51 protein-coding genes (1 of these 51 cut by a window edge) are annotated in these 56,146 nt (G+C 73.8%); 35 read left to right on the top strand and 16 right to left on the bottom strand.

The window, feature by feature from the left end; genetic code table 11:
* The 4 genes in view from ACILQ5_RS00850 to ACILQ5_RS00835 are tightly spaced (at most 4 nt apart) and all read left to right on the top strand, a layout consistent with a single transcriptional unit that may run on beyond the window.
* Positions 1–950: the 3' portion of an AAA family ATPase gene (locus ACILQ5_RS00850; RefSeq protein ID WP_395656066.1), read on the top strand. Its footprint begins 22 nt before the window's first position; the window shows 950 of its 972 coding nt (coding positions 23–972); its start codon lies off the left edge, out of view; its stop codon occupies positions 948–950.
* Between the two features lie 4 nt (positions 951–954).
* A complete protein-coding gene (locus tag ACILQ5_RS00845; protein WP_395656065.1) occupies positions 955–2,244 on the top strand; it encodes a DUF58 domain-containing protein in 1,290 nt (429 codons plus the stop codon).
* Complete coding sequence (locus ACILQ5_RS00840) at positions 2,244–2,756, top strand: hypothetical protein (protein WP_395656064.1); 513 nt, start codon at positions 2,244–2,246, stop codon at positions 2,754–2,756. The genes ACILQ5_RS00845 and ACILQ5_RS00840 overlap by 1 nt, the downstream gene beginning before the upstream one ends.
* On the top strand, positions 2,753–3,115 hold the full coding sequence (locus ACILQ5_RS00835) for an MGMT family protein (RefSeq protein ID WP_395656063.1): 363 nt from the start codon (positions 2,753–2,755) through the stop codon (positions 3,113–3,115). Before ACILQ5_RS00840 ends, ACILQ5_RS00835 begins: the two co-directional genes overlap by 4 nt.
* On the opposite strand, the gene ACILQ5_RS00830 is transcribed toward ACILQ5_RS00835, so the two are convergent.
* The 3 genes from ACILQ5_RS00830 to ACILQ5_RS00820 are packed head-to-tail and all read right to left on the bottom strand — an operon-like array spanning position 3,039 to position 6,522.
* Complete coding sequence (locus ACILQ5_RS00830) at positions 3,039–4,466, bottom strand: DUF1116 domain-containing protein (RefSeq protein WP_395656062.1); 1,428 nt, start codon at positions 4,464–4,466, stop codon at positions 3,039–3,041. The two genes, ACILQ5_RS00835 and ACILQ5_RS00830, sit on opposite strands and share 77 nt — an antisense overlap.
* A complete protein-coding gene (locus ACILQ5_RS00825; RefSeq protein ID WP_395656061.1) occupies positions 4,463–5,866 on the bottom strand; it encodes an FdrA family protein in 1,404 nt (467 codons plus the stop codon). Before ACILQ5_RS00825 ends, ACILQ5_RS00830 begins: the two co-directional genes overlap by 4 nt.
* A complete protein-coding gene (locus ACILQ5_RS00820; protein WP_395656060.1) occupies positions 5,863–6,522 on the bottom strand; it encodes a DUF2877 domain-containing protein in 660 nt (219 codons plus the stop codon). Before ACILQ5_RS00820 ends, ACILQ5_RS00825 begins: the two co-directional genes overlap by 4 nt.
* A gap of 78 nt (positions 6,523–6,600) precedes the next feature.
* On the opposite strand from ACILQ5_RS00820, the gene ACILQ5_RS00815 reads away from it, so the two are divergent.
* From ACILQ5_RS00815 to ACILQ5_RS00785, 7 genes are all read left to right on the top strand, one after another.
* Positions 6,601–7,875 carry a PucR family transcriptional regulator gene (locus tag ACILQ5_RS00815; RefSeq protein ID WP_395656059.1) on the top strand — a complete coding sequence of 425 codons (1,275 nt, stop codon included), beginning with the start codon at positions 6,601–6,603 and terminating at the stop codon, positions 7,873–7,875.
* Positions 7,876–8,012: 137 nt separating this feature from the next.
* Positions 8,013–9,401, top strand: a complete 1,389-nt coding sequence (locus ACILQ5_RS00810; protein ID WP_395656058.1) for a uracil-xanthine permease family protein — start codon at positions 8,013–8,015, stop codon at positions 9,399–9,401.
* 28 nt (positions 9,402–9,429) lie between these two features.
* Positions 9,430–10,266: an FAD binding domain-containing protein gene (locus ACILQ5_RS00805; protein WP_395656057.1), complete on the top strand. Its 837-nt coding sequence runs from the start codon at positions 9,430–9,432 to the stop codon at positions 10,264–10,266.
* Positions 10,263–10,742, top strand: coding sequence for a (2Fe-2S)-binding protein (locus tag ACILQ5_RS00800; protein ID WP_395656056.1), 480 nt, complete (start codon positions 10,263–10,265; stop codon positions 10,740–10,742). The genes ACILQ5_RS00805 and ACILQ5_RS00800 overlap by 4 nt, the downstream gene beginning before the upstream one ends.
* The gene (gene cutA / locus ACILQ5_RS00795) at positions 10,739–13,120 is read left to right on the top strand and encodes an aerobic carbon-monoxide dehydrogenase large subunit (RefSeq protein ID WP_395656055.1); all 2,382 of its coding nucleotides are present in this window, start codon (positions 10,739–10,741) and stop codon (positions 13,118–13,120) included. Before ACILQ5_RS00800 ends, cutA begins: the two co-directional genes overlap by 4 nt.
* A 51-nt stretch (positions 13,121–13,171) precedes the next feature.
* Complete coding sequence (locus ACILQ5_RS00790) at positions 13,172–13,798, top strand: carbon monoxide dehydrogenase subunit G (RefSeq protein ID WP_395656054.1); 627 nt, start codon at positions 13,172–13,174, stop codon at positions 13,796–13,798.
* A gap of 237 nt (positions 13,799–14,035) precedes the next feature.
* A complete protein-coding gene (locus ACILQ5_RS00785) occupies positions 14,036–15,433 on the top strand; it encodes an amidase (protein ID WP_395656053.1) in 1,398 nt (465 codons plus the stop codon).
* Between the two features lie 10 nt (positions 15,434–15,443).
* On the opposite strand, the gene ACILQ5_RS00780 is transcribed toward ACILQ5_RS00785, so the two are convergent.
* Both ACILQ5_RS00780 and ACILQ5_RS00775 read right to left on the bottom strand, forming a co-directional pair.
* Positions 15,444–16,190, bottom strand: coding sequence for a DUF1684 domain-containing protein (locus ACILQ5_RS00780; protein ID WP_395656052.1), 747 nt, complete (start codon positions 16,188–16,190; stop codon positions 15,444–15,446).
* 23 nt (positions 16,191–16,213) lie between these two features.
* Complete coding sequence (locus tag ACILQ5_RS00775) at positions 16,214–16,810, bottom strand: hypothetical protein (RefSeq protein ID WP_395656051.1); 597 nt, start codon at positions 16,808–16,810, stop codon at positions 16,214–16,216.
* A 1,188-nt stretch (positions 16,811–17,998) separates the two neighbouring features.
* Between ACILQ5_RS00775 and ACILQ5_RS00770 the strand changes: the two genes are divergently transcribed.
* From ACILQ5_RS00770 to ACILQ5_RS00755, 4 genes are all read left to right on the top strand, one after another.
* Positions 17,999–18,664, top strand: coding sequence for a lysophospholipid acyltransferase family protein (locus ACILQ5_RS00770; RefSeq protein ID WP_395656311.1), 666 nt, complete (start codon positions 17,999–18,001; stop codon positions 18,662–18,664).
* A 107-nt stretch (positions 18,665–18,771) separates the two neighbouring features.
* Positions 18,772–20,868 (top strand): hydantoinase/oxoprolinase family protein, encoded by a 2,097-nt coding sequence (locus ACILQ5_RS00765; protein ID WP_395656050.1) that lies wholly within the window; start codon positions 18,772–18,774, stop codon positions 20,866–20,868.
* The gene (locus ACILQ5_RS00760) at positions 20,865–22,775 is read left to right on the top strand and encodes a hydantoinase B/oxoprolinase family protein (protein ID WP_395656049.1); all 1,911 of its coding nucleotides are present in this window, start codon (positions 20,865–20,867) and stop codon (positions 22,773–22,775) included. Before ACILQ5_RS00765 ends, ACILQ5_RS00760 begins: the two co-directional genes overlap by 4 nt.
* A gap of 271 nt (positions 22,776–23,046) precedes the next feature.
* Complete coding sequence (locus tag ACILQ5_RS00755) at positions 23,047–24,249, top strand: DUF222 domain-containing protein (RefSeq protein ID WP_395656048.1); 1,203 nt, start codon at positions 23,047–23,049, stop codon at positions 24,247–24,249.
* 18 nt (positions 24,250–24,267) lie between these two features.
* On the opposite strand, the gene ACILQ5_RS00750 is transcribed toward ACILQ5_RS00755, so the two are convergent.
* On the bottom strand, positions 24,268–24,735 hold the full coding sequence (locus ACILQ5_RS00750) for a DUF6174 domain-containing protein (RefSeq protein WP_395656047.1): 468 nt from the start codon (positions 24,733–24,735) through the stop codon (positions 24,268–24,270).
* Between the two features lie 303 nt (positions 24,736–25,038).
* On the bottom strand, positions 25,039–25,587 hold the full coding sequence (locus ACILQ5_RS00745) for a hypothetical protein (RefSeq protein WP_395656046.1): 549 nt from the start codon (positions 25,585–25,587) through the stop codon (positions 25,039–25,041).
* A gap of 116 nt (positions 25,588–25,703) precedes the next feature.
* On the opposite strand from ACILQ5_RS00745, the gene ACILQ5_RS00740 reads away from it, so the two are divergent.
* From ACILQ5_RS00740 to ACILQ5_RS00725, 4 genes are all read left to right on the top strand, one after another.
* Positions 25,704–27,743 (top strand): hypothetical protein, encoded by a 2,040-nt coding sequence (locus ACILQ5_RS00740; protein ID WP_395656045.1) that lies wholly within the window; start codon positions 25,704–25,706, stop codon positions 27,741–27,743.
* 70 nt (positions 27,744–27,813) lie between these two features.
* Complete coding sequence (locus tag ACILQ5_RS00735; RefSeq protein ID WP_395656044.1) at positions 27,814–29,265, top strand: basic amino acid/polyamine antiporter; 1,452 nt, start codon at positions 27,814–27,816, stop codon at positions 29,263–29,265.
* A gap of 23 nt (positions 29,266–29,288) precedes the next feature.
* The gene (locus ACILQ5_RS00730; protein WP_395656310.1) at positions 29,289–30,536 is read left to right on the top strand and encodes an arginine deiminase; all 1,248 of its coding nucleotides are present in this window, start codon (positions 29,289–29,291) and stop codon (positions 30,534–30,536) included.
* Positions 30,536–30,967 carry an META domain-containing protein gene (locus ACILQ5_RS00725; protein WP_395656043.1) on the top strand — a complete coding sequence of 144 codons (432 nt, stop codon included), beginning with the start codon at positions 30,536–30,538 and terminating at the stop codon, positions 30,965–30,967. Before ACILQ5_RS00730 ends, ACILQ5_RS00725 begins: the two co-directional genes overlap by 1 nt.
* A 60-nt stretch (positions 30,968–31,027) precedes the next feature.
* Here the strand turns inward: ACILQ5_RS00725 and ACILQ5_RS00720 are convergent, their stop codons facing one another.
* Positions 31,028–31,705, bottom strand: a complete 678-nt coding sequence (locus ACILQ5_RS00720; protein WP_395656042.1) for a TIGR00266 family protein — start codon at positions 31,703–31,705, stop codon at positions 31,028–31,030.
* Positions 31,706–31,814: 109 nt separating this feature from the next.
* Here ACILQ5_RS00720 and ACILQ5_RS00715 point away from each other — a divergent pair, with 109 nt between their 5' ends.
* The 4 genes from ACILQ5_RS00715 (at position 31,815) to ACILQ5_RS00700 (ending at position 35,133) form a co-directional block, all read left to right on the top strand.
* Positions 31,815–32,237, top strand: coding sequence for a cupin domain-containing protein (locus ACILQ5_RS00715; RefSeq protein WP_395656041.1), 423 nt, complete (start codon positions 31,815–31,817; stop codon positions 32,235–32,237).
* Positions 32,230–32,970: an SDR family oxidoreductase gene (locus ACILQ5_RS00710; protein ID WP_395656040.1), complete on the top strand. Its 741-nt coding sequence runs from the start codon at positions 32,230–32,232 to the stop codon at positions 32,968–32,970. The genes ACILQ5_RS00715 and ACILQ5_RS00710 overlap by 8 nt, the downstream gene beginning before the upstream one ends.
* Before the next feature lie 88 nt (positions 32,971–33,058).
* On the top strand, positions 33,059–33,994 hold the full coding sequence (locus ACILQ5_RS00705) for a carbamate kinase (protein WP_395656039.1): 936 nt from the start codon (positions 33,059–33,061) through the stop codon (positions 33,992–33,994).
* 35 nt (positions 33,995–34,029) lie between these two features.
* A complete protein-coding gene (locus tag ACILQ5_RS00700; RefSeq protein WP_395656038.1) occupies positions 34,030–35,133 on the top strand; it encodes a ring-opening amidohydrolase in 1,104 nt (367 codons plus the stop codon).
* A 140-nt stretch (positions 35,134–35,273) separates the two neighbouring features.
* Here the strand turns inward: ACILQ5_RS00700 and ACILQ5_RS00695 are convergent, their stop codons facing one another.
* The 3 genes from ACILQ5_RS00695 to ACILQ5_RS00685 form a co-directional block, all read right to left on the bottom strand.
* Positions 35,274–36,641: a glutamate decarboxylase gene (locus ACILQ5_RS00695; RefSeq protein ID WP_395656037.1), complete on the bottom strand. Its 1,368-nt coding sequence runs from the start codon at positions 36,639–36,641 to the stop codon at positions 35,274–35,276.
* An 85-nt stretch (positions 36,642–36,726) separates the two neighbouring features.
* Positions 36,727–37,887: a CaiB/BaiF CoA transferase family protein gene (locus tag ACILQ5_RS00690; protein ID WP_395656036.1), complete on the bottom strand. Its 1,161-nt coding sequence runs from the start codon at positions 37,885–37,887 to the stop codon at positions 36,727–36,729.
* A gap of 21 nt (positions 37,888–37,908) precedes the next feature.
* The gene (locus ACILQ5_RS00685; protein ID WP_395656035.1) at positions 37,909–38,499 is read right to left on the bottom strand and encodes a DJ-1/PfpI family protein; all 591 of its coding nucleotides are present in this window, start codon (positions 38,497–38,499) and stop codon (positions 37,909–37,911) included.
* Between the two features lie 46 nt (positions 38,500–38,545).
* On the opposite strand from ACILQ5_RS00685, the gene ACILQ5_RS00680 reads away from it, so the two are divergent.
* The 3 genes from ACILQ5_RS00680 to nudC all read left to right on the top strand — a co-directional run bounded on the left by ACILQ5_RS00680 (position 38,546) and on the right by nudC (position 46,127).
* The gene (locus ACILQ5_RS00680) at positions 38,546–41,776 is read left to right on the top strand and encodes an ATP-dependent helicase (protein ID WP_395656034.1); all 3,231 of its coding nucleotides are present in this window, start codon (positions 38,546–38,548) and stop codon (positions 41,774–41,776) included.
* On the top strand, positions 41,773–44,964 hold the full coding sequence (locus ACILQ5_RS00675; RefSeq protein ID WP_395656033.1) for a UvrD-helicase domain-containing protein: 3,192 nt from the start codon (positions 41,773–41,775) through the stop codon (positions 44,962–44,964). Before ACILQ5_RS00680 ends, ACILQ5_RS00675 begins: the two co-directional genes overlap by 4 nt.
* A 251-nt stretch (positions 44,965–45,215) precedes the next feature.
* A complete protein-coding gene (nudC, locus tag ACILQ5_RS00670; RefSeq protein ID WP_395656032.1) occupies positions 45,216–46,127 on the top strand; it encodes an NAD(+) diphosphatase in 912 nt (303 codons plus the stop codon).
* 21 nt (positions 46,128–46,148) lie between these two features.
* On the opposite strand, the gene ACILQ5_RS00665 is transcribed toward nudC, so the two are convergent.
* Positions 46,149–46,397, bottom strand: coding sequence for a mycoredoxin (locus ACILQ5_RS00665; protein WP_395656031.1), 249 nt, complete (start codon positions 46,395–46,397; stop codon positions 46,149–46,151).
* Positions 46,398–46,479: 82 nt separating this feature from the next.
* Here ACILQ5_RS00665 and ACILQ5_RS00660 point away from each other — a divergent pair, with 82 nt between their 5' ends.
* The 6 genes from ACILQ5_RS00660 to ACILQ5_RS00635 all read left to right on the top strand — a co-directional run bounded on the left by ACILQ5_RS00660 (position 46,480) and on the right by ACILQ5_RS00635 (position 50,185).
* Positions 46,480–48,540, top strand: coding sequence for an ATP-dependent DNA helicase UvrD2 (locus ACILQ5_RS00660; RefSeq protein ID WP_395656030.1), 2,061 nt, complete (start codon positions 46,480–46,482; stop codon positions 48,538–48,540).
* Positions 48,541–48,736: 196 nt separating this feature from the next.
* Positions 48,737–48,961 carry a hypothetical protein gene (locus tag ACILQ5_RS00655; protein WP_395656029.1) on the top strand — a complete coding sequence of 75 codons (225 nt, stop codon included), beginning with the start codon at positions 48,737–48,739 and terminating at the stop codon, positions 48,959–48,961.
* Between the two features lie 147 nt (positions 48,962–49,108).
* Positions 49,109–49,450, top strand: coding sequence for a WhiB family transcriptional regulator (locus ACILQ5_RS00650; RefSeq protein ID WP_395656028.1), 342 nt, complete (start codon positions 49,109–49,111; stop codon positions 49,448–49,450).
* A 61-nt stretch (positions 49,451–49,511) separates the two neighbouring features.
* A complete protein-coding gene (locus tag ACILQ5_RS00645) occupies positions 49,512–49,676 on the top strand; it encodes a hypothetical protein (protein WP_395656027.1) in 165 nt (54 codons plus the stop codon).
* An 84-nt stretch (positions 49,677–49,760) separates the two neighbouring features.
* On the top strand, positions 49,761–49,916 hold the full coding sequence (locus tag ACILQ5_RS00640) for a hypothetical protein (protein WP_395656026.1): 156 nt from the start codon (positions 49,761–49,763) through the stop codon (positions 49,914–49,916).
* 107 nt (positions 49,917–50,023) lie between these two features.
* Positions 50,024–50,185 (top strand): hypothetical protein, encoded by a 162-nt coding sequence (locus ACILQ5_RS00635; protein ID WP_395656025.1) that lies wholly within the window; start codon positions 50,024–50,026, stop codon positions 50,183–50,185.
* A 21-nt stretch (positions 50,186–50,206) separates the two neighbouring features.
* Here the strand turns inward: ACILQ5_RS00635 and ACILQ5_RS00630 are convergent, their stop codons facing one another.
* Positions 50,207–50,944, bottom strand: coding sequence for a hypothetical protein (locus ACILQ5_RS00630; protein ID WP_395656024.1), 738 nt, complete (start codon positions 50,942–50,944; stop codon positions 50,207–50,209).
* 161 nt (positions 50,945–51,105) lie between these two features.
* The gene (locus ACILQ5_RS00625) at positions 51,106–51,264 is read right to left on the bottom strand and encodes a DUF5679 domain-containing protein (RefSeq protein WP_011754982.1); all 159 of its coding nucleotides are present in this window, start codon (positions 51,262–51,264) and stop codon (positions 51,106–51,108) included.
* 193 nt (positions 51,265–51,457) lie between these two features.
* Between ACILQ5_RS00625 and ACILQ5_RS00620 the strand changes: the two genes are divergently transcribed.
* The 3 genes from ACILQ5_RS00620 to ACILQ5_RS00610 all read left to right on the top strand — a co-directional run bounded on the left by ACILQ5_RS00620 (position 51,458) and on the right by ACILQ5_RS00610 (position 54,220).
* Entirely contained in the window at positions 51,458–52,285 is an 828-nt protein-coding gene (locus ACILQ5_RS00620; RefSeq protein WP_395656023.1) for an enoyl-CoA hydratase/isomerase family protein, read from the top strand.
* A gap of 330 nt (positions 52,286–52,615) precedes the next feature.
* Positions 52,616–53,662, top strand: a complete 1,047-nt coding sequence (locus ACILQ5_RS00615; RefSeq protein ID WP_395656022.1) for a PHP domain-containing protein — start codon at positions 52,616–52,618, stop codon at positions 53,660–53,662.
* 9 nt (positions 53,663–53,671) lie between these two features.
* Complete coding sequence (locus ACILQ5_RS00610) at positions 53,672–54,220, top strand: M48 family metallopeptidase (protein ID WP_395656021.1); 549 nt, start codon at positions 53,672–53,674, stop codon at positions 54,218–54,220.
* Between the two features lie 17 nt (positions 54,221–54,237).
* On the opposite strand, the gene ACILQ5_RS00605 is transcribed toward ACILQ5_RS00610, so the two are convergent.
* Complete coding sequence (locus tag ACILQ5_RS00605) at positions 54,238–54,783, bottom strand: NUDIX hydrolase (protein ID WP_395656020.1); 546 nt, start codon at positions 54,781–54,783, stop codon at positions 54,238–54,240.
* Positions 54,780–56,087 carry a zinc-dependent metalloprotease gene (locus ACILQ5_RS00600; RefSeq protein WP_395656019.1) on the bottom strand — a complete coding sequence of 436 codons (1,308 nt, stop codon included), beginning with the start codon at positions 56,085–56,087 and terminating at the stop codon, positions 54,780–54,782. Before ACILQ5_RS00600 ends, ACILQ5_RS00605 begins: the two co-directional genes overlap by 4 nt.
* Positions 56,088–56,146: the final 59 nt, after the last annotated feature.

Genomic DNA, 56,146 nt, shown 5'->3' with positions numbered 1-56,146 from the left:
CCGAGGCCTCGGCCCTCGCCGCCCGCGTGCTCGACGAGGTCGAGAAGGCGGTGGTCGGCAAGCGGGAGTCCCTCACGCAGGTGCTGGCCGCCGTCCTGGCGAAGGGGCACGTGCTGCTCGAGGACTTCCCGGGGCTCGGCAAGACGCTGGCCGCGCGGTCCTTCGCCCGGGCGCTCGGCATCGAGTTCACCCGCGCCCAGTTCACCCCCGACCTGCTGCCGGCCGACCTGACCGGCTCGTTCGTCTACGACCAGCGGCGCGCCGAGTTCGAGTTCCGCCGCGGGCCGCTGTTCACCGGGCTGCTGCTGGCCGACGAGATCAACCGCACCCCGCCCAAGACCCAGGCGGCGCTGCTGGAGGCGATGCAGGAGCGGCAGGTGACCGTGGAGGGCGAGACGTTCCCGCTCCCGGCGCCCTTCCACGTGCTGGCGACCGCCAACCCGATCGAGTACGAAGGCACCTTCCCGCTCCCGGAGGCCCAGCTCGACCGCTTCCTGATGCGCGTCGCCTTCGGCTACCCCGCCCCGCGGGAGGAGTACGACGTGCTCGCCCGCCGGCTCGAGCGCCGCCGCGAGGAGGTCGACCTCGAGCAGGTCACCGACGCCCCCGGGCTGCTCGGCCTCCAGGAGGTGGTCGAGACGGTGACCGTCGACGAGAGCATCGGCCGCTACTGCGTCGAGCTGGCCGGCGCGACCAGGTCGCACCCCGACGTGCTGACCGGTGCCTCGCCGCGGGGCTCGCTGGGCCTGGTGCTCGTGGCGCGCGCCTTCGCCCTGCTGCGAGGTCGCGACTACGTCGTCCCCGAGGACGTCAAGGCCGTCGCCCGCCCCGTCCTCGCGCACCGGATCACCGTCAAGCCCGAGCTCTGGATGACCGACGCCAGCGGCCGCACCGTCGTCGACGCGGTGCTGGCGCAGGTCCCGACCCCGACGACGCTCGAACGGCGATGATCCGGTGACCGCCTGGCACGCCACCGCCGCCCTGGCCCGCGCGCTCGTGCTCGGGGCCGTCGGCCTCGCGCTCGCCGTGGTCGCGGGGGACCCGGCCCTCGTCGTGCTCGCCGCGCCGTTCGTCGTGCTCGGGGCGGTCGCGCTGGCCCACCGGCCGGCCACCCGGCCCGGCGTCGACGTCCGTCTCGACCACGTCGCGCTGCGCGAGGGGCTCGGCACCACCTCCCGGCTCACCCTCACCGACGCCGCCGACGTCGAGTACGTCGCTCGCGCGGCCGGCCGCCCGCCGTACGTCGCGGTGCGCCCGCACGACGGCCAGGTCGGGGGGCTCCTCTCGGCCGGACCGCCGGACGTCGAGCTGGCCCCGCTGCGGTGGGGGCGGCGGCTGCTGGGGGAGGAGAAGGTCGCGCTCTACACCCGCTGGGCGGGCTTCCGGTGCGGCCCGCTCGCCCGTGGGGGCCGGCCGGTGCGGGTGCTCGCGACCACCGACGCCTACGACTCCCGGTCCGAGGCCCCCCAGCCCCTGGGCCTGGTCGGTGCGCACCGGTCCCGTCGGGCCGGCACCGGCACCGAGCTGGCGGACATCCGCCCGTTCCTCGCCGGCGACCGGCTGCGCCGCATCAACTGGCGGGTGTCGCTGCGCACCGGCGACCTCCACGTCGTGACCGCGCGCGCCGAGGAGGACACCGGCGTGCTGCTCGTCGTCGACGCGCTCGGCGACCACGGCGTGTCGACCGGCGTCGGCGGTTCGGCCAGCAGCATGGACCTGACCGTCCGGGCGGCCGCGGCGATCGCCGAGCACCACGTGCGCACCGGGGACCGGGTCGCGCTGCGGGTGGTCGGGCCCGGCCGCGAGCAGGTGGGGTACGGCGCGGGCGCCCGGCACCTGCGCCGGATCCAGGACCAGCTGGCGGCCGTGCGCACTGGGGACCTCGCCGAGCACGACTCCGGCGTGCTGCAGCTCGGGGTGACCGGCGGGGCGGTGGTGGTCGTGATGTCGCCGGTCCTGGCCGACGTCGTCGGCACCGTGGTCGCGACGCTGGTCCGTCGCGGGGTCGCGGTGCTGGTCGTCGACACCCTCCCGCCCGACGCCGAGCCCGCCGTCGCCGAGGGGGTCGACCCCCGGCTGGCCGCGCTGGCCTGGCGGATGCGCCGCGTCGAGCGCTCCCTCGTGCTGGACCGGCTCGGCGCGCTCGGCTGCCCGGTGGTCGCCTGGCGCGGCCCGGGCACCCTCGACGACGTCCTGCGCCGCCTGGCCCGGCGCGCCCAGCTGCCCCGGGTGGTGAGCCGCTGATGCCCCGCTCGCAGCTCCTGCTCCGGGGGGTCGTGCTCCTGGGTCCGGTCGTCGCCCTCCTGGCCACCGGCCCCGCCGGGCACTGGCCGCCCTGGTGGCTGCTGGTGCCGGTGGTCGCGGGCGCCGGCGTGGCCGCGGCCGCTCCGGACTCCGCGGCCCCCGCCGGTGTGGGCCTCGGCGTGCTGGCCTGGTGGACGGTCGCCCTCGGCGACGGCGTCCCGGCGGCCGTGCTCGTCGCCGCGCCCGCGCTGCTCGCGGCGCACCTGGCGGCGCTGCTGGCGTCGTACGGGCCCGCGGCGATGCCGCTCGACGCCGCGACCCTGCGCCTCTGGGGGCGCCGCGGGGCGTTGGTGCTGCTCACGGTGCCGGCCGCGTTCGTCGCGGTCCGGCTCCTCGACGGCGAGCCCGAGCAGCCCGGCATCTGGGTGCTCGGGGTCGCCGCCGCGTGCGTGGCCACGGTCGTCGCGACGGCCCTGATCGACGTGCGGACCGGGGAGGTGGACGCCCGGTGAGCCTCGACCACGAGGAGTACGTCGAGCGGGTGCTCGAGTGCGTGGAGACGATCCCGCGCGGGCGGGTCTCGACCTACGGCGCCATCGCCGAGGTCGTCGGGGAGCTGCTCGGCGGCGGCGGGCCCCGGCTGGTCGGGTCGACGATGGCCCAGCACGGGGGAGCGGTGACCTGGTGGCGGGTGGTGCGCTCCGACGGGTCGCTGCCACCGAGCCACCAGGACGAGGCCCGGCAGCGCTACCTCGAGGAGGGGACGCCGCTGCGCCCCAGCGGCAACGTCGACATCACGCAGGCGTTCTGGCGGCCGCCAGCGCTGCGAGCCGGGCGAGGGCCTGCGGGAAGATCTCCGCGGGGGGAGTGACCAGGCCGGCGCCGACCTGGCCGACGCCCGCGACCCGGCCGGCCATGCCGGTGTTGATCTGCGGCAGGATCCCGGTGCGGCACACCCGGCTCACGTCGATCCCCGTCGGGGTGCCCTGGAACTCCAGGACCGGCACCGACCAGCGCGGGTTCTCCCCGAGCGTGATCTCGTGCATCCGGCGGGTGGTGGCCAAGGCGTCCGGCACGGAGCCGCCGACGAACCGCACGATCGCGGGTGCCGTGGCCATGGCGAAGCCGCCGATCCCCGCCGTCTCGGTGATCGCGGAGTCGCCGATGTCGGGGTTCGCGTCCTCGGGCCCGTAGTCGCCGAGGAACAGGCCGTCGGCCAGCTGGGCCGGACCGGTGAACCACTCGTCGCCGGTCCCCGCGACCTGGATGCCGAAGTCGGTGCCGTTGCGGGCCATGGCCACGACCATCGTGGAGCCGTCGGTGCCGCGCGCGGCGTCGAGGGCGAGCTTGCAGGCCGGCATCGCGAGGTTGAGGAAGAAGTGGTCGTTGCCGCCGACGAAGCCGAGCGCCTCGGCGACGTCCTCGCTGGCGAAGCCGCTGCGCACCATGGCCGGCGCGAGGTCGCGCAGCAGCATCAACGTGCCGGCGCGGTTGCGGTTGTGGGCCTCGTCCCCCATCTGCAGCATCTGGGTGAGGATCCCGGTGACGTCGACCGCGCCCTGCCCCGAGTCCTGCAGCGCGCGCACGGCGCGCTGGAGGAGCGGCCCGAGCACCCGGTTCATCCAGGTCAGCCGGGTGAGGACCTCGGGGGAGTAGGCGCCGTAGCGGAGCACCTTGCCGAGGCCCTCGTTGAGCGAGCAGTAGGTGCGCCGGCCGGTCGCGGCGTCCTCGAGCACGAACATCCACATGCTCGGCGTGACCACCCCCGCCATCGGACCGACGGTGGAGCGGTGGTGGCACGGCTCGAGCGAGACGCCCGCGTCGGACTCGAAGAGCGCGACCGCGTCCTCGGGATCGTCGACCAGGCCCTCGAGCGCGGCGCCGCCCATCAGCGCGCCGCGCAGCGGGCCGGAGGCGCGGTCCCACCCGATCGGCGGGCCAGCGTGCAGGAACTCGCCGCGCTCCAGGCCGAGGACCTCGGCGGCCGGGGCCACGTCGACCAGCGTCGCGGTCACGTCGAGCACCGCGGCGAGGGCACGTTCGTTCGCCGTACGACGCAGCGGGTCGGCCGCGACCGTGGCCAGGTCGTCCTCGGTGCCGGGCATCGGCGGGCGCCAGTCGACGCGGGCCACCGGGACGGCCTGGTCGGCGACGGCGTCGGCGAGGAGGTCGGCACCGACGTTGACGACGGCGCCGGGCGTGGTCGTCCGGGAGGTGGTCACGATGCTCCTCCGCTCAGCTCGAGCGCTCGGCGGGTGGCGCCGGCGTTGGACAGGTGCACCTCGGCCCCGGCGTCGGCCAGCGCCCGGACCTGCCGGTCGAGCCCCTGCGGGTCGCCGGCGGTGCCGACCACGGACACGACCACGGGCCGGTCGACGGCCGCCAGGGCCGGGGCCAGCGAGCCGGCGGGATCGGGCTCGGCGCCGTGGCCCAGCACCACGTCGAGGAGCAGCACGCCGGTGGTGGGGTCCTCGGCCGCTCGGGCGAGGTGCTCGAGACGGATCGAGGGGTCGATCATCGGGTGCGCCCGGCCGGTCGTGTACTCGTCGTCGCCGAAGTCGACGAAGGTGTGCCCGGCGTCCGCGCCGTCGACCTCGGCCGCGATCAGACGGGCCTCGCCCGCCAGGGTGCCGCCGACGAAGAGTCCGCGCACGACGCCGGCGCGGGGTGCGGCCGTGCCGACCACCGGCCATGCCGGGACCGCGTGGCCGAGCCGACGCAGCACCGCCTCGGTCGCGGCGGTGAGGTCGGGCCGGCCGGGGCCGAGCAGGGCCTGCAGCACCGGGGTGGCCAGGCCGCCGGCGTACGCCTCGACGTCGGCCGCGACCGCTGCGGCGGGCGGCTTGGAGACGAGCACGACGAGCTCGACGGCCGGGTCCTCGTCGAGCCGGCGCAGCGCCTCGCGGGTGGCGAGCCCGCCGACCTCGGCGGACAGGTCGCGGCCGCCGACGCCGAGCGCGGAGGAGACCCCGACGCCGGCGTGGTCGAGGAGCGCGAGCACCTGCTGGCAGCCCGTGCCGGAGGCGGCGACGACGCCGACCGGGCCGGGGGCCACGACGTTGGCGAAGCCGAGCCCGAGGCCGCCGACGACCGCGGTGCCGCAGTCCGGGCCCATGACGAGCAGCCCCCGCTCGGCCGCGACCCGCTTGAGCGCGACCTCCTGCCACAGCGGGACGTTGTCGCTGAAGACCATCACGTCGTGGCCGGCCTCGAGCGCGTCCATCGCCTCGACGAAGGCGCTCGCGCCGGGGACCGACACCAGCGCCACCGCGTCGGGCGTGCGCCGGAAGGCGCCGGCGGTGGTGCGGGGCGGCGCGAGCTCGCTCGTCCCGGTGTCGCGCCGGTTCGCGTCCTGCAGGGCCCGGTCGACGCCGGCCAGGGCGTCGGCCAGGGCCGCGGCGTCGTCGAGCCGGAGTGCGACGACCAGGTCGTTGGGGGTCGCCTCGTCCGGGACCTCGAACCCCATCCCGACCAGGACGTCGACGTTGAGCGGGGTCGCCATCGCCACCTGGGCGGCGACCACGGCGTCGAGCTGCTGCACCGCCCGGCTGACCTGGAGCAGCGTGACGGAGTCGGCGTAGGCGCCGGGGCGGAGCTCGACGTGAGTCGTGGGGGCGCTCATGCCGCGGCTCCGCAGGTCAGGTGGGCGAGCGCGACCCGGGCGCCTGCGAGCATCCCGCGGCCCGACGTGTGGCCGACGGCGGCCAGCAGCGCGGTGCGGCCCGGGTCGTCCGGTGCGGACAGCCACGCGGCGAACTCGGGCACGACCTCGCCGTGCATCGCGCAGTCGAGCAGCGTCGCGGAGAGCAGCGTGGTGCGGTGCAGGTGCGCCCGCACCGCGGCCTCCACCTCGGGCGTGGCGAGACCGGCGGCTCGGTGCGTGGCGAGCCAGCCGCAGAGCACGTCGTCGTCGTACGGCGTCAGCCCGTCGCCGCGCCCGACCATCGCCCCGACGTCGCCCGGGGGTGGTGCGGGTCGCGTGACCCCCGTCGCCAGGCGCGGGACCGCCACGTCGACGACCCGGCCGACGCGCAGCGGCACCCCGTCGAGGTGGAGCACGCCACCGATGAGGTCGGCGCGGCCGACGTCCGGGAGCCGGTCGAGGTCGGCGCGCAGCGCGCACGGGACCGCGGTGGCCCGCCGGCCGACGACGCCGACGCAGCGTCCGGCCACGTCGACGTACACCGCGTCGGGTCCGCGGTGCACCAGCGGCACCGGCCCGTCGGGTGCGGCGGCCAGCTGCGCACGGACCCGGGACGGCGCGCTCACGGGGATCACCTGGCCGACGCTAGCCGGGCCGATTACGGTTTGCCGATGTCAGGTTGTGCCAGCGGGACGAGCAGGGGAGCGCAAGAGTTGATAGCCGGCGACCGCGAGGAGCGGGCGAGCGCCGCGCTCGCCCGCGTCGACGCCCTGCACACCGCACTCACCCAGATCGTGCTGGAGGGCGGGAACCTCGACGGGATCGCGGCCGAGGTCGCCCGCGTGCTCGACGTCGGCGTCGCCTTCACCTCGACCGACGGCCGCGAGCGGGCCGCGGCGCTGCCGGACGCCGCCCGGGCGTTGCTGACCGAGGCGGACCTCGTCGACCCGACCGGCCGGCTGCGGGTCGAGCGGGTGTCCGGCGGGGCGGTCGGCGTCGGCCCCGGCGAGGTGCTCGGGCTGCGGGTCGCCGCCGGGGGCACCGACCTGGCCCGGCTGGTGTGCCTGCGGACCGACGGCGGGCTCGGCCCGGACGACGTCCACGCGCTCGAGCGCGCCGCGGCCGTCGCGGCGCTGCTCATCACCCGCGAGGAGGCCGTGACCGCCGTCGAGAACAAGTACCAGGGCGACTTCCTGCGCGACCTGCTGCTGCGCCGCACCGCGGACCCGGCCTACGTGGCCGAGCACGCGGCGACCTTCGGCTGGGAGCTGGGCCGGCCGGTGGTCGTGGTGGCCGCCGAGATCGACCCCGGCGAGGAGGCCGGCTCGGCCGTGCAGCGCCGGCAGTGGCAGGAGCGGTTCTCCGCGGCCTGGCGGCAGGTGACCGAGACGGTCGCTCCCGGGATCCCCGCCGTGGACTTCTCCTCCGAGGTGGTCGCGCTGCTGCCGGTCCTCGACGGCGACGACGAGCCGGTCACCGGCCACGGCGTCGTGCGCCGGGTGGTGACCGCGGTCGCCGGCGACAAGGGCGGCGGCCGGCGGCCGTTCTCCGTCGGGGTCAGCCGGGTGGCGCCCACCCCGGACCGCCTGCCCGAGGCTTACGCGCAGGCGCGCCGGGCCGTCGAGGTCGGGCGGCGGGTGCGCGGCGGCGGGTCGACGACGTTCTTCGACCAGCTCGGCCTGCACCGGCTGATCGCGCTGGTGCCGGACGGGGCCGAGCCGGACGGCGAGCTGCGGTCCTTCGTGCGCGACGTTCTCGGGCCACTCGCCGAGGACACCACCGAGGCGGCCGACCTGCGCGAGACCCTCCAGGTGCTGCTGGACACCAACTTCAACGTCGCCGAGGCGGCCCGCGTGCAGTTCTTCCACTACAACACGATGCGCTACCGCGTCGCCAAGCTCGAGCGGCTGCTCGGCCCGCTCTCCACCGACCCGCACCTGCGGCTCGACGTCGCCGTCGCCCTGCGCGTGCGGGAGGTCACGGGCTGACGGCGCCGGCGCCGCACCGACAACACGTGCCAGCGGTCTCGGCGTTCCTTCGGCATCTGTCGCCGTCGTGGGTGTGTCATGAGCCTCATTAGTTTGTGGCCACTCGGGCCCGCGGCCCGCGAACGAGAGGGTGCGTCATGTCGATGTTCACGTGGCAGAAGGTCGATCCCGCCCCCGGCGAACCGGTGGCGCCGAGCCAGCGGTTGAGCTGGGGCAAGACGGTGGGCATCGGTGCCCAGCACGTCGTGGCGATGTTCGGCGCGACGTTCGTGTTCCCGCTGGTCATGGGGCTGGACCCGAACCTGGCGATCCTGTTCTCGGGGATCTGCACGATCCTGTTCCTGCTGATCACGCAGAACAAGGTGCCGAGCTACCTCGGGACGAGCGCGTCGTTCGTCGCCGGTGTGACGGCGATCCGGCTCCAGGGCGGTGACTCGGCCGACGTCACCGGCGCGATCCTGGTCTGCGGCCTGGTGCTGCTGGCGGTCGGCGTCCTGGTGCACTTCGCCGGCGCGCGCCTGATCCACAAGGTGCTGCCGCCGGCCGTCACGGGCGCGGTCGTCATGCTGATCGGGTTCAACCTGGCGCCGGTCGTCGCGACCATCTACTGGCCGCAGGACCAGTGGGTGGCACTGCTGACGGCGAGCTTCCTGGTCGTCGCCGCCTGCCTGTTCCCCGGCTTCTGGGCGCGGATCGCGGTGCTCCTCGCACTGGTCTTCGGGTTCCTGGTCTCCTGGCTCTTCGACGGCATCTTCGGGACCATCAACTCGGTCGTGCCGGCGCTGGGTGAGAAGGCGACCGAGCACGACCGGCTGTGGGCATGGGACAACGTCGGCGGCGCCGACTGGATCGGCCTGCCGAGCGGCCAGCTGCCGATGGACAAGGTGCCGGTCGACGTCGTCCACGCACCGAGCTTCTCGCTCACCTTCATCCTGCTCGTCCTGCCGGGCGTGATCGCCCTGATCGCGGAGAACACCGGCCACGTCAAGGCGGTCGCCGAGATGACCGGCGACGACCTCGACGGCTACATGGGCCGGGCCCTGGCCGCCGACGGCGGCGCGACCGCACTGGCCAGCCTCTTCGGGGGTTCGCCCACCACGACGTACGCCGAGAACATCGGCGTCATGGGCGCCACCAAGGTCTACTCGACGGCGGCGTACTACGTCGCCGCGACCGTGGCGATCCTGCTCGGCCTCTGCCCGAAGTTCGGCGCGATCGTCAACGCCACCCCGGGTGGCGTGCTCGGTGGGATCACCGTGGTGCTCTACGGGATGATCGGCCTGGTCGGCGCCAAGATCTGGGTCGAGAACGGCGTCGACTTCGGGAACCCGGTCAACCTGGTCGGCCTGTCGGCCGGCATCATCGCGGGCATCGGCGGCGTCTCGCTGAAGTTCACCGACGACTTCACGCTGAGCGGCATCGCCCTCGGCACGATCCTCGTGATCGTCTACTTCCACCTCGTCAACCGTCCGCACGACGAACCGGGCCACCACGTCGGTGCCGACGAGGTGACGAAAGCCCTGTGAGGCCGGCTGACCCTGTGAAGATGGTGCTGTGAAGCCGGCTCCGTTCGCCTACCGCCGGCCAGGGACCCTCGACGACGCCGTCGCGGCCCTGGCCGGCGAGCCGGACGCCAAGGTGCTGGCCGGCGGCCAGAGCCTGGTCCCGCTGCTGTCGATGCGGCTGGCGGCACCGTCGATGCTGGTCGACATCAACGGCGTGCCGGGGCTGGACTCCGTCGAGGTCGACGACGACGGAGTCCGGGTGGGCGCGCTCGCCCGGCACGCGGCCGTCCTCGCGTCCGACGACGTGCGCCGGGTCCAGCCGCTGGTGCCCCTGGCGCTGGCCCACGTCGCCCACGCCACCATCCGCAACCGCGGCACCACCGTCGGCTCGCTGGTGCACGCCGACGCGGCCGCGGAGATGCCGGTCGTGCTCCGGCTGCTCGGTGGGTCGCTCGACGTCGTGGGGCCCGCGGGCCGCCGTACGATCCCGGCCGACGAGCTGTACGTCGGCCCGCTGGAGTCCTCGGTCCGCCGCGACGAGATCGCGGTCTCGGCGTTCTTCCCGGCGCTGCGAGACGGTGCGGGCGTGGCGTTCGAGGAGATCGCCCGCCGCAACGGCGACTACGCGCTAGTGGGCGCCGCGGCGCTGGTCGACGGCGACTCGGTGACGGTGGGCTACCTGTCGGTGGCCGACGTGCCGACGGTCGTCGACCTGACCGGCGTGCCCGACGACGACCTCGGCGACGCGGCGCTCGCGCAGCTGGACCCCGCGGACGACATCCACGCGTCCGCGGCGTACCGCGCCCAGCTCGTGCGGGTGCTCACCGCCCGCGTGGTTCGATCGGCCAGGGTGTCTCGACAGGCTCGACAACCGGAGGGGTCATGAGGGAGGAGCTGCACGACGTCCGGCTGCGGGTCAACGGGACGACCCACGAGGTCCGGGTGCCCGCACGTCGGCTGCTGTCCGACGCGCTGCGCCACGACCTCGGCCTCACCGGCACCCACGTCGGCTGCGAGCACGGCGTCTGCGGGGCGTGCACGATCCTCGTCGACGGCGCCCCGGCCCGCGCCTGCCTGATGCTCGCCGTGGCGGCGGCCGACCTCGAGCTCACGACCGTCGAGGGGCTGACCGAGGAGGACGGCTCGCTGTCGCCGGTGCAGCAGGCGTTCGTGGAGTGCCACGGCCTCCAGTGCGGCTTCTGCACGGCGGGGTTCCTCACCACGATCACGGCCGGGCTGCGCGACAATCCGCACCCCACGCACGACGAGGCGCGGGAGATGGTCGCCGGCAACCTGTGCCGCTGCACCGGCTACCAGAACATCGTCAAGGCCGTCGAGCGCGCCGCGGAGCTGGGCGCATGACCACGAAGCTGATGGGCCAGAAGGTCCAGCGGGTCGAGGACCAGCGGTTCCTGCGCGGCCAGGGCCGCTACCTCGACGACCTCGCCCTGGACGCGGGCACCCTGCACGCCGCGGTCCTGCGCAGCCCGCACGCGCACGCCCGGATCCTCGACATCGACGTGTCCGGCGTGCTCGACGTCGAGGGCGTGCACGCGGTCTACACCTACGACGACCTCGTCGGCCCGATGGCCGAGCCGCTGCCGCTGCTCATCCCGCACCCCGCTCTCACCCACGGGCGCACCCAGCACGCGCTCGCCCGCGACGAGGTCAACTACGTCGGCGAGGCCGTCGCCTTCGTCGTCGCCGACGACCGGTACGTCGCCGAGGACGCCGTCGCGCGGATCCGGGTCGACTACGAGCCGCTGCCGCCGGTCGTCGGCGTCGAGGCGGCCCGGGCGGCGCAGCACCTGGTGCACGACGACGTGCCCGGCAACGTCGGGGCGCGGCTGGAGCAGCTGGTCGGTGACGCACCGGCGGCGATCGCGGCGGCGCCGCACCGCCTCGAGCTGGACCTGACGGTGGAGCGCAGCGCCTGCACGCCGCTCGAGGGTCGCGGCACCGTCGCCCGGTGGGACGCCGACCTCGGCCGGCTGGTCGTGTGGACCTCGACCCAGAGCTCGACCGGGGTCCGGGCCGCGGTCGCGGTGAAGATGGGCCTCGACCTCGGCCAGGTCGACGTGATCACCCCCGACGTCGGCGGCGGGTTCGGGGTGAAGATCAACCACCCCTGGCCCGAGGAGCTGCTGGTGCCGATGGCGGCCCGGCTGCTCGGCCGCACGGTCAAGTTCACCGAGGACCGGCGCGAGCACTTCATCTCCTCCGCGCACGAGCGCGGCCAGGTGCAGCACGTCGAGGTCGGCTTCGACGACGACGGCCGGCTCCTCGGCCTCGACGTCGAGTTCTGGCACGACCACGGCGCCTACACGCCGTACGGCCTCATCGTCCCGATCATCACCTCCACCCAGCTGCTCGGCCCCTACAAGCCGCAGAACTACCGGGTGGTGTTCGAGTCGCTCTACACCAACACCGTGATGGTGACGCCGTACCGCGGTGCCGGCCGACCGCAGGGCTGCTACGCGATGGAGCGCACGATGGACGCGATCGCGGCCTACCTCGGCAAGGACCGCGCCGACGTCCGCGCGGTGAACTTCATCCAGCCCGACGAGTTCCCCTACGACCAGGGCCTGGTCTTCCAGGACGGCCGCGAGCTCGAGTACGACTCCGGCGACTACCCGGCGTCGCTGGAGAAGATCAAGGCGCTCGTCGGTTGGGACGAGTTCCCGGCGTTCCGTGCCGAGATGGCCGCACAGGGCCGGCGGGTCGGCATCGGTCTGGCCTGCTACGTCGAGGGCACCGGCGTCGGCCCCTACGAGGGCGCGCACGTCCACATCGAGACCAGCGGCAAGGTCAAGGTCGCGACCGGCCTGACCACGCAGGGCCAGGGCCACGCCACGGTGTTCGCGCAGCTGGTCGCCGACGAGCTCGGGGTGCGGTTCGAGGACGTCGAGGTCGTCACCGGCGACACCCGGCGGATGCCGTACGCCGTGGGAACGTTCGCCTCGCGGGCGGCGGTGATGAGCGGCTCGGCGATCCACCTGGCGGCGAAGCGGGCCAAGGAGAAGGTGCTGCGGATCGCCGCGGACGCGCTCGAGGCGAACGAGGACGACCTCGAGATCGTCGACGGCGTCGTCTCGGTCAAGGGCTCGCCCGGCACGTCGATCGACCTCGGCACCGTGTCGGTGCTGTCGAACCCGCTGCGCTACGCCTTCGACGAGGCGTCGAAGGCCGCGACCCAGTTCTCGGTCGGCGACCCCGGCCGGCCGCCGGTCGCCGAGGACGACGAGCCGGGCCTCGAGGGCAAGGACTTCTACTCGCCCGAGCGGGCGACGTTCGCGTCCGGCATGCACGCCGTGGTCGTGGAGACCGACCCGGACACCGCGGAGATCCGGATCCTCAAGTACGCCGTCGTCCACGACTGCGGACACCTGATCAACCCGATGATCGTCGAGGGCCAGATCCACGGCGGGGTCGCGCAGGGCGTCGGGGGGGCGCTCTACGAGCGGATGGCCTACGACGAGTCCGGGCAGCTCCTCAACGCGTCGTTCATGGACTTCCTCATGCCCTACGTCACCGAGGTCCCCGACGGCATCGACATCGACCACCTCGAGACGCCCTCGCCGCTCAACCCGCTCGGGATCAAGGGCGCCGGCGAGGCGGGCGTCATCCCCTCGGCGGCGGTGTTCGCCGCCGCGATCGAGGACGCCGAGGGCATCCCGATCCGGGCGATGCCGATCTCGCCGTCCGAGCTCTTCCACCTCCGCGAGGCTCACGGTGGTTGAGGTGCGAGCGCAGCGAGCCTCGAGACCACCCGTCGCGGAAGGCCCCTGCCGATGAAGATCACCGGATCCGACGTCATCCCGTTCCCGGTCGGCCAGGTCTGGGACGCGCTCCTCGACCCGCGGGTGCTGGTCGCGACGATCCCCGGCTGCGAGCGACTGGTCACGACGGGGGAGCACAGCTACGACATGACCGTCACCGCGGGCGTCGCCGCGATCAAGGGCACCTACGAGGGCTCGTGCACGCTCTCCGACCTCGAGGAGCACCACTCGCTCGTCATGCGGCTGAGCGGGGCGGGCGCGCCGGGGACCATCGACGCCACGGTGCGGGTGTGGTTCGGGGAGGCCGACGCCGGCCTGACGAAGATCGACTACGACGCCGACGCGGTCGTGGGCGGGATGGTCGGTGGTGTCGGCCAGCGGATGCTCACCAGCGTCTCCCGGCGGATGGCCGGGGAGTTCTTCGGCAACGTCGCGACCGCGATCGCCACGCCGGTGGTCGAGCAGGCGGTGTCGGTGCCGGAGGCCGGGGCGCCCGCCGCCGCGCCGACCGTCTTCACCGCGCCGGCCAAGCGGGCCGCCGTCTCGTCGCAGGACGACTTCCTCCGCGGCATCGCCGTCGGTGCCGGGCTGGTGCTGCTCGGCGTGGTCGCCGGCCGGCTGCTCGGCCGGCGGCCGTGAGACACCGGGGCCCGCGTCGGGCGGTGGGTTCGGCTCGTTTCGGTGTCGCCGGACCGAGCACAACCCACCGCTGCCCGGCGCCGGCCCGTGTGGGCGGTGGATTCGGCTCGTTTCGGTGTCGCCGGACCGAGCACAACCCACCGCTGCCCGGCGCCGGCCCGTGTGGGCGGTGGGTCCGGCTCGCTTCGGTGTCGCCGGACCGAGCACAACCCACCGCTGCCCGGCGGGGATCCGCCGATGAGCGATCTCACGGTCGACTCGACCGCGCGCGACCAGGCGGCCGCCGTACGCCGGCGCGAGGTCTCGGCGCGCGAGCTGCTCGACCTGCACCTGGCCCGCATCGGCGAGCGCAACCCGGAGCTGAACGCGATCGTGTCCCTCGACGAGGAGCGGGCCCGCGAGGGCGCGGCGGCGGCCGACGAGCGGCTGGCGTCGGGGGCCGAGGTCGGCCCGCTGCACGGCCTCCCGTTCGCGTTCAAGGACACCCACGACGTCGCCGGCTGGCGCACCACCTACGGCTCCCCGCTGTACGCGGACCACGTGCCCGACCGCGACGACCTGGTCGTCGAGCGGGTGCGACGAGCCGGCGTGGTCGTGATCGGGAAGACCAACGTCCCCGAGTTCGCCGCCGGCTCGCACACCTTCAACCGGGTGTTCGGGCTGACCCGCAACCCGGTCGACCCCCGTCGCTCGGCCGGAGGGTCGAGCGGTGGCGCCGCCTGCGCCCTGGCGGCCGGCATGGTGCCGCTCGCGGACGGTTCGGACATGGGCGGCTCGCTGCGCAACCCGGCGTCGTTCTGCGGCGTCGTCGGGCTCCGGCCCTCGCTCGGGCGGGTGCCGCAGTGGCCCTCGGCCAACCAGTGGGAGACGACGTCGGTCGCCGGCCCGATGGCGCGCAACGCGGGCGACCTGGCGCTGCTCCTCTCCGTCCTGGCCGGACCCGACCCGCGTGCGCCCCAGGCCCTCGGCGACCCGGGGTCGGCGTTCGCGCCGCCCGTCGTCGGGTCCCTCGCCGGGCTGCGGGTGGCGCTCTCGGTCGACCTCGGCGGCGCGTTCGAGGTCGATGAGGAGGTGGCTGCGGTCGTGTCGTCGGCCGCCCCGGTGCTCGCGGCCGCCGGAGCGAGCGTCGACGCGGCGCACCCGGTGCTGACCGAGGCCGAGGACACCTTCCGGACCCTGCGCGCCTGGCACTTCCAGGCGACCTTCGGTGACGAGTTGCGCGCGCACCCCGACGCCTTCAAGCCGGCCCTGGCCGACAACATCCGGGCCGGGGAGGGTCTCACCGGTGCCGACGTCGCCCGCGGCTTCGCCCAGCGCACCGCCCTCTCCGAGCGGATGCGCGAGTTCTTCGGACCCGGCGGGTACGACGTCCTCGTGCTGCCGGTCTCGCAGGTGCCGCCGTTCCCGGCCGACCAGGAGTACCCGACGTCGATCAACGGGCGCCCGATGGAGACCTACCTGGACTGGATGCGCTCCGCCTACTTCATCACCGTCACCGGCTGCCCGGCGATCTCGGTCCCGTTCGGCCGCACGGCCGCCGGCCTGCCGGTCGGCCTCCAGCTCGTCGCCGCGCACGGCCGGGACCGGTTCCTCCTCGAGGTCGCCGCGGCCGTCGAGGCCGAGGTGGCGCGCTGACCCGCGCGCGTCAGGGCACGACCAGGGGCACCTGCTCGCCCGCCTCGACGGCGAACGGGAGCGTGTTCGCCGCGGGCGGCAGCGGGCAGGTCGCGAAGTCGGTGTAGGCGCACGGCATGTTGGTCGCCCGGTTGAAGTCGATCTCGACGGACCCGTCGGGTCCGGGCGGCTCGGTGAGCAGCTGACGGTTGGCCGGGTACGTCGTCACGCCGGACGTCGCGTCACGGAAGAGGATCCACAGGCAGTCGTCGTCCTCGCCCCACGCGACCAGGCGGTGCTCGACACCGTCCCGATCGAGGACGACCTCGCCCACGGCGTCGCCGACCGGCTCGGCGTACGCCTCGAAGCGGGCGGGGACGACCCAGCCCGGGTCGGGTGGGAAGCACGGGGTGCTGCGGTAGGCGCGGAGGGTGGGGGAGTCGGGGTGGCGCGGCCGCAGGATGGTGCGCCCCTCACGGTCGGCGACCTGGGCGACCGCGTCGCCGAAGGCGAGCGTCAGGCCGACCTCGTCGAGCGGGCCGAGCCGGTGCGTCCCCGGCGGCAGCGCACGGCCGCCGGCGGTCAGGGACTCGCCGGGCTCGAGGGTCACGGTGGCCCCGTGCTCGCCGCCGGACCACGACCCGGGCACGTCGTCGAACCGCTGGGCCCGGCCGGTCAGCCAGTGGATCGCGGTGATCGCCAGCCACCCGTGCGGTGCGCGCAGCCGCTCCTCACGCTCGTCGCGCCAGGCCTGCCAGGCGCCGAGGAAGTCGGTCACCGGGGCATCGTCGCACCGACCGGTCACGCCGAGGCCCCGCTGAGTCGTCGCCGGACCACCCGCCGCCGCGGGGTCGGCGACGCCACCACCTCGTAGCCGGCCTCCAGGAAGACCTGCAGCAGCCCGACCGACGCCTCGTCCCAGATCACGGACTTCCCGGGCGCCGGCTCGATCGGGTAGCCCTCGAGGACCCGCGCGCCGACCTGCTCGCCGTACGTGACCGTGGCGGCGGCGAGCTCGTACGTCAACCCGGCCTTGCGCCGGCCGGGGCGGACGACGAAGCAGGTGACCGACCAGACGCCCTCGAGCTCGGGGTCCATCCGCATCCACGCCTGCTTCCGGCTCCACAGCCGGGGGTAGTCCTCCCGCGGCTCGACCGCGACCCAGCCGGCCGGCTCGCCGTCGACGTACCCGATCAGGCCGGACGTCGGCCCGGCGGTGCCGCAGGCGGTCTGCTCCAGCAGCGCGGCGTCCCGCTGCTCCTGCGTGGTGTCGCGCCAGATCCAGCCCGGCACCTTCAGGGCCTGGCACCGGCACCGGCGGGCGCCCCCGGTGCCGAGCACCGCCTCGACGTCGTCGGTCGTCGCCCGGTTGGCCGGGAGCCAGGTGAAGTCCGCCATGCGGCGAGCCTAGGCAGCAGGGCCGACATCCGGGCGCCGGAGACGCCGCCGCGACCCCGTCCGTCATCCACAGGCACCGGTGGAAAACCTGTGGGGAATAGTCCGAACGGGTGTGGACGACCGGGGCCGGACCTGTGGGCAACCCACGAGTTCCGGTGGAACCGAAGGTTTGTTCCCGCGAGCTCTTGCGCCCTGCTCCGGGCAGGGCATAGAACTTCTCCCACGCCCTCCGGCAACGGGGAGCGGGACAGCTCGGAGACGAGGGTCCGAACGACGCACGCCGGCTCGCCGGGGTGTGGCGCAGCGGCTGGGTGACGAGGTCGCTGGGACCGGGTTCGAACGGCTGTCGACCGGGAGCGTCACCGGGTACCGGTCACCCTGAAGGGCCCTTGCGACTCATACTCGCGAGGGCCCTTCACCTATTTCCGGACCGGGCGGCCGCGCCGGTCCTCGCGCCGGTCCTCGCGCCGGTCCTCGCGCCGGTCCTCGCGCCGGTCCTCGCGCCGGTCCTCGCGCCGGTCCTCGCGCCGGTCCTCGCGCCGGTCCTCGCGCCGGTCCTCGCGCCGGTCCTCGCGCCGGCTCGCGCCGGTCCTCGCGCCGGTCCTCGCGCCGGTCCTCGCGCCGGTCCTCGCGCCGGTCCTCGCGCCGGTCCTCGCGCCGGGCCTCGCGCCGGGTCCTCGCGCTGCGCTCGCGCCGGGCGCGCGGCGCCGTGCCGGCGCCGGCCGACGCGGTGACCGGAATCCCGCTCAACTGTGGGAATCTCGGCCTCTTCTGTGGATGAACCACCGCCCGTCTGTGGAGGAACCGGCCAATATCGGTGGAACCGACGGAATGTTCGGCGAATCCCTTGCGCGGCGGCTCGCGGAGGGCATAGAACTTCTCCCACGCCCTCCGGAAACGGGAGGCGGGACAGCTCGGAGACGAGGGTCCGTACGGCGGGACCACCAGCTTGCTGGAGGGACTGCCGCGGTGGCTGGGTGACGAAGCCGCCGGGGCCGGAGTGGACGAGCAGTCGACCGGGAGCGTCACCAGTACCGGTCGCCGAAGGGCCCTTGGAACTCATACTTTCGAGGGCCCTTCACCTATTTCCGGGCCCTCTCCGCGAGCTTCCGGCTCCGCCCGCCCGTCCGCCGGCCGGCACGCCGACTCGGTTGACCGGGCGGTAACCGGGAGACTGGCCGGGTGGTCATGTACTCGGTCCTGCACGCGGTCGTCCCGCCCCTCGCGAAGGTGGTCTGGCGGCCCACGGTGACCGGCGTCGAGAACGTGCCCCGCACCGGTGCGGTGATCCTGGCCAGCAACCACCTCAGCTTCGCCGACTCCCTGGTCATCCCGATCGTGGCGCCGCGCAAGGTCGCGTTCCTCGCCAAGTCCGACTACTTCACCGGCCGCGGGGTGCGCGGCGCCCTCCAGCGCGCGTGGTTCGAGGGCATGGGGATGCTCCCGGTCGACCGGGACGACCCCAAGGCCGCGATCGCCAGCCTCGACACCGCCCTCGAGGTGCTCGGGCGGGGCGAGGCGTTCGGCCTCTACCCCGAGGGCACCCGGTCCCGCGACGGCCGGCTCTACCGCGGCCGCACCGGCGTCGCGCACCTGGCGCTGACCGCCGGGGTCCCGATCGTCCCGGTCGGCCTCACCGGCACCGAGCGGCTCCAGCCGGTCGGCGCCCGATACCCGAAGGTCGTGCCGATCACGGTGCGGTTCGGCGCGCCGATCGAGGTGGCCGGCCGGTACGACGGCGTCCCGCTCGGGCGCGCCCGTCGGGAGGTCACCGACCAGGTGATGGCCGCGATCCAGGCGCTGACCGGCCAGGAGGAGGCCGACGTCTACAACGAGCGTCCCGCCGACGCCTGAGTGCGGCGTCCCCGATCGCGCCGCTGGCAGAGGTTGCCGGTGGACGGGGCCCCGGTCGGCAACCTCTGCCGTGGCCCGGGCGCCGCACCCCCGGTTGAATCGACGCCATGGCCCAGCGGCGGATCCGGATCGGCATCGACACCGGCGGGACGTTCACCGACGTGGTCGCCCTCGACGGCGCGTCCGGCGAGCTCGTCACCACCAAGACCCCCTCGACCCCGGCGAACCCCGCAGACGGCTTCCTGGCCGGCATCGACAAGGTGCTCGGGCTGCTCGGCGCCACCGCAGCCGACATCGAGGCGGTCAGCCACGGCACGACCGTCGCCACCAACCAGCTCCTCGAGGGCAAGGTCGACCGGCTCGGCTTCATCACCAACACCGGCTACGAGGCGATGCTCGAGATCGCCCGGCAGTCGGTTCCCGACGGCTACGGCAACTCCTACTTCTGGGTGAAGCCGGACCGGATCGTCCCGCGGCACCTGGTCCGCGGCGTCGAGGGCCGGCTGGACTTCACCGGTGCCGAGGTCCGGCCCTTCGACGAGGACGGCGCCCGCGCCGTCGCCCGCTGGTTCCGCGACCAGGGCGTGACGACCCTCGGCGTCTGCTTCCTGCACGCCTACGCCGACCCGGTCCACGAGGAGCGGATGCGCGCGGTCCTCGCCGAGGAGCACCCCGACGCGGTGGTCTCGGTCTCGAGCCAGGTGCTGCGCGAGTACCGCGAGTACGAGCGGGCGATGACCACCCTCGTGGACGCAGCCGTCAAGCCGCGGCTCTCCGCGTACGTCTCCAACATCAAGGCCCGGCTCGGGGCCCTGGACGGGCGGGCGATCCCGTTCTACGTCATGAAGTCCAACGGCGGCGTGCTGTCGGCCGACGAGGTCGTGCACCAGCCGATCACCACGGTGCTCTCGGGCCCCGCGGCCGGCGCGCTCGGCGCCGCGCTCATCGCCCAGGTCGCCGGCCACGACCGGGTCCTGACCTCCGACGGCGGGGGTACGTCGACCGACGTGAGCGTCGTGATCGGCGGCGAGCCGACGCTGACGACCGAGGGCTCGGTCGGGGCGTTCCCCTCCAAGATCCCGATGATCGACGTGGTCACGGTCGGCGCCGGTGGCGGCTCGATCGCGTGGCTGTCGCCGGAGGGCACGCTCAAGGTCGGTCCGCAGTCGGCCGGTGCCGACCCGGGCCCGCTCTGCTATGGCAAGGGCGGCACCGAGGTCACCATCACCGACGCCCACGTCGTCTTGGGCCGGATCCCGCCGCACCTGCTCGGCGGCGAGATCCCGCTCGACGTGGACGCCGCGCGCGCGGGCGTCGAGGCGCTCGCGTCGGAGCTCGGTCTCAGCGCCGAGGCGTGCGCCACGGGCGTCCTGGAGATCTCGGCGTGGAACCAGGCCAACGCGCTGCGCCAGGTCACGGTCAAGCGTGGCCTCGACGTCCGCGACTTCACCCTCACCACCTTCGGCGGCTCCGGGTCGTTGCTGCTGTGCCGCCTGATGGACGTGCTGGGCGTCCGGACCGTCCTGGTGCCGCCCGACCCCGGCAACGTCTCGGCGTTCGGCCTGCTCACCGTCGACGTCAAGAACGACTACGTGCAGACCCATGTCTCGTTGGCCGACCGGCTCGACGTCGACGAGGTCGTGCGTCTCTACGAGCAGCTCGACGAGCTGGCCGAGGCGGCGCTGCACGACGAGGGGTTCCCGACCGAGGAGCAGCAGTTCGGCTACACCGCCGACCTGCGCTACTTCGGCCAGGCCTACGAGGTGCGGGTCCCGGTCCCGCCGCCCGGTGCGCTGGACGAGGCCGCGCTGGCCGGCGTCGCGGCCGCGTTCCACGCCGAGCACCGCGCGCTCTACGGCTACGACTTCGCGGGCGACCCCACCCAGCAGGTCGAGTGGGTCAACCTGCGCGTCTCGGGCATCGGCCCGATCCAGCGCCCCGAGATCCGCCGGCACCCCGTCGTGGAGCCGGTCGCGCCGCCGGTCGCGACCGGTCGGCGGCCCGTCTGCTTCGACCCCGTGCAGGGGTACGTCGACACACCGGTGCTGTGGCGTCCCGACCTCGCCCCCGGCGTACGCGTCGACGGCCCCGCCGTCATCGAGGAGTTCGGCTCGACCGTGCCCCTGCACCCCGGCTTCAGCGCCCGGGTGGACGAGCACCTGAACGTCGTCGTGACCCGCGACCCGGAAGGGAGCCGAGCATGAGCCGCCGGGCGCCGACCCAGTTCCCGTTCGGGCACCTCACCGACGACGCCGGCGCGAGCGCCGACCCGGTGCTCGTCGAGATCGTCCAGGGCTCCCTGGCCAGCGTCGAGATGGAGGTCGAGACGGCGATCGCGCGCACCAGCCGCAGCCCGATGATCCGCGACGCCCACGACTTCCGCGCCGGCATCCACGACCGGCTGCTGCGCAAGCTGACCGGCCGGTCCTACTCGGCCCTGGTGCACCCGGTGGCCCGCGACTTCCCGATCGAGGAGATGCGCGAGGGTGACGTCTTCTTCCACAACGACGTCTACCGCTCCGAGGGCGGGATCGGGCACCTGCCCGACCTGTGCGTCACCGTCCCGGTCTTCAGCGACGGCCGGGTGGTCGCCTTCGTCCAGGCGTTCGGCCACCACGACGACATCGGCGGCGCGGTCCCCGGCTCGATGCCGAGCCACGCGACCAGCGTCTTCGAGGAGGGGCTGATGGTCCCGCCGATCAAGCTCTGGGACGCCGGCGTGCCCAACCGGGCCGCGCTGGCGATCATGACCCGCAACTCCCGGATGCCCGAGTCGCTGGCCGCCGACCTCGACGCCGAGTGCTCGGCCTGCCTGATGGGTGCGCGCCGGCTCGGCGAGCTCTTCGACCGGTACGGCGTCGCGACCGTCGAGTCCTGCTTCGACGCGATCATCGCGCGCACCACCGAGACCTACCGCCGCGAGATCCTCGCCAAGATCCCGGTCGGCAGCTGGGTCTGGGAGGACTACGCCGAGCACGACGGCGTCGACGAGCCGCGCCTGCACACGCAGCGGATCACCCTCACCCGCACCGCTGCCGACGACCCCGAGGGCGAGCGCCTGGTCGTCGACTTCGACGGGACGGGTCCGCAGGCCAAGGGGCCGATCAACCACGTCGGCGACGCCAGTGACGGGGTGTTCCTCAAGAAGTGGCTGGCGCCGATCCTGCGCAACCTCGCCGACACCCCGGAGCGGATGGCGGAGCTCGACGTCAACGAGGGCGTCGTACCCCTGATCGAGATGCGGTTCCCGGAGCCGGGCACGCTGCTGACACCGGTGTTCCCGGCGCCGACCAACGCGCGCACGTTCGTCATCCTGCGGCTGCTCGGCGTCCTCGCCGGCGTGGTCGCCAAGGCCGTCGACGGCCGGATGCCGGCCGACCAGGAGACGATCCGCTACACCGGCGTGTACGGCGAGGACCGCGACGGCCGCCCGTACCTCATGCGCGAGGTGCTCGGCGGCGGCTCCGGCGGCCGCTACTACGCCGACGGGGAGGACACCATCCACGTCGTCCCGGACTCGCGCAACCTGCCGACGGAGTTCACCGAGGCGCGCTTCCCGTTCCTCGTCGAGTCGCTCTCGCTGGCCGTCGACAGCGGGGGAGCGGGGCAGTTCCGTGGCGGCCTCGGCTACGAGAAGCACCTCCGGATGCTCGAGGACGCGCACTTCATGTCGATCGCGGACCGCTCGATCCTCGCGTGCTGGGGGGTGCGCGGCGGTCGGGCCGGGAAGCCGTTCCAGGTGACGATCGACCCCGGGGGCCCGGCCGAGCGCGAGGTCGACGCCCTGGCCGACGCCGAGCCCGTGAAGGCCGGCGAGGTGATCCGGATCCGTACGACCGGTGGCGGCGGCTGGGGCGACCCGCTGGCGCGCGCACCCGAGCTGGTGGTCCGCGACGTGGTGTGGCGCAAGGTCTCGCCCGAGGCCGCGCTCGCCGACTACGGGGTCGTGCTCACCGGCTCCGTCGACGACGACTCCCTGTCGTACGACGCCGCTGCCACCGCCGCCGAGCGGACGTCCCGCCCGGCCGCCGGAGAGGCCTTCTTCGACCGCGGTCCCGGGTACGCCCGGCTCGCCGGCGGTGCCGCGCACGCGGACGTGGACCTGCGGTAGGCGGTCCGCGGCCGAGCTTCGGGTGTCGGCAACCTTGGGGTGGTCTCGTGGTTGCGACCGACAGGCAGCAAGAGCGGGTACGGCGGGCTTCTGGCCGGGGCTGTCTCCCGGGTGCGGGTAGCGACCCGAAGCAGCCCGTCCACAGGCGCGGTCCGGGCGGTGGAGAAGCCTCGTGGATCGTGACCCGATCGTGACCGGATCCCCTGTGCACACAGGGGATTCTCGGCCCTGAGTGTCGGTGGTCGGTGCTGGAATGGGTGCCATGACAGCGATGGCCACACCTCGGCACCGGGTCACCGCCGCGACCGCCCAGATGCGGTCGGTGGCGGACTCGGTGGCCGACGCGTCGGTGTGGTCCCTCGACGCCGACGAGGCCGGCCGGACGCTCGTCGAGCTGACCCGGCTCGAGGCCCAGGTCGCCGCACTCAAGCTCCGGGTCGCGGCGCATGCCGAGTCGGTCGACACCCGGGACGCCACCGCCGTCTGGGCCCACGCCACCCGGCAGACCCCGCGGACGGCGAAGGAACTGGTCAATCTCGCCCAGGCGCTGGAGGCGCACCCCCACACCGCCGATGCCCTCGCCGCCGGCCACCTGAACCTCGAGCAGGCGCGGGTGGTCGTGCACGCCGTCGACCAGCTCCCCGACACTGTCGGACCCGAGCTCACCGCACAGGCCGAGGAGCACCTGCTCGGCCTCGCCGCCGACCACCACGCGGGTGCGCTGCGGATCCTGGGCCGCCGGCTCCTCGAGGTGATCGCCCCCGACCTGGTCGACGCCCACGAAGCCGCCCTGCTCGAACGCGAGGAGGCCGACGCGTTGGCGGCGTGCCGGCTCAAGGCCCGGTTCGACGACCACGGCCGCCTGGTCGGGTCCTTCGTGCTGCCGCACCTGCACGGCGCGATGTTCCTCAAGGCCGTCACGGCCTTCGCCGCCCCGAACCACCGCGCCGCCACCGAAGGCGCGGGTCCACCTCAGCGGCCGACGCCGGAGCGGCTGGGGCGGGCGTTCTGCGAGCTCCTCGAACGCCTCCCCGCCACGAGCCTGCCGAAGACGGGCGGCACCAACGCGACCGTCGTGGTCACCCTGTCCTACGAGACGCTGGTCGGGCAGCTCGACCAGGCCGGGGTCATCCTCGACACCGGCCACCGGATCTCCGCCGGCGAGGCCCGCCGGCTGGCCTGTCAGGCCGCGATCATCCCCGCCGTCCTCGGCACCCGCTCCGAGGTCCTCGACCTCGGCCACCAGACCCGCCTCTTCACCGCCGCCCAGCACCTCGCCCTCGCGCTCCGCGACAAGGGCTGCACCCACCCCGGCTGCGACGCACCACCGTGGCGCTGCCACGCCCACCACGACCTCGAATGGTCCAACGGCGGCCCCACCGACCTCGCCAACGGACGACTCCTCTGCCCCCGCCACCACCACCTCCACCACCGCCACCAGCCCACCAAGCCCGGCTACCACCCCCGGACGTGAGGGTCGGACCGCGGACGGCTAGGCGGGCGTGACGTCGTCGATCCGGTAGCCGATCTCCTCGTCGGCCATGTGGCCGTCCTGGTCGATCCACACGTAGCTCGGGTAGTCCTGGCCCTCGGGCCATCTCACCTGCACCCGGTAGGCGTCCTCGTCGTTGGCGGCGTCGATGACGTCCTCGATGGTCACCCGCATCCACTCCTCGGCCGCGTCGCCGGGCGCGTGGTCGTGGCCGCGGCGGGTGTAGACGGCGTCGACGACCTCACCGTCGCGGACCGTCACGAGCACCGGGTCGCCGGCGTAGGCGCAGAAGCACGACGTCCGCAGCGTGTAGGTGTAGTCGTCCACCTCGTAGGCCGGCCAGGGCGGGCCGGTGGGGTGTGCGTCCCCGTCTCCGCCGTCCCCGTCCTGGTCGCCGCCAGAGGTGCTGCCGCAGCCGGCGACCAGGACGGCGGCGCCGACGAGGAGGGCGGCCAGGTGCTTGCTCATGCCCCTCTGACGGCCGCCGGTCGCGCGCGGTTCCGGTCCTCTGTCGGCGCGGCTCAGGACCGCGGTGCCGAGCTCCGGACGCTGCCGCGGCCGCCACAGGTGGGGCAGGGCCAGGCGTCGTGGCGTCCGTTCGCGGGACGGTCCGAGAGCCCGCGCCGTCCGGCTCGGAAGACGATGTCGCCCTGCCCGGCACAGGTCGGGCACGGCTCACCGTGGCTCATCGGGTCCTACGCATCGTCTGGTCAGGTGCCTCCACTCGCGAACGTACGCGCGGCGGCGCCCCGGCTCCGGAGGCTTTGGGCCCTAGGTCCAGGAGACGAAGGTCCACCAGCCGAGCGCGGCACCGAGGGCACCGAGCAGGACGTAGGCGAGGACCCATCGGGCGCTGCCGCCCGTCGTGCCGGAGGTGACCGGCTCGCTCCGCGCGGCCAGCCGCGCGGGCCCGGCCCAGCCCCACGGCAGGGAGATCAACAGCGCGGGCAGCGCCATCAGCTCGAACATCACCCCGCAGACCACCCAGCCCCACACGACGTCGCCCTGGAAGAGGCCGTAGTCGAGGAAGTTCCAGCCGAGCGAGCCGAACAGCAGCCACCACATCGGCAGCAGCAGGGTCGGCGCCCCGAGCCCCACCGCGACGGCCGAGCCGAGGAAGGCCGACAGGAGCATCACCGGGATCCCCAGCGTCATGAAGAGCGCCACGTGGTCGGGGCACGGGTTCGCGACCACGTAGGGGCCACCCGACCCGCAGCTCCCGCCGATGTCCATGACCGACCGCATGCTGAGGAACACCCAGGTCAGCATCATCAGCATGACGAGCACGCTCGCGTAGAGCGTCGCCACCCGGCGCACCATGGGAGGACTCTGGCAGCACCGGGCGCCGTCCGTCGGTGGAATCGGCGAGCCCGCCGGGTCGCCGTCTGTGCCACCCTGTGGCCGTGTCCCGTCCTCCCGCCGTGACCGTACGACGCGTGGCGCGTGCTGCAGTGCTGTGCCTCGGCGCCCTGCTCCTCGTGGTGGGCACCATCGCGGGCGTGGTCAACCGCGAGGTCCTCGACGCCGACCGGTTCGCGGCCCACGTCGACGCCGCCCGCACCGACCCCGACGTCGCGCGCCAGCTCGGCGTGGTGATCTCCGAGCGGTTGTTGGAGGAGCAGCCCGACCTGGTCGCCGTCCGGCCGCTGCTCGAGACCACGACGACCAGCGTGGTCGCCAGCCCCGCGATCAGCCCGTTGGTCCGGTCCGCCGTGGCGCCCCTGTACCGCGCGATCGTGCTCGGCCAGGGAGGTGACCCGCTGGTGCTGCGGCTCGCGGACGTCGCGGCCGTCGTGGTCGGCATCCTGACCCAGGTGTCGCCGCAGGCCGACGCCACGATCCCGGCCGACCTCGACGTCCAGCTCTCCGCGCTGGGCGGGGCGTCGTACGACGCGGGCATGGTCGGTGCCGTGCACCGGGTGGTCTGGCTCGCCCGGATCTGCCCCCTCCTGGGCCTGCTGCTCCTCGTCGGCGCCGGCGCCGGGTTCTCCCCGCGCGGTTCCCGGGTCCGCGGCGCCCTCCGTGACGTCGGCCGGGGCGCGCTCGGGGCCGGGCTGCTCATGGCCGTCGTCCTGCTCCTCGTCGGCTCGCTGGCGCGGCACGCCGACCGCTCGACGCTCGGCGGCGCGATCCGGCACGCGGCCTGGGCGGAGCTGTCCGGCGAGTTCTGGCTGGCGACCGGCGCACTGGTCACCGTGGGCGCGGTCGCCGTCCTGGGCTCGCGGGAGCGCCTGGACGTCCGCGAGCTCCTCCGGCCGGCCACCGACCCGCTGGAGGCGACCGGGCGCGCGGTGGTCGTCGGCGTCCTCGGCGTCGCGCTGGTCGGTGACCCGCTGCGCGTCGCCCAGGTCGTGCTCAGCGTCGTCGGCGTCGTCCTGGTCGTGTGGGGGATCGGCTCGCTGGCGCTGACGGTGGTCCGGGCGCCGCGGGCCCGGACCTGGGGGCTGATCGCCGTCACGATGCTGGTGACCGGCTGGGTCGTGCTGGTCCTGCCCACCGACCGCACCCTCCCGACCGGGACCGCGGCCCTCGCCTCGGGTCAGGGCTGCAACGGCCACGTCGAGCTGTGCGACCGGCACTACGACGAGGTGGCGTTCCCCGCCACCCACAACTCGATGTCGGCGGCCGACATCCCGGGCTGGTTCTTCCCCGAGCAGCCCGACGGCATCGTCGCCCAGCTCGACCACGGGGTCCGGGTGCTGCTCATCGACAGCTGGTACGGCCAGCGCACCGACCGGCCCGACATCGTCGCCACCGCCGAGCAGAGCCGCGCCAGCTCGCTGGCCGAGGCGGAGGCGACGTTCGGTGCGGCCACCGTCGCCAGCGCGCTCCGGCTCCGCAACGCCTTCGGGCTGACCCCCCGTGGCCGGGTGGAGCCCTACCTCTGCCACGCGATGTGCGAGCTCGGGTCGACGCTCTGGCTGGACAGCCTGCGGGCGACGAAGGAGTGGATGGACGCCCACCCGACCGAGGTGGTCACCCTGTTCGTGCAGGACGAGGTCTCGCCCCGCGACACCGCCGAGGTCATCGAGCGGGCCGGGCTGCTGCCCTACGTCTACACCCCGATCGGCACCCCCGCCGACAACCCGTGGCCGACGCTCGGCCAGATGGTCGAGTCCGGCAAACGGCTGGTGGTGCTGATGGAGAGCCACGGCGGCGGGGACGAGCTCCCGTGGCTGATGAGAGGGTTCCGCTGGGTGCAGGACACCCCATTCCTGTTCACCGACCCGAAGCAGTTCAGCTGCGAGCCCAACCGCGGGCCGGCCGACGCGCCGCTCTTCCTCGTCAACCACTGGATCAGCGACAAGTCGGCCACGGTCTCCAACGCCGAGAAGGTGAACGCGCGCAGCGTGCTGCTGCCCCGGGTGGAGGAGTGCCAGCGCGAGCGGGGGCAGCTCCCCAACTTCGTCGCGGTCGACTACTACGACCGCGGCGACCTGATGGGGGTAGTCGACACCCTCAACGGCCTGGACTGAGCCCCGGTCACCGCCGACTCGTCCGGATCGGGTGAGGTGGGCCGAGCGTGCCTCGGGGAGCATCCCGAGGGTGACCCAGACCGAGGCTCCGCCCGGCGGCGCCGTCGCGAAGATGAGCGTCCCGACGCTCACCGCGATGGTGGTCGGCGGGATGGTGGGCGCCGGGGTCTTCTCGCTCCCGGCCCGGTTCGGGGTCGCGACCGGGATCCTCGGCTCGCTCATCGCGTGGGCGCTGGCGGGCACGGGGATGCTGATGCTCGCGTTCGTCTTCCAGACCCTCGCCATCCGCAAGCCCGAGCTGGACTCCGGGGTGTTCATCTACGCCAAGGCGGGGTTCGGCGACTACGCGGGCTTCAACTCCGCGATCGGCTTCTGGGCGAGCTCGGTGGCCGGCAACGCGTTCTACTGGGTGTTCATCGGCTCGACGCTGGGGGCGTTCTTCGACGGCTTCGGCGACGGCGACACCGTGCTCGCCGTGGCGGTCGGCACGGCGGGCGTGTGGCTGTTCCACTACCTGATCGCGCGCGGCGTCCGGGACGCGGCGGTCATCAACCGGATCGTCACGGTCTTCAAGATCATCCCCATCCTGGTGTTCATCGTCGTGCTGTTCGTCAACTTCGACGCCGGGGTCTTCGCCGACAACTGGACGGCCTCCGGCTACGGCGACCTCGGCGACCTGAACGAGCAGGTCCGCAACACCATGCTGATCACGACGTTCGTGTTCATCGGCATCGAGGGCGCGAGCGTCTACTCCCGCTACGCCCGGCGCCGCGAGGACGTCGGCCGGGCCACCGTGCTCGGGTTCCTCAGCGTGCTGTCGATCTTCGCGCTGGTGACGCTCTCCAGCTACTCCGTCGTGCCGCAGCCCGAGCTGGCCGCCACCCGGCAGCCCTCGATGGTCGGCGTCTTCGAGTCGGTCGTCGGCGACTGGGGGGAGTGGTTCATCAGCGTCGCGGTGATCGTGTCGGTCCTCGGCGCCTACCTGGCCTGGACCCTGATGGCGGCAGAGGTGATGTACATCCCCGCGCGCCAGGACGACCTCCCCGAGTTCCTCGGGCAGGAGAACGCCGCCGGCACGCCGATCACGGCCCTCGTCGTCACCTCGCTGGGCGTCACGGCGCTCCTGGCCCTCACGCTGTTCGTCACCGACGCCCTCAACTTCATGCTCGACCTCGCGACCAGCCTGTCGCTGCTGCCGTACGTGCTGGCCGCCGCCTACGCCCTCAAGCTCGGGCTGACCGGGGAGGCGTACGAGGGCGTCGCGGCCGGTGTGCGACGGCGGGAGACGATCGTCGCGGGAGCGGCGACGGCGTACACGGTCTTCCTCTTCGACGCGGCCGGGCTCAAGTTCGTCCTGCTGATGACCGTGATCCTGGCGCCGGCCACGCTGCTCTACGTCAAGGCCCGCAGCGAGCACGGCCGTCGGCTCTTCAGCCCGGCGGAGATCGGGCTGTTCGTGCTGATCGTCGCCGGGGGTGTCACCGGCGCGATCGGGCTGTGGACCGGCAGGATCGTCCTGTGAGCACCGAACGGGAAGGAACCGGCATGGGCGTCTCCTCGACCTACGGCGTGCACTCGGAGGTCGGCCGGCTGCGGAAGGTGCTGGTCTGCGCGCCGGGCCTCGCGCACCGCCGGCTGACGCCGAGCAACAACCACGAGCTGCTCTTCGACGACGTGATGTGGGTCGAGAACGCGCAGCGCGACCACGCGGACTTCGTCAACAAGCTGACCCAGCGCGGCGTCGAGGTGGTCGAGCTGCACGACCTGCTCGCGCAGACCCTCGAGGTCCCCGGGGCGCGCGACTGGCTGCTGGACCGCAAGATCGTGCCCAACCGCGTCGGTCTCGGGCTCGTCGACCTCACCCGCGGCTACCTGGAGTCGCTGGGGTCGCGGCAGCTGGCCGAGGTCCTCATCGGCGGGCTGGCGACCCACGACCTCCCCGACGAGCACCGGACGCCGTACCTCGCGCTGGCGCGGGAGTCCACCGGCGCCCGCGAGTACCTGATGCCGCCGCTGCCGAACACGCTCTACACGCGCGACACGACCTGCTGGCTCTACGGCGGCCTGACGATGAACCCGCTCTACTGGCCGGCGCGCAAGGACGAGACCCTCGTCTACAAGGCGATCTACGAGTTCCACCCCGACTTCGTCGGCTCGACCGTGTGGTGGGGCGACCCCGAGCAGGAGTGGGGCCAGGCGACGTTCGAGGGCGGCGACATCATGCCGGTCGGGAACGGCGTGGTGCTCATGGGCATGAGCGAGCGCACCTCCCGCCAGGCGATCACGCAGGTGTCCGCCGCGCTGTTCGCGCAGGGCGCGGCCGAGCGGGTCGTGGTCGCCGGGATGCCCAAGCTGCGGGCCGCGATGCACCTCGACACGGTCTTCACCTTCGCCGACCGCGACATCGTGACGCTCTACCCGCAGATCATGGACGCGGTGCACACGTTCTCGCTGGTGCCGTCCGACCGGGCGCCCGGCCTCGAGGTCGTCGACGAGGGGTCGACGCCGTTCGTCGACGTCGTCGCGCGCTCGCTCGGGCTGGACTCGCTCCGGGTCATCGAGACCGGCGGTGACGTCTACCAGTCCGAGCGGCAGCAGTGGGACAGCGGCAACAACGCCGTCGCGCTGGAGCCCGGGGTCGTCTTCACCTACGACCGCAACACGCTCACCAACACCCTGCTCCGCAAGGCGGGGGTCGAGGTGATCACGATCGTCGGCGCCGAGCTCGGGCGCGGTCGCGGCGGCGGTCACTGCATGACCTGTCCCATCATCCGTGAACCCGTGGAGTTCTGATGCGCCTACGTACCCTGCTCGCCCTCGCCGCCTCGGCCGTCCTGCTCGTCGGGTGCGGCTCCGACGGGGAGTCCGGCCGCGAGGGCAGCCCGCCCACCACCGACGAGCTCGACAACACGACGTACACCTCGGTCGAGGTCACCGGGCACAAGCTGGTGGAGGAGTCGTCGATCACGCTGACCTTCCAGGACGGCAACCTCGCCGTCGAGGCCGGCTGCAACACCCAGACGGCCGGCTACGGCGTCACCGACGGCACCCTGAAGTGGACCGGCCCCGCGGCCTCGACGATGAAGGCGTGCTCCGACGAGCTCACCGCGCAGGACCAGTGGCTGGCCGGGCTGTTCACCGACGGGGTGAAGGCCGACCTCAACAACAAGACGCTGACGCTCAGCGGGCCCGACAACGAGGAGATCGTCCTCGAGACCGACTGAGCCCGCGCGTGCGTCCGGGCCGGCCACCCGCGCGACCGGCCCGGGCGACGTCGGGTGCGGTCAGCTGCCCGTCTGCTGCGGCAGCCGCGGGATCAGCCAGTCGAGGAACGCACTCTGGCTGCGGGTCTGGATGTAGATCCGGCCCGGCCCGGTGAGGTCGCACACGAGACCCTCGCCGGACAGGAAGGTGGACTTCCAGCTGCCGACCTTGCGGACGTTGTACTGGATGCCCTCGGTCCACGCGACCATGTGGCCGGTGTCGACGGTGTAGGTCTGGCCCGGCTGGAGGTCGACCGCGTGGATGGCGCCGTAGCTCGACAGCACCAGCTCGCCCTGGCCGACGACCTTGAGCATGAACAGGCCCTCGCGCGAGAAGAAGGTCTTGGCGCCGCCCCAGTTGGAGTCGATGTCGATGCCGGACGACGACGCGACGTAGGAGCCGGACTGCACGTAGAGGGTGCCCTGGTGCGGCCAGGCCACCACGTCGCCGGGCAGCGACGGCGCCACCCACAGCTCCGCGCCCGCGGTCTGCGCGGTGAAGGTGTTCATGAAGAACGACTCGCCGCCGAGCACGGACCGCTTGAGGCCCTTGAGGATGCCGCCCTGGGTGGACGTCTCGAGGGTGATCCCTGCCGACATCGCGAGCATCGAGCCCGCCTCGGCGCGGACGGTCTCGCCCTGGGCGAGGGTGAGCTTCGCGGCGGCGTACGCGGGGCCGTAGAGCACTTCGGTCTGCATCTCACTTCTTCCTGAGCGGGGCCCGAGCCGGGGATGGTGGCGAACACGTCGTCGGTTCGAGCGTAGCCATCCGGGCCGGGCTCCGCGGCCGGGCTGAGAGACTCGTCCCGTGGACCGACCGCCCCTCGCCGACGCCCTCGACCTCGAGCCGCACCCCGAGGGCGGGTGGTACCGCCAGACCTGGGTCGCCCCGGAGACCGTGACCCTCCCGGACGGCCGGGTGCGGCCGACCGCCACCCTCATCTACTTCCTGCTGCCGCCGGGGGAGTGCTCCGCGTGGCACCGGGTCCGCTCCGACGAGCTCTGGCTGGCGCACCGGGGTGCGGTCACCCTCGAGCTCGGCGGCACCGGCGCGGCACCCGGGGCCAGGACGGCCGTCGAGGTGGGGCTCGAGGTCGGTCCCGGCAGCCCCCAGGTGCTCGTCCCGGCCGGCACCTGGCAGCGGACGCTGCCGCGCGACACCGAGGCCCTGGTGAGCTGCCTGGTCTCGCCGGGCTTCGACTTCGACGACTTCGAGCTGGCCGATGGCTGAGCGGCCGGTCACGCTGGTCACGGGCGGCACCCGGGGCATCGGCGCCGCGACCGCGATGCGGCTGGCCCGCGACGGCCACGACCTGGTGCTCGGCTACGCCCGCGACGACCGGGCCGCCGAGGAGACCCGGCTGGCCGTCGAGGACGTCGGCGCGGGCTGCGCGGTCGTCCGCGTGGACCTCACCGACCCCACGGGCGTGGACCGGCTCTTCGAGGTGGCCGGCCGGCTCACGGGCGTCGTCAACAACGCGGGCGCGACCCTCCACCTCGGGCCGCTCGCGGAGACGCCGCCCGAGGTCGTCGCCGCGACCGTCGACCTCAACCTCACCAGCGCCCTGCTCGTCGCGCGGGCGGCGGTCCGCGCGCTCGGCAGGTCGTACGGCGGCGGGGGCGGCGTGCTGGTCAACGTGAGCTCGGGGGCGGCGACCCTCGGTGCGCCGGGCGAGTACGTCCAGTACGCGGCGGCCAAGGCCGGTGTCGACGCGCTGACCCACGGCCTGGCGCAGGAGGTGGCCGCTGACGGGATCCGGGTCGTCGGCGTCGCCCCCGGGATCGTGCGCACGACGATCCACGCCGACGCCGGGGAGCCCGGTCGGGTCGACCGGGTCGGCCCGCTCGTGCCGCTGGGCCGCGCCGGCGAGCCCCACGAGGTCGCGGACGCGATCGCGTGGCTGATGAGCGACGAGGCGTCGTACGTCACCGGGACGACGCTGCGGGTCGCCGGTGGCCGCTGACGGCGATGGCAACTGTTGCCAGCGCCGGTCGGGTCCGCTCGTCGGCGGCCACGGTGCCCGGTCACCGCGGGGTCACTAGGTTCGACGCATGAGGGTCCTGCTCGCGCTCGGCGGCAACGCCATGACGAACGCCGAGGGCCGGGCCCGACCCGAGGACCAGATCGCCGCGGCCCGGGTCGCGATGGCGGAGGTCGCCGACCTGCTCGGGCAGGACGTCGAGGTCGTCATCACCCACGGCAACGGTCCGCAGGTGGGCAACCTCCTGGTCAAGAACGAGATCGCCGCGTCCGTCGTCCCGCCGGTGCCGCTGGACTGGTGCGGCGCCCAGACCCAGGCGACGCTCGGCTTCGTGCTGATGAACGCGCTCGACGCCGCCCTGGCCGAGCGCGGGACCGACCGGCGGACCGCCACGGTGGTCACCCGGGCGCTCGTCGACGCCGCCGACCCGGGCTTCATCCACCCGACGAAGCCGATCGGCCGCTACCTGCCCGCCGAGGAGGCCGCCGTGCTGGTGGAGCACGGGGAGACGTGGGAGGACCGCGGGGAGAAGGGCTGGCGCCGGGTCGTCGCCTCCCCGGAGCCGCGGCGGATCGTGGACGCCGACGCCGTGCGCACCCTGGTCGACGCCGGCTTCGTGGTGGTGGCCAACGGTGGCGGCGGGATCCCGGTCGTCGAGGAGGCCGACGGCTCGCTGAGCGGCGTCGAGGCCGTCATCGACAAGGACCTCGGTGCGGCCCTGCTGGCGCGCACCCTGGCCGCGGACGTGCTCGTCATCGGCACCGACGTCCCGCACGCGGTGCTGCGCTTCGGCACGCCCGAGGCCGAACCGCTCGGCACCGTCACCGTCGCCCAGTTGCGCGCCTACGCCGCCGAGGGGCACTTCGCCAGTGGCTCGATGGGCCCGAAGGTCGACGCGGCGTGCCGCTTCGTCGAGCAGGGCGGGACCCGCGCGGTCATCACCGACCTCGCCCACATCACCGGTGCCGTCCGCGGGGACGCGGGCACCGTCGTCGTACCGGACTGAGCGCACCCCCGCGCCGAACCAGGAAGGAACCAGCCATGCCCGACGCCATCGAGGTCCGCAAGGTCCCGATCCACTCCGTCGCCGACGCCAGCGAGCTCGCCCAGCTGATCGACGACGGCGTCATGCAGGCCGACCGGGTCGTCGCGATCATCGGCAAGACCGAGGGCAACGGCGGGGTGAACGACTACACCCGGATCATCGCCGACCGGGCCTTCCGCGAGGTGCTGGTCGAGAAGGGGGCGCCGGCGGACCAGGTCAAGCAGGTCCCGATCGTGTGGTCCGGCGGCACCGACGGCGTGATCAGCCCGCACGCGACGATCTTCGCGACGGTCCCGCCCGAGCAGGTGACGCCGAGCGACGAGCCGCGGCTGACCGTCGGCTTCGCGATGAGCGAGCGGCTGGCGCCCGAGGACATCGGCCGCACCCCGATGATCACGAAGGTCGCCGACGCGGTGCGGGCCGCCATGGCGCGCGCCGGCATCGACGACCCCGCCGACGTCCACTACGTGCAGACCAAGACCCCGCTGCTGACGATCCACACCATCCGCGACGCCAAGTCCCGCGGCGAGACCGTGTGGACCGAGCACACCCACGAGTCGATGGACCTCTCCAACGGCTGCACCGCGCTCGGCATCGCGGTCGCCCTCGGTGAGATCGACATGCCGACCGACGCCGACGTCATGCACGACCGGTCGCTCTACTCCTCGGTCGCCTCCTGCTCCTCCGGCGTCGAGCTCGACCAGGCGCAGGTCGTCGTCGTCGGCAACGCGCCGGGCGTGGGCGGCCACTACCGGATCGGCCACTCCGTGATGCGCGACGCGCTCGACCAGGACGGCATCTGGGAGGCAATCCGCGACGCCGGGCTCGACCTTCCCGAGCGCCCGCGCACCTCCGACCTCGACGGCCGGCTCGTCAACGTCTTCCTCAAGTGCGAGGCCTCCCAGGACGGCCAGGTCCGCGGCCGCCGCAACGCGATGCTCGACGACTCCGACGTGCACTGGCACCGCCAGATCAAGGCGTGCGTCGGCGGCGTCACCGCCGCCGTCACCGGCGACCCCGCGGTCTTCGTCTCCGTCTCCGCTGCCCACCAGGGCCCCGACGGCGGCGGCCCGGTCGCCGCGATCGTCGACCTGGGCTAGCCGCCGCGCCCCCGGGACGTCATCCGACCTGGTCGCTGACGCAGCCACCTCGGATGACGTCGCGCCGGGGTCGCCGGGACGTCATCCGAACTGGTCGCTGGCGCGACCTCCTCGCATGACGTCCGCGGCGACAGCCAGGCTCAGTGGCCCGGGCCGGTCACCATCTTGGCGCGCTCGGACTCGTGCGCCCCGCCCTTCTGGGTCAGGGTGTCGCAGGCGTCGTGGATGTCCCGGGCGAGGGTGTCGACGTGCTCGCGGCTCATGGTCTGCTTGACCAGCGCGCGCATGATCGTCACCTCCTGGGCGTCCGGCGGCATCGTGTACGCCGGCACCATCCAGCCGCGCTCGGCGGACAGCTGCCAGGCCACGTCGAACTCGTCGAAGTTCTCCGCCTGCGCCAGCTTGAACGCCACCAGCGGCAGCTGCTCCTGCCCGCGACCGATGACCTCGAAGCGGCCGACGGCCTCGATCTGGTCGGCCAGGTTCTCGGCGTTCGTCTGCATGTTGCGCATGATGTACTCGTAGCCGCTGCGGCCGTAGCGCACGAAGTTGTAGTACTGCGCCAGCACCATCGACGAGCCGGTCGAGAAGTTCAGCGTGAACGTCTCGTCGGTCTTGCCCAGGTAGTTCTCCTTGAACACCAGCGGCTCGGCGAGCGCCGAGCGGTCGCGGAACACCAGCCAGCCGATGCCGGGGTAGACCAGGCCGAACTTGTGGCCCGACACGTTGATCGAGCGCACCTGCTCGAGCCGGAAGTCCCACTTCGAGTCCGGGTAGAGGAACGGCCACACGAAGCCGCCGCTGGCGCCGTCGATGTGGAGCGGGATGTCGAGGTCCCGCTCGGTGCGGATGCGCAGCAGCAGGTCGTTGATCCCCACGATGTCGTCGCGGTGCCCGGTGAACGTCGTGCCCAGGACGGCGGCCACGCCGATCGTGTTCTCGTCCAGGTGCGGCTCCACGTCCTCGGGGCCGATCGTGAACTTGTCCGGCTGCAGCGGCACGATCCGCGGCTCGACGTCGAAGTAGCGGCAGAACTTCTCCCACACGACGTGCACGTCGCCACCGAAGATCAGGTTCGGCCGGTCGGTCGGCCGGCCGGCGGCCTCCTGGCGCTCGCGCCACTTCCACTTCAGCGAGAGCGCGCCGAGCATGATCGCCTCGGACGAGCCCTGCGTGCGAGCACCGGTCGTCTCACCCGGCGCGTGGAAGAGGTCGGCGAGCATCCGGATGCAGCGCTGCTCGATCTCCGCGGTGCGCGGGTACTCGGCGTGGTCGATGAAGTTCCGGTGCAGGTTCGCCGCGATCAGCCGCTGCGCCTCGGGCTCCATCCAGGTGGTCACGAAGGTCGCCAGGTTGCGTGCCGGGTCGCCCTCGATGGCGAGGTCCTCGGCCACCAGGCGCATGGCGTCGACCCCGGTCATGCCGTCCACGGGGAACTCGGTGCTCGGCACCTCCTGGGTGATGAACCGGTTGCCGTAGAGAGCGGCGGGGTCGATCGAGCTGGTCATGCTGTCCTCCTTGCACGTCGGTCGCACCCAACGTCCCAGAGCGCGCGGAGGCGTGGCACCACCCGGATCGGGTGACACGGAGGTCTCAGTCGGTCGCCAGCCACTCCCGGATCGCGGGGCCGTGCTGGTCGAGGGTCGGGGGCGCCAGGTGCTCGGACCGGCCGCCGGACCAGGGGTCGTCGTCGAACCGGATCGGCGAGCCGGGGAGCCGCAGCTCGCCCTGGGTGGCGTGCTGCACGGTCAGCAGCAGGCCCTGGGAGAGGACCTGCTCCCAGCCGTAGACGTCGTCCATCGTGCGGACCTTCCCCGACGGGACGCCGGCCTCCGCGAGCACCGCGAGCCAGTGCTCGGCCGGCCGGTCCGCGAAGAGCCCCTCGATCCGGGCCACGAGGGCGTCGCGGTTCGCGACCCGCTCGGGGTTCGTCGCGAACCCCGGCTCGGTCGGGTCCCACCCGAGCGCCGCGCACAGCGCCCGCCACAGGTTCTCCGACCCGCAGGCGATCTGCACCGGCGCGGTCTGCGTCGTGAACATGCCGTACGGCGCGATCGAGGGGTGGTGGTCGCCCGCGAGCCCGGGCACCTCGCCGGCCACCGTCCACCGGGTCCCCTGGAACGCGTGGACGCCGATCATCCCGGCCAGCAGCGACGTGCGGACGACCCGCCCGCGGCCGGTGCGGGACCGCTCGTGCAGGGCGGCCAGCACGCCGAAGGCGCCGTTCATCCCGGCGATCAGGTCCGCGATCGGGACGCCGACCTTGGTCGGCTGCTCGGTCCCGGTGATCGACATCAGGCCGCCCTCGCCCTGGGCGATCTGGTCGTACCCGGCCCGCAGCGCCTCCGGTCCGTCGTGCCCGAACCCGGTGATCGACATGATCACCAGTCCCGGGTTGAGCTCGTGCAGCCGCTCGACGGAGAAGCCGAGCCGGTCCATCACACCGACCCGGAAGTTCTCCATCAGCACGTCGGCGCGCTCGACCAGGCGGGCCAGCACCTCGCGGTCGGCCTCGTCCTTCAGGTCGAGGACCAGCGACTCCTTGTTGCGGTTGGCCGCCATGAAGTACGTCGACTCCCGCTCGCCCTCCTCGCCGACGAACGGCGGTCCCCACCCGCGGGTGTCGTCGCCGGCCGGCGCCTCCACCTTGATCACCCGCGCGCCGAGGTCGCCCAGCATCATCCCGGCGTGCGGACCCGCGAGCGCGCGGGTCAGGTCGATCACGAGCAGGTCGGAGAGCGGTCCTTCACCCATGGGGTCGGAGGCTACTGCCCCTCACGACTGCCACATCCACTCCATCTCCGCGACGGTGCGGTCGCGGGTCTCCTGGCCGGCCAGCAGCTGCACGACGTGCAGGGCCAGGTCGACGCCCGCGGAGACGCCGGCGGAGGTCAGGATCGTCTCGCTGCTGCGCACGAACCGCTGGCCGCGCACGACCTTGGTCGTCGGCGAGAGCGCCGCGAGCTCGTCGTACGCGTCGTGGTGGGTGGTCGCCGTCCGGCGCTCCAGCAGCCCGGCCGCGCCGAGCAGGAGCGCCCCGGTGCAGACCGACATCAGCAGCTCGACCTCGGCCGCGCGCTCGCGGACCCAGGCGACGAGGCGCTCGTCGGACACCAGCGGCCGGGTCCCGGCGCCGCCCGGCAGCACCAGGAGGTCCGGCGGCGGGGCGTCGTCGAGGGCGTACGTCGGCAGCACGGTGAAGCCACCGCGCCCGACGGCCGGGGCGCCGGTGAGACCGACCGAGAACACCGAGAACGGGGCGCCCTCGCCCAGCTCTCCGGCCACGTTGAAGACCTCGTAGGGGCCTGCGAAGTCGAGCACCTCCATGTCGTCGAAGGCGAGGATGGCGACGGTCCGGTGGGTCACGGGACCATTGTCGGGGCATGTCGGCGCGAGATGGTCGAATGACCACATGACGACGACGGCCACCGCAACGACGTACCACCTGGTGCGCCCGCACACGGCCGTCAGCGTCCCCGAGCTCGACGAGCAGCAGCGCCGCGTCGTCGACCACCCCGGTGGCCCGCTGCTGGTGCTGGCCGGCCCCGGCACCGGCAAGACGACGACGCTGGTCGAGGCGATCGTCGACCGCATCGAGCAGCGCGGCGCGCGGCCCGAGGAGGTGCTCGCGCTCACCTTCTCCCGCAAGGCGGCCGAGCAGCTCCGCGACCGGGTGACGGCGCGCCTGGGCCGCACCATGTCGACGACGCTGAGCTCGACGTTCCACTCCTTCGCCTACGGCCTGATCCGGCGCTACTCGCCGGCCGACCTCTACGAGGCGCCGCTGCGCCTGCTCTCCGCTCCCGAGCAGGACGTCGTGCTCCGCGAGCTGCTCACCGACCACCCGGAGTCGGTCGCCTGGCCGGAGTCGCTGGCCCGCGCCCTCGGCACCCGCGGGTTCGCCCGGGAGGTCCACGCCGTGCTCTCGCGGGCCCGCGAGAAGGGCCTCGACGGCGTCGGCCTGGCCGCCCTCGGCCGGGACGAGGGGCTGCCCGAGCTCGTGGCGGCCGGCCTGTTCCTCGACCAGTACCTCACGAACCTCGACTCCCAGGGCGCCACCGACTACGCCGACCTGATCCGCCGCGCCACCCTCGAGGCCGAGGCGCACCGCGACGAGCTCCGCGCCCGGCTGCGCCACGTCTTCGTCGACGAGTACCAGGACACCGACCCCGGCCAGGTTGCCCTGCTGCGGGCGCTCGCCGGGGACGGGCGCGACCTGACCGTCGTCGGCGACCCGCACCAGTCGATCTACGGGTTCCGGGGCGCGGAGGTGCGCGGCATCCTCGACTTCCCGGCCGCCTTCCCGCGCTCCGACGGGGCGCCGGCCGACGTGGTGGCGCTGCGCACGACGCGCCGGTTCGGTCCCCGCCTCCTGGTCGCCTCGCAGCGGGTCGCCGGCCGGCTCGCGCTCCCGGGCAGCATCCCGGAGGAGGCGCGCGCGGCGTTCCTCGCGCCGCAGGCCGACGCGCACGGGCTCGGCGAGGGCCGGGTCGTCGTCCGCACCTTCGACACCGAGCGGGCCGAGGCCGAGCACCTCGCCGACCTGCTCCGCCGCGCCCACCTCGAGGACGGCCTCGCCTGGGACGAGATGGCGGTGCTGGTGCGCTCCGGCCGCGCCTCGATCCCGCCGCTGCGCCGGGCCCTCGGTGCCGCCGGTGTGCCCGTCGAGGTGGCCAGCGACGAGGTGCCGCTGGTCCGCGACCCGGCCGTCATCCCGCTGCTCGACGGGCTGCGAGCGGTGGTCAACCTCGGCAACGACGACCCCGACCACGTCGACTTCATCGACCCCGCCCGCGCCGAGGCCCTGCTCCTCGGCCCGCTCGGCGGCCTCGACGCCGGCGACGTGCGCCGGCTCGCCCGGCGGCTGCGCGCCCGCGAGAAGGAGCAGAGCAAGGCCGAGGGGCGCACGCCGCGCACGTCGCGGGACCTGGTCCGCCGTGCGGTCGTCGAGCCGGGCTCCCTCGACGGCCTCGAGGGTCCCGAGGTGGTCCGCGCGCGGGCGCTCACCCAGCTGCTGGTCGACGCCCGGGAGGAGATGCGGGCCGGGGCATCGGCCGAGGAGCTGCTCTGGACGCTGTGGTCGCGCACCGGCTGGCCGGCCCGGCTGCGCCGCTCGGTCGACCTCGGCGGCGGTGCCGCCCGCCGGGCGCACCGCGACCTCGACTCGGTCTGCGCCCTCTTCGACGTCGCCGCCCGGGCCGAGGAGCAGCGCGACCACGTCGGCGTGCGCGCGTTCCTCGCGACGCTGGTGCAGCAGCAGATCCCCGCGGACACGCTCGCCGAGCGGGGCGCCCGCGGCGCCGCCGTACGCCTGCTCACCGCGCACCGCGCGAAGGGCCTGGAGTGGCGGCTCGTCGTGGTCGCCCACGTCCAGCAGGACGGCTGGCCCGACCTGCGCCGCCGCTCGACGCTGCTCCAGGCCGACCGGATCGGGGAGCACGGCGTCGTCCCGCCCGTCACGACGCGCGAGTTGCTCCTGGAGGAGCGTCGCCTCTTCTACGTCGCGTGCACACGCGCGCGGCAGCGACTGGTCGTGACTGCCGTCGCGTCCGCCGACGACGAGGGCGAGCAGCCCTCGCGCTTCCTCGACGAGCTCGGGGTCGCCGTCGAGCGCGTGGTCGGGCGACCGCCCCGCCCGCTCTCGCTCGCGGGCCTGGTCGCCGAGCTGCGCCGCACCGTCGCCGACCCCGCGACGACCGAGCCGCTGCGCGACGCCGCCGCGCGCCGGCTCGCCCGGCTGGCCGGCGAGTCCGTCGGCACCCGGGCCCTGGTCCCCAGCGCCGACCCGTCGACCTGGTGGGGCACCCGCGCCGCCACCCGCTCGGTGCAGCCGGTCCGCGACCCCGACCGCCCGGTCCCGGTCTCGGCGAGCGTCCTCGACTCGATGCTGGTCTGCCCGACCCAGTGGTTCCTCGAGCGCGAGGCCGGGGGCGTCGCCCGCGCCCACCAGTCCGCCAACCTCGGCGAGCTGCTGCACGCGCTGGCCCAGCGGGTGGCCACCGGCGAGCTCGAGCCCGCCGTCGACGTCTTGATGGGCCACGTCGACGCGGTCTGGGACCGGCTCGACTTCCGGACACCCTGGTCGAGGGCCCGCGAGCACGACCGGGTCCGCGCGGCGGTCGGGCGGTTCCTCCGGTGGCACCTGGACAACCCGCGCCGGCTGCTCGACACCGAGTCCGCGTTCGAGACCGTCGTCGAGCTCCCGGACGGCGAGCAGGTGCGGCTCACCGGCTACGCCGACCGGCTCGAGCTCGACGCCGACGGCCGGGTCGTCGTGGTCGACCTCAAGTCCGGGCGCACCAAGCCGAGCAACAAGTCGGTCGAGGGCCACGTGCAGCTGGGGCTCTACCAGTACGCCGTGGACCACGGCGCCGTCGCGGACCTCGCGCCCGGGGCGCCCGCCGGCGGTGCCGAGCTGGTGCAGCTCGGCCTGACCGACGGCGGTGAGACCGCGGTGGTCCAGGCGCAGGACGCCCAGGCCGAGGACGGCGTCGAGCGCACCGTGCTCCGCCAGCGGCTCGCCCGCACGGCCTCGCTGCTGCGCGAGGAGTCGTTCCCGGCGGTCGCGGGCCAGCACTGCCGCGACTGCCAGTTCGTCCCGATCTGCCCGATCAAGAGCGCGGGCTCGGTGACCGACCGGTGAGCCGCCCGATCGAGAGCCCCGCCGACCTGGCCGCCGTGATGGGGACGCCGTACGCCGTCAGCGACCAGCAGTGGGCCGCGATCTCGGCGCCGCTGGCGCCGGCCGTGGTGATCGCCGGCGCCGGCTCCGGCAAGACGACCCTGATGGCCGCGCGGGTCGTCCACCTCGTCGTCACCGGCCAGGTCCGGCCCGACGAGGTGCTCGGCCTGACCTTCACGACCAAGGCGGCCAGTGAGCTGCGGCGCAAGATCCGGGACGCGCTCGCCGCGGCCGGCGCGCTCGAGGAGTCCGACGACGGCGACGTCCTCGAGCCGACGGTCGCCACCTACAACGCGTACGCCGCCGGGCTGCTCACCGATCACGGCCTGCGGATCGGCCACGAGCCCGACACCCGGGTGGTCACCGACGCCTCCCGCTACCAGCTCGGCGCCCGGGCGGTCGACCGGTTCACCGGCGACGTCCGGTTCCTCTCCGACCACCCCGCGACGGTGATCCAGAACCTGCTCGCCCTCGACAGCGCGATGAGCGAGCATCTCGTCGTCCCCGAGGCCGTGCGGGCGATCGACGCCGCGGCGCGCGCCGGCTTCGAGCGCGCGCTGGCGGAGGAGGTCGCGGGCAGGGCCCGGGTCACCTACCGCGAGCCGGTCGAGAAGGCGATCTCCGCGATCGATCGGCGCGCGGAGCTGCTCGGTCTGGTCGAGGCCTACCGGCGGCTCAAGCGCGACCTGGGCCTGATGGACTTCTCCGACCAGATCGAGCTGGGGGCCCGGCTGGCCGCCGAGCAGCCCGACGTCGGGGCGCTCGAGCGGAGGCGGTTCACGGTGGTGCTGCTCGACGAGTACCAGGACACCTCGGTCGCCCAGGCGGTGATGCTCTCCCGGCTCTTCGGCGAGGGGCACCCGGTGACCGCCGTCGGCGACCCGAACCAGGCGATCTACGGCTGGCGCGGTGCCTCGGTCTCCAACATCCTCAACTTCGCCGACACCTTCCCCGCCGCCGACGGCGGCGGAGCCGTGCCGACCTACCCGCTCACCGTCAACCGTCGCTCGGACGCCCGGATCCTGGAGGTGGCGAACCGGCTGGCGGCGCCGCTGCAGGAGAAGTACAGGCAGGTCGAGCCGCTGGTCGCCAAGCCGGGGGCCGAGCAGGGCACCGTGACGGCTCGGGTCTTCGAGACCCACGCCGACGAGCTGGCGTGGCTGGTCGGGGCGGTCGGGGAGGCGCACGACGCCCTGTCCGGGCCGGGTGGGTGGGCGAGGATCGGCGTCCTCACCCGCGACAACGCCCACGCCGAGGACGTCTTCGACGCGCTGACCGGCGCCGGCATCCCCGTCGAGATCGTCGGCCTCTCCGGCCTGCTCCGGCTGCCGGAGGTCGCCGAGATCGTCGCGACCCTGCACCTGCTGCACGACGTCACCGCCAACGCGGCCCTCCTCACCCTCCTGACCGGTCCTCGTTGGGCGATCGGCCCGCGCGACCTGCGGCTGCTCAGCCGCCGGGCGTTCGAGGTCGCCGGCCGGCAGGGCCGGGGCTCGACGCCCGGGTCGGTCACCGACCACCTCCTGGAGATCGCCGACGGGATCGACCCCGCCGAGATCCCCTCGCTCGACGACGCGCTGGCCGATCCGGGGGACCACCCGTACTCGCCGGAGGCGCTCGAGCGGTTCGCGCTGCTCGCGGCCGAGCTGCGGATGCTGCGCACCTCGGTGGGGGAGCCGCTGCTCGACATCGTCCGCCGGATCATCGACACCACCGGCACCGACGTCGAGCTCGCCTCGGCGGTCAGCCCGGCCGCGGCGGCCCGCCGCGACAACCTCGACCTGTTCGTCAAGGCGGTCGCGGAGTTCCAGGCCGTCGACGGCGACGTGACGCTGCCGGCGTTGCTGGCCTACCTCACCGCCGAGGACGACCAGGGCAACGGCCTCGACGTCGCGACGCCCACCGAGGCCGACTCGGTCAAGCTGCTCACCGTGCACCGCTCCAAGGGCCTGGAGTGGGACGCGGTCTTCCTCGTCGGCGTCTGCGAGACCCGCTTCCCGTCCAGCCGCTCGCGCACGCTGTGGACCTCCTCGCCCGCGATCCTGCCCGCCCCGCTGCGCGGCGACGCCGCCGACCTGCCCCAGCTCGAGGGCTTCGACAAGGCCGCCCTCGACGCCTACCGCGTCGCCACCCGGGAGCACGACGCCGAGGAGGAGCTGCGGCTCGGGTACGTCGCCCTCACCCGGGCCGCACACCGTCTGTCGGTCACCTCCTACCTGTGGAGCCCGCGCAGCACGCCGTTCGGTCCGTCGTCGTACCAGCGGGTGGTGCGCGACCAGCTCGAGGCGTGGGGCGAGCCGGTCGACGGCTGGCTGGAGAAGCCGCAGAAGGGCGATCCGAACCCCTACGACGCGGTCGACCCGTCGCGCCCGTGGCCGCCGACCGGCACCGGGCGGGAGGCGGCGCTCCGGATCGCGGCGGCGGAGCGGGTGCGGGCGGCCGACCCGGACGCGCCCGACGGCGACCTCGACGTCATCGAGTCCGCGCGGGTCGCGGAGTGGGACGCCGAGCTCGACCGGCTGGTCGCCGAGGCCCGGCGCGACCGCAGCAGCGACGTCGCCGTGACCCTGCCCTCGAGCCTGTCGGCGACCGCGCTCGGCCGGCTGCGCGACGACCCGGAGACCTTCGCGCGGGACCTGGCCCGGCCGATGCCGCGCCCGCCGTCGTCGGCGGCCCGGTTCGGGACCCGCTTCCACGCCTGGGTCGAGGCCCGCTTCGGCCAGCAGGACCTCTTCGACTACGACGAGCTGCCCGGCCGCGCCGACGCGGGGATCGACGACGACTCCGACCTCAAGGAGCTGATCGCCACCTTCGAGTCCGGTCCGTTCGCGACCCGGGTGCCGCACCAGGTCGAGGCGCCGTTCGCCCTCGTGCTGGCCGGCCAGGTGGTGCGTGGCCGGATCGACGCCGTCTACCAGGACCGGCTCCCCGACGGAGGGGAGGGCCACCTCGTCGTGGACTGGAAGACGAACCGGGCCGCCACGGCCGACCCGCTGCAGCTGGCGGTCTACCGGCTCGCGTGGGCCGAGCTGCACGGCGTGCCGCTGGAGTCGGTGCGGGCGGCGTTCTACTACGTCCGCACCGGCGAGGTCGTCGAGCCCGAGGACCTGCCCGACCGGGCGTCGCTCGAGCAGCTGCTCTCCGGCTGACGCCGCGACCGAGCCCCAGGGCCACCGCTCGTGCTGTCGACGGTGCTGCGTCGGACGGCGTAGGACGACGTCGGACGCCGTCGCAGTTTCACCATGGTCTACACCCGGACCTGCACCTCCCACGGCGTGCTCACCGAGGGACGTGCAGGTTCACCTGGGGACCATGGTGAAACCGCAGCCGCCGACAGCCACCGACAGCCACCGCACCGCCGGGACCCGTGGCTGTCGACCCGGGAGCTAGCCTCGCGCGGGTGAGGTATCCCCACGAGCGTCTGGCCGCGAACCCCCACGACCGGATCGCCGAGCACCGCACCGACGACGCCTGGCTCGCCGAGCGCTGGGCGGACCCGCACACCCGGGTGCTGGTCGTCTCCGGGACCCGGATCCGCCCGCGGGACGGCCGGATCGACTGGGTCGGCCCGGCCGAGGCGCCCGACGGGCTGAGGGTGCTGCTGGGCGAGCACCACGGCCATGCGTACTTCGCGGTGGTCGTCGACGCCGCGCTGTCGAAGGCGGCCCAGGGGGAGTGGACCCCGTTGCGCGGGCTGCTGCCCTACCTGGCCGGGGAGGGCGCGGCCGACGTCGCGCCCCTGGTGTTCCACGCCCTCGGCCTCGCCGAGTGGCTGTTCGTCACCCGCTACTGCCCCCGCTGCGCCGACCCGCTCCACCCGCGGCGCTCCGGCCACGAGCTGGTCTGCGGCAACGGGCACACCCAGTTCCCGCGCACCGACCCCGCGGTGATCATGATCGTGACCTCCGGTGAGCCCGGCTCGGCCGACGAGCGCTGCCTCCTGGGCCGACAGGCCGTCTGGCCGGCCGGCCGCTACTCCACCCTGGCCGGCTTCTGCGAGCCGGGGGAGACCCTCGAGGACGCGGTGCGCCGCGAGGTCCGCGAGGAGGTCGGCGTGCGGGTCGGGGCCGTCGACTACTTCGGCAACCAGCCCTGGCCGCTCCCGGCCAGCCTGATGTTGGGCTTCGTCGCGCACGCCGAGACCACCGAGGTGACCGTCGACGAGGACGAGATCGAGGAGGCCCGGTGGTTCACCCGGGCGGAGATGAGGGAGCAGGCCGAGGCCGGCACGCTGGTGCTGCCCGGCGGGGTCTCGATCAGCCGGTCCCTCGTCGAGCACTGGTACGGCGGGCCGCTGCCCGGCCAGTGGTGAGGACCCGGCCGGGCACCCGGGTCAGGCGACCAGCTCGGCCAGCTTCTCCTTGACCTGCGCCAGCGAGGGGTTGGTCTGCGCGGTGCCGTCGGAGTAGACGAGCGTGGGGACGGTCTGGTTGCCGCCGTTGGCCGACTCGACGATGTCGGCGGCCCCCGGGTCCTGCTCGATGTCGACGACCTCGTAGCTGATCCCCTCGCGGTCCAGCTGGCCCTTCAGGCGGTGGCAGTAGCCGCACCAGGGGGTCGTGTACATCGTGAACAGGCTCATCTCGGACTGTCGCCTCCGGCGTCTAGGGTGTTGATGCCTCTCGACGGATCCAACCATCGGCCCCCAGGAGTTGTTCCAGCGCATGCCCCATCCCGACGGCCGCAGTCCCGAGGACCTGCTCGCCGCGCTCGACCCCGAGCAGCGCCGGGTCGCCGAGGCGCTGCGCGGCCCGGTCCGGGTGCTGGCGGGGGCCGGCACCGGCAAGACCCGGGCGATCACCCACCGGATCGCGTACGGCGTCGCGACCGGCGTCTACGCGCCGACCGAGGTGCTCGCAGTCACGTTCACGACTCGGGCGGCGGGCGAGATGCGGGGGCGGCTGCGTGCGCTCGGTGCTCCCGGGGTGCAGGCGCGCACGTTCCACTCCGCGGCGCTCCGCCAGCTGCGCTACTTCTGGACCCACGCCCACGGCACCGAGCTCCCGACCCTCATCGAGTCCAAGATCGGCCTGCTCGCGACGGCCGCCCGCCGACAGCGGCTGAGCGCCGACCAGGCGCTGCTGCGCGACCTGGCCTCCGAGATCGAGTGGGCCAAGGTCAGCAACGTCCACCCCGACGACTACGCCCGGATCGCCGCCCGGCGCGGCCGCAGCGTCACCGGGCAGACCCCCGAGACGGTCGCGCACGTCTTCAGCAGCTACGAGGAGGTCAAGCGCGGGCAGGGGCGGATGGACATGGAGGACGTCCTGCTCCTGACCGCCGGCATGCTCGCCGACGACGAGCGGGTCGCCGCCCAGGTGCGGCGGCAGTACAAGTTCTTCGTCGTCGACGAGTTCCAGGACGTGTCGCCGCTGCAGTCCGCGCTGCTCGACCTCTGGCTCGGCGGCCGCGACGAGCTCTGCGTGGTCGGTGACCCGGCGCAGACGATCTACTCCTTCGCGGGCGCGAACGCCGACTACCTCCGGGACTTCCCGAAGAAGTACCCCGGCACCACCTCGGTCGAGCTGGTCCGCAACTACCGCTCCACGCCCGAGGTGGTCGAGGCCGCCAACACGTTGTTGGCGGGCTCCGCGAGCCAGGGGGTCGAGCTGCGGGCGCAGCGCCCCTCCGGCCCGCCCGTCAGCTACACCTCGCGGCCCGACGAGGTCGCCGAGGCCGAGGCGGTCGCCGCGCAGGTCCAGCGGATGCGCGACGCCGGCCGCTCGCTCGCCGAGGTCGCCGTGCTGTTCCGCATCAACGCCCAGTCCGAGTCCTTCGAGGAGGCCTTCTCCGCGCGCCGGATCCCCTACGTCGTGCGCGGCGCGGCCCGGTTCTTCGACCGCCCCGAGGTCCGCGAGGCGGTGACCCGGCTCCGTGGCGCCGCGCGATCGGGCGAGGGGTCGGCCGACGGCATCGTCGAGTCGGTGACCGCGATCCTCGGCGGCATGGGCTGGTCGCCGGAGGCGCCCGCCGGACGTGGCCAGACCCGCGACCGCTGGGAGTCCTGGCACGCGCTGGTCAACCAGGCGGCGGAGTTCGCGAGCACCCCGGTCGACGGCGTCCTCCCCGACCTCAACGCCTTCGTCGACGACCTCGACCGCCGGGCCGCCGAGCAGCACGCACCGGTGGCCGACGGGGTGACCCTGGCGACCTTCCACGCGGCCAAGGGCCTCGAGTGGGACGCGGTGTTCCTCTGCGGGCTCCAGGACGGGACGCTGCCGATCACCTACGCGGAGGGGCCGGCCGCGATCGAGGAGGAGCGGCGGCTGCTCTACGTCGGCATGACCCGGGCCCGCGTCGACCTGCACCTGTCCTGGGCGCTGGCCCGCAACCCCGGCGGGCGCGGCTCGCGGAAGCCGTCCCGGTTCCTCGACCCGCTGCTGCCCGACGAGGCACGCGCCCAGCGCGACCTGCCGCGGCAGCGCAAGGTCGCGGGCTGCCGCGAGTGCGGCCGGCCGCTCAGCACCGGCGCCGAGAAGAAGCGGGGCCGCTGCGCGGACTGCCCGGCGTCGTACGACGAGGAGCTGTTCGAGCGACTGCGCGAGTGGCGCAAGGAGCGAGCCGGCGAGGAGAGCGTGCCCGCGTTCGTCGTGTTCACCGACGCCACGCTCCAGCTGATCGCCGAGCAGAAGCCGCGCACGCCGGAGGCGCTGCTGCGCATCAACGGCATCGGCCGGTCGAAGCTCGAGCGGTACGGCAACGAGGTTCTCGACGTCGTCGGATGAGGCGCCGGCAGGGGTCCGGGAGGGCTCGCGACACGGCTCCGGACGCCGTTCCGGGAGCGGTGCGAAAAAAAATCGCGAAATACCCACTAAATGGTTTGCCCATGACACGGACCGGGCGATAAGTTTTCGCTCACGCAATGAACGCGCACACGATCTTGGCACGATCGGCGCCCGAAGCACCGAAGGAGGTGGCCCCATGAACAGCATCAAGCTCTGCACGACGGTTCAGTCCCCGTCGGCTTTCGGCATGCCCATTTCCGGCGGCCACGCCCTCGGCCTGCTCGCCGATGTCCGGACCGCTGTCGTCGTGCGCGAGCGCGCCGGCATCGCTGCGGCCACGCAGGGCGCCACCAAGGGAGACATGGGCCTCGCGCCGACGTACTTCCCGGGTACCACCGCCTGGAGACCACCGACCTGTTGACACCCAACAGTCATCGGCAGCCTCCAGGCCGCGGAACCCGAACCGGGATCCGCGGCCTTTCTGTTTCCCAGAACCGGGACAGAGCTGGATCTTCGACCCCGTACCGCACCACCCACCGCGATCAGGTCACGAAGAAGGAGGTGAAACATGACCATCAGTGAACTCGTCCGCACCGAGACGGCCTCGCCGATGACTCAGCCGATGACGGTCAGCCTGGGAGAGCTCCACGACCAGGCCGGTCAGGTCGACGACGAGCTGCTGCCGTGCCGGGCCAACAACCCGGAGCTGTGGTTCGCCGAGTCCCCGGCGGACGTCGAGGCGGCCAAGGCGCTGTGCCAGGACTGCCCGGTCCGCGCGCTGTGCCTCGACGGCGCTCTCGAGCGGCGTGAGCCCTGGGGCGTCTGGGGAGGCCAGCTCTTCCTCCAGGGCGTGGTGATCCCGCGCAAGCGGCCCCGCGGCCGGCCCCGCAAGAACGAAGTCGCCGCCTGACCCCAGGCAGCGTCCCCACCAGATGAACCCTTCTTCGACAACGACGTCAAAGGACACCGAGATGAACCTCAGCCACGAGAACCTGGCCCGCGCTCAGGTGAGCGCCCGCCTGGGTGAGGCACAGCAGTGCCGACCCGGTCGCCAGCTGTCGCGCGCGATCCGCTCCGGCCGCCGTGCCGAGCAGCTCGCCCAGCAGGCCCGGCTCGCCCTCGCCCGGACGCTCTGAGCGCGCCGACGCACAAGGAAGCAACCACCACCGATGAAGCACACCGAGCAGACCGACCAGAACGGACGTAGGAACATGAATCTCATGCACGAAAACCTGGCCCGCGCACAAATGTCCGCGCGCCTGGGAGAGGCGCAGCAGCTCCAGCGCGGGGCGCAGATGGCTCGCGCCCGCCGGCTCAGCCGCAAGGCGGAGCGGGCCGCGCACCAGGCCCGGCTGGCCCTGGCCCGCGCGCTCTGACGACACCTCGGCGATGACCTGATCGCGGTGTCCTGACCGAGAGCCGGGTACGACGACCCACGTCGTCGTACCCGGCTCTCGCCGTGTCTGCGGGCTAGATTGGCGCCATGGCGACCTGCGACTTCTGCGGCCGCGTGGAGACCGACGACGCGCGGACGCTGACCTGGACCGTGGCGGTCGAGAACGGCCGGCGCCGCACCTACTGCGACGAGTGCTCGCGCACCCACCTGCGGGCGATGGAAGGGAAGCTCGACAGCGAGTTCTGGTGACCACCCTCCGGCTCGGCCGGGTCAGGGTGCCCAGGAGCACCCGCAGTGCGGATGGCGGGTCCAGGGTCGCCGGTGCGGGCGCAGGTCCGGGCCGAGCTCCACGGTCGCCGACCAGGTCGAGGGCTGACCGCCGTCGAGGTGGGTGAGCACGTCGCGGACCGCCCAGCGCACCGCCAGCTCCGCGAGCACCGGGTCGGGCGGCGCGGACCGACGCCCGGCCAGCTGGTCGACGACCAGGGCGCGGCGGGGGTCGTGCTCGCCGCGGTGCGCGTCCACGCACCGCACGCACGCGCTCGCGCCGGGCACGACGAGCGGCCCGACCGTCCAGCCCCGGGGACCGGCCGTCACCGGCAGGTGCGCCCGTCCCGCACGCACGTGCGGGTCCAGGTCGGAGCGGCTCAGCTCGCCGTCGGCGACGACGAGGACCGCGGCACCGTCGTCACCGGGCTCGCAGCCGGCCGCGCGCAGCGCCTGCTCGACGTCCTCCCGGACCTCGCCGCGGGCCTGGACGGCGACGACGCGGGTGGCGGGCGGGCCGGCCGGGGCGGTCAGCATCCCGGCGGCGGTGAGCGCGAGCAGGGTGCGGTGCGCGGCGGGGGAGGCCGGGGTCGCGGGTCGGCCGCCGGCGAGGTCGGCCAGCAGCCGGCGTACCTCGGGCTGGTCGGGCGCCACCACCCGCCACGGCGGGTCCAGCCCGACCTGGAGGTGGTCGTCGTCGCGACGGACGACGTGCAGCCCGGGTCGCAGCAGCGAGGTCATGCCCCCGATCTACCCGCTCAGCGGGCGTCGCGGGCGCTCCTCCACAGGGTGCTCCTCCGCAGCGTGCTCCTCCGCAGGGTGGAGACGACGACGGCGCCCGACCCGGGCCCCGGCCCCGGGGCGGACGCCGCCGTGCGAACTCGTGGGCGCTGCTGCGTGCGTCAGGCCTTGCCGAGGATCCGGTTGAGGTTGGTGCCACAGACCGGGCAGACGGCCTTCGCCATCCGGGTGCCCTTGTCGTTCACCTTGACCTCGCCCTCGGCCTCGCGCTTCTCCTTGCACTTCACGCAGTAGAACTCGCCGCTCCAGGTCTCCGCCATGACGGCCTCCTTGCTCTTGGTCTCACTTCGGTCGTCGCGACGGGGTGGGTGGGGAAGACCCGTCGGTGCCCGGCGAGGGTGCCGCCGGACCGTCCCTGACCCTACGACACGCACGGGCCTGAGCGTGAAAGGCGCACCGGGAGCGGTGAAACCGGTCACGGCGAGGGCGAGCGGGCCCCAGTACCTTGACCCCATGCCCGACCAGCCCGCGGACCTGCCCGCCGACGCTCCCGACCTCGTCCACCTGCGCCTCGAGCGACCCAGCGACGGGGTCGCCCTGCTCACCCTGGCCAACCCCGACCAGCGCAACGCGATGTCGGACCAGATGACCGACTCGTGGGTCGCCGCCGTGGACGCGCTCGCCGCCGACCGGTCGGTGCGCGCCGTCGTCGTGACCGGCGAGGGCTCGGCGTTCTGCTCGGGCGGCAACACGTCCTGGATCGCCAGCGAGCCGGACGCCACCGTCGACCACCTGCGGACCCGGATGATCGCGTTCTACCGGGCCTGGCTGGCGATCCGGCGCCTGGAGGTGCCCACGATCGCCGCGGTCAACGGCCCGGCGATCGGCGCCGGGCTGTGCCTGGCCCTGGCCTGCGACCTGCGGTACGCCGCGCGGGGCGCCCGCCTGGGGGCGCCGTTCGTCAAGCTCGGGATGCACGCGGGCATGGCCGGCACCTACCTGCTGCCGAACGTGGTCGGGGAGGCCCACGCCCGCGACCTGCTGCTCACCGGCCGCCTGGTCGACGCCGACGAGGCGCTCCGGCTGGGCCTGGTCTCCCGGGTGATCGAGCCCGAGTCCTTTCTCGACGAGGTGCTCGAGACGGCGGCGGGGATCGCGGCCACCGCGCCGATCGCCAGCCGGCTGACGAAGCTCGCGCTGCGCGACGGCGGCCACGCCGACCTCGAGGCCTGTCTCCAGTGGGAGGCGCTGGCCCAGCCGGTCACCCTCGCCACGGAGGACCTGCAGGAGGGCATCCGCGCCGCGCAGGAGAAGCGCGCGCCGGCCTTCCAGGGGCGCTGAAGCGGCGCCCCGACGGGGCGTGAGAGAAGGCCCCCGTCCGCCGGTGGACACTTGCCTTCCCCTTGCGAGTGTCCGTCGACGGGCCGGGGGCCTCATCTGCGGGCCACGCTAGGAGGCGCCGCGGACAGGGGTCAACGGGCAGCGGCCCCACCCTGTGGATGAACCTGTGGACAAACCTGTGGACGAACCGCCTGCACCGGTGGAGGAACCCGGGACACCGCTGTGGAGGAGCGGTCCGGCGAACCGCCGTACCGACCGCTGACCAGCCACAATGGCCGTCCACCGGGTGTGGAGGAAAGAAATCACCGACGAGTTTCCGAGGAGGTCGGCGTGTCGGAGCCGTACGACGGCGGGCCGGTGGCCGCGCTGCGCCGGATCGCGTTCCTGCTCGAGCGCGGGCGCGAGGACACCTACAAGGTCAAGGCCTACCGCAACGCGGCTGCGGCGATCCTGCCGCTGTCGTCCGACCAGGTCGCGGCGGCCGTGGCCGACGGCACCCTCACCGAGCTGCCCGGAGTGGGCGCGAGCACCGCGAAGGTGGTCGCCGCCGCGGTCCGCGGCGAGCTGCCCGACCGGCTCGCCGCCCTCGAGCGCGAGCACGGGGGCCCGCTGACGGCCGGCGGCCAGGAGCTGCGGGCGCGGCTGCGCGGCGACCTGCACTCCCACTCGGACTGGTCCGACGGCGGCTCGCCGATCGAGGAGATGGCGTTCACGGCGATGGAGCTCGGCCACGAGTACCTCGTCCTCACCGACCACTCACCGCGGCTCACGGTCGCCCACGGGCTCAGCCCCGCCCGGCTGACCCGCCAGCTCGGCGTCGTCGACGCCGTGAACGACCACCTCGCGTCCGCCGGCGGCGGGGACTTCACCCTGCTCAAGGGGATCGAGGTCGACATCCTCGACGACGGCGGGCTCGACCAGGACGACGCGCTGCTCGCGCAGCTCGACGTCCGGGTCGCCAGCGTCCACTCCAAGCTCAAGATGGACGCCGACGCGATGACCCGACGGATGATCGGGGCGGTGCGCAACCCGCGCACCAACGTGCTCGGCCACTGCACCGGGCGGCTGGTGACCGGCAACCGCGGAACCCGGCCCGGGTCGCAGTTCGACGCGGCCGCCGTCTTCGCGGCGTGCGCCGAGCACGACGTCGCGGTCGAGATCAACAGCCGGCCCGAGCGTCGGGACCCGCCGACCCGGCTGCTGGAGCTGGCCCGCGACTCCGGCTGCGTGTTCTCGATCGACAGCGACGCGCACGCGCCGGGCCAGCTCGACTTCCTCGTCTACGGCTGCGAGCGGGCGGAGCAGGCCGGGATCGACCCCGACCGGATCGTCAACACCTGGCCGCGGGAGCGCCTCCTGGCCTGGGCGAACCGGTAGGTTCTGGCCATGTCGACCACGCCGTCGCCGGCCCCGCGGCCCGAGGTGGAGGTGCGGCGCTCGAAGCGCCGTCGGCGTACCGTCTCCGCCTACCGCGACGGCGACCGGGTCGTGGTGATGATCCCCGCCTCGCTCTCGCGCAAGCAGGAGGCGGAGTGGGTGGAGACCATGCTGGCCCGGCTCGAGCGGTCCGAGCGCCGTCGCAAGCCCAGCGACGGCGACCTGATGCGCCGGGCCCGGGAGCTCAGCGACCGCTACCTCGGCGGCCTGGCCGTCCCGGAGTCGGTGCGCTGGGTCGACAACCAGCAGTCGCGGTGGGGCTCCTGCACGCCCGGTGACCGGACCATCCGGCTCTCGGGCCGGCTGCAGGGGATGCCGCAGTGGGTGGTCGACTACGTCCTGGTGCACGAGCTCGCGCACCTGCTCGAGCCGGGCCACGACTCCCGGTTCTGGGCCTGGGTGGACCGCTACCCGCAGTCCGAGCGGGCCAAGGGCTACCTCATCGGCTGGTCGGCGGCGGCCCGCCTGGACCCGCCCCCGAGCGACGAGCTCGACTGAGCGAGGTCGCTCGCGGATCAGCCGGACGCCCGCGCCCGGGCCAGGGCAACGAGCTCCACCAGGTCCGGCTCGGGGTCGGGCAGCGCGTCGACCGGCCACCACCGCACGTCGAGCGACTCCTCGCTCACGGCGTGCTCGCTGCCCGGGGCGGCGAACGCCATGAACCGGACGTCGAGGTGGTGGACGTCCCCGTGTCCGCCGCAGAACGGGACCGCGTGCTCGCTGAGCTGCACCGGCACCGGGTCGAGCACCAGGTCGTCGAGACCGGACTCCTCCCGCGCCTCGCGCAGGGCGGCGTCGGCGAGCGAGACGTCACCGGGCTCGCAGTGGCCGCCGAGCTGGAACCACCGGCGCGCCTTCGCGTGCAGCGTCAGCAAGACGGCGTCGCCGCCCGGGTCGAGCACCAGCGTGCTCGCCGTGAGGTGGTCGGGACGGCAGTCGCGGGTCAGGCCGTCGGGGTGGGCGCGCAGGTGCTCGACGTACCGGCGGCGCAGCTCCTCCTGGCGAGGGTCGGGTGCGGCCCAGCCCTCGAGCAGCGCGAGCGCGTCGGCGTGGAGGGTCACTCCTCGTCGTCGGAGCCGAGCAACTTCTGCAGCTCGGCGTCGAAGTCCTCGTCACTGAGCTCCGGGAGCGCGGTCGCCTCCTCGCGGAACCCCAACGGGTCGTCGAGGTCGGTCGCGGTCGGCAGCAGGTCGGGGTGCATCCAGACGCCGTCACGGGCCTCGGTGCCCTGGCGGGTGCGCAGCGAGCCCCAGAGGGTCGACGCGTCGCGCAGCCGGCGCGGCCGCAGCTCGAGGCCGACCAGGGTCGCGAAGGTCTGCTCGGCCGGACCGCCCGCGGCACGGCGGCGACGGAACGCTTCCTGGAGCTTGGCAGCCGAGGGCATCCGCTCGACGGTGGCCTGGCCGACGACCTCGTCGACCCAGCCCTCCACCAGCGCCAGGGTCGTCTCGAGGCGCAGGAGCGCGGCCTCCTGGCCGGGGGAGCGCGGCAGGTCGAACATGCCGCCCTCGAGCAGCTGCTGCATGGACTCGGGGTTCATCGGGTCGACGCCGCTCATCTGCTCCTCGATGCGCGACTGCATGCTCTCGGCGTTGATCTCGATGCCGCGGGCGTAGTCGGCCACGGCGCCGATCAGGTGGTCGCGCAGCCACGGGACGTGCGCGAAGAGCCGCTGGTGGGCGGCCTCGCGGAGGGCGAGGTAGAGCAGGACGTCGTCGGCGCTCACGTCGAGGCCCTCGACGAAGGTGGCCACGTTGGCCGGCACGATCGCCGCCTTGCCGGGGGTGGCGAGCGGGAGTCCGATGTCGGAGACGCTGAGCACCTCGGAGGCGAGCGCGCCCAGGCCGGAGCCGACCTGCTGCGCGAGCATGCCGCCGACGGCGCGGCCGAGGATGCCGAGCAGCGGCCCGGACATCGCCTGGGCGTCGGCCGGGAGCGCACCCGAGAGCGCGTTGACCGACGACTCGGCGATCGGCTCGACCAGGATCTTCCAGACGTCGGTGGTGCCGACGACCCACTCGGCGCGGCTCCACGCGGCGGTCGAGCTCACGCCGGAGGGGAACGCGGTGGTCTCGTCGAGCCAGTGGTCGGCGAGGCGGACGGCGTCGGCGACGGCGTCCTGCTCCTTGCGGGTCGGGCTGGGGTCGGGTGACTGCGCGACGGTCTTGCGCGCGATGTCGAGGGCGAAGTCCCAGTTCAGCGGGCCGTCGTGGGGCTGCATGAGGAACTGGAGCTGGCTGAAGATCGAGCTGAGGTCGGGCATCCCCGCCCCAGCCGCTCCGAAGAGCTGCTCGAAGGGCGTCCCCTTGAAGGGGTTCTGTCCCTCGTCGGGGGAGTCGGGCGCGTCGCCCGGCTTGTCGGTCATGGCTCCACGGTACGCGCCTCGCCCAGCCACGCCCTAGGGTCCGGCTGTGAGCTGGCCTA

It is taken from the genome of Nocardioides sp. (assembly GCF_044226305.1).
Classification (GTDB): domain Bacteria; phylum Actinomycetota; class Actinomycetes; order Propionibacteriales; family Nocardioidaceae; genus Nocardioides.
The sequence above is the reverse complement of the archived record's forward strand: the minus strand, read 5'-3'. Positions and strand labels throughout refer to the sequence as shown.

What these genes read in the sequence shown, in the direction of transcription:
- ACILQ5_RS00840 (WP_395656064.1), top strand. Translation starts at nt 2,244, where the DNA reads ATGCCCCGCTCGCAGCTCCTGCTCCGGGGGGTCGTGCTCCTGGGTCCG.
- ACILQ5_RS00825 (WP_395656061.1), bottom strand. Translation starts at nt 5,866, where the DNA reads ATGAGCGCCCCCACGACTCACGTCGAGCTCCGCCCCGGCGCCTACGCC.
- ACILQ5_RS00810 (WP_395656058.1), top strand. Translation starts at nt 8,013, where the DNA reads ATGTCGATGTTCACGTGGCAGAAGGTCGATCCCGCCCCCGGCGAACCG.
- ACILQ5_RS00800 (WP_395656056.1), top strand. Translation starts at nt 10,263, where the DNA reads ATGAGGGAGGAGCTGCACGACGTCCGGCTGCGGGTCAACGGGACGACC.
- cutA (WP_395656055.1), top strand. Translation starts at nt 10,739, where the DNA reads ATGACCACGAAGCTGATGGGCCAGAAGGTCCAGCGGGTCGAGGACCAG.
- ACILQ5_RS00790 (WP_395656054.1), top strand. Translation starts at nt 13,172, where the DNA reads ATGAAGATCACCGGATCCGACGTCATCCCGTTCCCGGTCGGCCAGGTC.
- ACILQ5_RS00785 (WP_395656053.1), top strand. Translation starts at nt 14,036, where the DNA reads ATGAGCGATCTCACGGTCGACTCGACCGCGCGCGACCAGGCGGCCGCC.
- ACILQ5_RS00775 (WP_395656051.1), bottom strand. Translation starts at nt 16,810, where the DNA reads ATGGCGGACTTCACCTGGCTCCCGGCCAACCGGGCGACGACCGACGAC.
- ACILQ5_RS00770 (WP_395656311.1), top strand. Translation starts at nt 17,999, where the DNA reads ATGTACTCGGTCCTGCACGCGGTCGTCCCGCCCCTCGCGAAGGTGGTC.
- ACILQ5_RS00765 (WP_395656050.1), top strand. Translation starts at nt 18,772, where the DNA reads ATGGCCCAGCGGCGGATCCGGATCGGCATCGACACCGGCGGGACGTTC.
- ACILQ5_RS00760 (WP_395656049.1), top strand. Translation starts at nt 20,865, where the DNA reads ATGAGCCGCCGGGCGCCGACCCAGTTCCCGTTCGGGCACCTCACCGAC.
- ACILQ5_RS00755 (WP_395656048.1), top strand. Translation starts at nt 23,047, where the DNA reads ATGGCCACACCTCGGCACCGGGTCACCGCCGCGACCGCCCAGATGCGG.
- ACILQ5_RS00750 (WP_395656047.1), bottom strand. Translation starts at nt 24,735, where the DNA reads ATGAGCAAGCACCTGGCCGCCCTCCTCGTCGGCGCCGCCGTCCTGGTC.
- ACILQ5_RS00745 (WP_395656046.1), bottom strand. Translation starts at nt 25,587, where the DNA reads ATGGTGCGCCGGGTGGCGACGCTCTACGCGAGCGTGCTCGTCATGCTG.
- ACILQ5_RS00730 (WP_395656310.1), top strand. Translation starts at nt 29,289, where the DNA reads ATGGGCGTCTCCTCGACCTACGGCGTGCACTCGGAGGTCGGCCGGCTG.
- ACILQ5_RS00725 (WP_395656043.1), top strand. Translation starts at nt 30,536, where the DNA reads ATGCGCCTACGTACCCTGCTCGCCCTCGCCGCCTCGGCCGTCCTGCTC.
- ACILQ5_RS00720 (WP_395656042.1), bottom strand. Translation starts at nt 31,705, where the DNA reads ATGCAGACCGAAGTGCTCTACGGCCCCGCGTACGCCGCCGCGAAGCTC.
- ACILQ5_RS00710 (WP_395656040.1), top strand. Translation starts at nt 32,230, where the DNA reads ATGGCTGAGCGGCCGGTCACGCTGGTCACGGGCGGCACCCGGGGCATC.
- ACILQ5_RS00705 (WP_395656039.1), top strand. Translation starts at nt 33,059, where the DNA reads ATGAGGGTCCTGCTCGCGCTCGGCGGCAACGCCATGACGAACGCCGAG.
- ACILQ5_RS00700 (WP_395656038.1), top strand. Translation starts at nt 34,030, where the DNA reads ATGCCCGACGCCATCGAGGTCCGCAAGGTCCCGATCCACTCCGTCGCC.
- ACILQ5_RS00695 (WP_395656037.1), bottom strand. Translation starts at nt 36,641, where the DNA reads ATGACCAGCTCGATCGACCCCGCCGCTCTCTACGGCAACCGGTTCATC.
- ACILQ5_RS00690 (WP_395656036.1), bottom strand. Translation starts at nt 37,887, where the DNA reads ATGGGTGAAGGACCGCTCTCCGACCTGCTCGTGATCGACCTGACCCGC.
- ACILQ5_RS00680 (WP_395656034.1), top strand. Translation starts at nt 38,546, where the DNA reads ATGACGACGACGGCCACCGCAACGACGTACCACCTGGTGCGCCCGCAC.
- ACILQ5_RS00665 (WP_395656031.1), bottom strand. Translation starts at nt 46,397, where the DNA reads ATGAGCCTGTTCACGATGTACACGACCCCCTGGTGCGGCTACTGCCAC.
- ACILQ5_RS00660 (WP_395656030.1), top strand. Translation starts at nt 46,480, where the DNA reads ATGCCCCATCCCGACGGCCGCAGTCCCGAGGACCTGCTCGCCGCGCTC.
- ACILQ5_RS00655 (WP_395656029.1), top strand. Translation starts at nt 48,737, where the DNA reads ATGAACAGCATCAAGCTCTGCACGACGGTTCAGTCCCCGTCGGCTTTC.
- ACILQ5_RS00650 (WP_395656028.1), top strand. Translation starts at nt 49,109, where the DNA reads ATGACCATCAGTGAACTCGTCCGCACCGAGACGGCCTCGCCGATGACT.
- ACILQ5_RS00645 (WP_395656027.1), top strand. Translation starts at nt 49,512, where the DNA reads ATGAACCTCAGCCACGAGAACCTGGCCCGCGCTCAGGTGAGCGCCCGC.
- ACILQ5_RS00640 (WP_395656026.1), top strand. Translation starts at nt 49,761, where the DNA reads ATGCACGAAAACCTGGCCCGCGCACAAATGTCCGCGCGCCTGGGAGAG.
- ACILQ5_RS00635 (WP_395656025.1), top strand. Translation starts at nt 50,024, where the DNA reads ATGGCGACCTGCGACTTCTGCGGCCGCGTGGAGACCGACGACGCGCGG.
- ACILQ5_RS00630 (WP_395656024.1), bottom strand. Translation starts at nt 50,944, where the DNA reads ATGACCTCGCTGCTGCGACCCGGGCTGCACGTCGTCCGTCGCGACGAC.
- ACILQ5_RS00625 (WP_011754982.1), bottom strand. Translation starts at nt 51,264, where the DNA reads ATGGCGGAGACCTGGAGCGGCGAGTTCTACTGCGTGAAGTGCAAGGAG.
- ACILQ5_RS00620 (WP_395656023.1), top strand. Translation starts at nt 51,458, where the DNA reads ATGCCCGACCAGCCCGCGGACCTGCCCGCCGACGCTCCCGACCTCGTC.
- ACILQ5_RS00610 (WP_395656021.1), top strand. Translation starts at nt 53,672, where the DNA reads ATGTCGACCACGCCGTCGCCGGCCCCGCGGCCCGAGGTGGAGGTGCGG.
- ACILQ5_RS00600 (WP_395656019.1), bottom strand. Translation starts at nt 56,087, where the DNA reads ATGACCGACAAGCCGGGCGACGCGCCCGACTCCCCCGACGAGGGACAG.